We start from the raw sequence: 57,671 nt of genomic DNA, 5'->3' as shown, positions 1-57,671 counted from the left end.
GTCGGCCGAGCCGGTGGCCCTGCTGTTCACGGCGCGTACGGGCGTGCCCGACGGCATCCCGGCGCGGGAGCTGGGCGGGCTGGACGCGGCGGCCGTACGCGAGCTGGCCGGTGACCTGGCGCCGGGGAAGGTGGCCGAGGACCTGCTGGCGGCGCTCGACCAGATCGCCTGCGGCAACCCCCTCGCCCTGGCCGAGCTGATCGGCTCGCTCACCCCCGACCAGCTCGCCGGCCTGGCCGCCCCGCCCGCGGCGCTGCCCAGGGACGGGCGGCTGTGGCGGGCGCACGCCGCCCGCCTGGCCGAGCTGCCGGAGGAGGCGCGGCGGCTGCTCCTGCTGATCGCCGCCGACCCCGGCCTCGACGTGCCGACGCTGATCCGGGCGGCCCGGCCGGCGTGCCCGCTGACGGCGCTGGAACCGGCCGAGCGCGCGGGCATCCTGCACTCAGCGGGCGACCGCTACGACTTCCGCGACCCGGCGGTGCGCGGGGTGGCGTACTACGGGGCCTCCCTGCTGCGGCGGCGCAGCGCCCACCGCCTGCTGTCCGCCCTGCTGAAGGACCCCGGGGACGGCGGGGCGCAGCGGCTGCGGCGCGCCTGGCACCGCGCCTGGGCCCTGGACGGCCCGGCCGAGCGGCTGGCCGACGAGCTGGCCGCGGCGGCGCTCGACGCCTGCCCGCCCCGTGGCCACCCCGAGCCGTACCTGGCCCTCGAACGCGCCGCCGAGCTCACCGAGCACGACCACCCCGCCAAGGCCGAGCGCCTGGCCGCCGCCGCCCGGCACGCGTGGGTGGCCGGCCGCCCCCAGGCGGCCCGCTCGCTCCTGGCCAGGCTGCGCAGCCTGGCCGCCCCCGACGAGCTGCGCGCCCACGTCCAGCTCCTGCACGGCAGCCTCGAACTGCTCGGCGGCGAGACCGGCAGCGCCCGCGAGGAGCTGCTCTCGGCCGCCGCCTGGCTACTGGAGAGCCACCGCATGCTCGGCGTGCGGGCGCTCGTCCGGGCCGCCGACGCCAGTTACCGCGCGGGCGACAACCGGGCGTTCATCGCGATCGCCCGGCAGGCCGCCGCGCTGCGCCGCCCCGACGAGACGGTGCCGACGCAGCTCATGTTCGAGTATCTGGCCGGGATGGCCTCCACCTTCAGCGGCTCGCACCAGGAGGCGGCCGCCCCGCTGCGCCGGGTCGTCGAGCTGGCCGGGTCGGTACGCGACCCCGCCGTGCTCGTCTGGGCCTGCGTGGCCAGCATGCTCCTCGGCGAGGACGCCACCGCCCACCGGCTGTCCGCTCGCGCCGTCGAGGCGGCCCGCGTGCGCGGCGCGGCCTCGGCCATGCCGCAGCTCCTGGAGTACATGATCTACCCGCAGATCTGGATGGGCCGCTACGCCTCCGTCGCCGCGACCGCCGCCCAGGGCCTGCGCCTGTCCCAGGAGACCGGCCAGCTCAACACCGCGGCCCAGCACCTGGCCTGGCTGGCGATCACGGCGGCCGTCGAGGGCGACCAGGAGACCTGCCGGGTGCGCGCGGACGCCGCCATCGGCCTGGCCGACGCGCACGACCTGGGCATCGCGGGCGCCATCGGCAACTGGGCGCTGGCCTACCTCGACCTGGCCGCGGGCCGCCCGGCCGACGCCGCCAACCGGCTGCGCGCCGAGCGGCGCAACCACAACCACGTCGTCATCCGCGTCATGGCCACGCCGCATCTCATCGAGGCGTGCGCGCGCACCGGCGACCAGGAGCGGGCCCGCTCGGCGCTGCGGGTGCTCGAACGCTGGGTGGGCAGCACGCGCAGCCCCGACCTGCGCGCGCTGGTGTCCCGCTGCCGCGCACTGCTGGCCGGGCCCGGGGAGGCCGAGGAGCTGTTCCGGGAGGCGATGGAGCTGCACGGGCAGGGCGCGTACGAGTTCGAGGCGGCGCGTACGCAGCTCCTGTACGGCAGCGCCCTGCGCCGCGACCGCCGCCCCGGCGCGGCCAGGACCCACCTGCACTCGGCGCTGGAGACCTTCGAGCGGTACGGCGCCCGCCTGTGGACCGAGCAGGCCAGGACGGAGCTGCGCGCCTCCGGCGACCCCGTCCGCCCCGCCATGGACGCGACCACGGGGCAGCTCACGGCCCAGCAACTGCAGATCGCCCGCATGGTGGCCGAGGGCGCGACCAACAAGGAGGTGGCCGAGCAGCTCTTCCTCAGCCGCCGTACCGTCGAGCACCACCTCAGGAACATCTTCAGCCGCCTCGGCATCCGCTCCCGCGTCGAACTGGTACGCCTCATGTCCTGATCGAAGGACCGGTGATTTCACCGATGCACGGCTGACTGCGCATCCGAACAATGGCGACAGACAGCAGTCACCCCCCGGTGAGCTCCCCAGTGAGCCCCCGATGAGCAGGGAGTATGACGACGTGCAGCTCTCCACCCCCCGATCCGGCGCGCGAACGTTGACCAAGCTCGCCCTCACCGTCTCACTGATCGGCGGCGCCCTGGCGGCCGCCACCCCCGCCCAGGCGGCGGCCGGCCCGTACGACCGCGGCCCCGACCCCACCGACGCCATCCTGGAGGCCGGCCGCGGCCCGTTCGCGACCGCGCAGACCAGCGTCTCCTCGCTCAGCGTGAGCGGCTTCGGCGGCGGCACGATCTACTACCCGACCGACACCAGCCAGGGAACGTTCGGCGCGATCGCCATCTCTCCCGGGTACACCGCCAGGTGGTCCAGCCTGTCCTGGCTCGGCCCGAGGATCGCCTCGCACGGATTCGTGGTGATCGGCATCGAGACCAACTCGGTCTACGACCAGCCCGCCAGCCGGGGCCGCCAGCTCCTGGCGGCGCTCGACTACCTGGTCGAGGACAGTTCGACCACGGTACGCAGCCGCATCGACGGCTCCAGGCTCGCGGTGGCCGGCCACTCGATGGGCGGCGGCGGCTCGCTGGAGGCCGCCGACGACCGGCCGTCGCTGCAGGCGGCGGTGCCGCTCGCCCCCTGGAACCTGACCAAGAACTGGTCGGGCATCCAGGTCCCGACCATGATCATCGGCGGTGAGAGCGACAGCGTCGCCTCGGTGACCACCCATTCGGAGCCGTTCTACAACAGCATCCCGTCCTCGTCGGAGAAGGCGTACCTGGAGCTGAACAACGCCAGCCACTTCTTCCCGCAGACCACCAACACCACGATGGCCAAGTCGATGGTGGCCTGGCTGAAGCGGTTCGTCGACGACGACACCCGCTACGAGCGCTTCCTCTGCCCGCCGCCCAGCGGCCTGTCGATCGAGGAGTACCGCCACACCTGCCCCAGCTCCTGACCTCTACCATCCGATGGCGGCCGCAGGCGGGCGGCCGCCATCGGCCTGTCCTCTCCCGGGGAGCGCCGGGTCAGGCGGCGCCGTTCCAGGCCTTGCCCGCCAGTGCCGCGTCGAGCGGCGTGCCGGTCACGTTGGCGACCCAGTTGGCCATGATCGTGTACGCCGCCTGCGTGATGACCTCCAGGACCTGGGCCCGGGTGCAACCGGCGCCGAGCAGCGCGTCGATCACGTCCTGGCCCACGTGCCCGCCGGTCCGCAGCAGGGCCCTGGTGAACGTGGCCAGCGCAGCCGCCCGCTCCTCCGGCAGGTCGTCCTTGCCGGCCCGCAGGGCCTCGATCACCTCCGGCGCGGCGCCCTCCCGCCCGGCGAAGGCGGAGTGCGCCGCCACTGAGTACGGGCACCGGTTGGCGACGCTGACCGCGAGGCCCACCACCTCCCGCTCGGCCCCGGTGAGCGTGGTCTGCCGCAGCGCGCGCTGCAACTGGTTGAACCCGTCGATGGCGACCGGGGCCACGGCCATCGCCCCGGCCAGGTTGGGCACGAACCCCACCCGCTGCCGCAGCTCGTCCAGCGGCTGCCGGGACGGCTGCGGCGCCGAGTCGACGGAGTGAACGGTGAAGACGGTCATGTCAGACCTCCGGTGTCTCCGGCCGCGGGTCGGTCCCCGGCCGGTAGCCACCACTGTCGGGTCGCCGGCGCCCCGTTCCAATTCCCTCGGAGGGAAGTGCGCGCGGACGCCGCAGGCCGTTGACTGTCGAGGGTGAGGACATCAGCGCTCCGGCCGACGGAGCACCCGCTGGGTTACCTGCTGCGCTACTGGCGGCAGGCCCGGCGGATGAGCCAGCTCGCCCTGGCCCACCACGCGCAGGTCTCGCCACGACACCTCAGCTTCATCGAGAGCGGCCGGTCGGCGCCGAGCCGCGAGATGGTGATCACGCTGGCGGGCGCGCTGCAGGTGCCGCTGCGGGAGCGCAACGACCTGCTGCTCGCCGCCGGGTACGCCCCCGCCTACCGCGAGAGCGACCTCGCCGGGCCCGCCATGGCCCGGGTCCGGGCGGCCCTGGAGCGGGTGCTGGCGCACCACGAGCCGTACCCGGCCGTGGTGATGGACCGCCACTGGAACATCACCCAGGCCAACCGCTCCGCGGAGGTCATGTTCGCCCACCTGCGCGGCGACCCGCCGGCGAACGCCACCGCCAACGTCGTCCGGCTCATGTTCGACCCGCTCGAGCTGCGTCCCCACGTCGTCAACTGGGAGCAGGTCGCCCCCGCCCTCATCCAGCGGGTGCACCGGGAGGCCGTGGGCGGCGTGCCGGACCCGGCCACCCGGGCGCTGCTGGCGGAGGTGCTCTCCCGCCCCGACCTGCCGGCCGCCTGGCGCGAGCCCGACCTGGCGGCCACGGTCCTGCCGATCGTCCCGGTCACCTTCGCGAAGGGCGGGGTGACCGTGAGCTACTTCTCGATGATCACCACGGTGGGCACGCCCCAGGACATCACGGCGCAGGAGTTACGGGTGGAGAGCTTCTACCCGGCCGACCTCGAGACCGAGGAGCACCGCTGGACGTGACCGCCCGGGTAAAGAGTCGGTCATGGGAGTGCCTGGTTGCGGTCTGATCGCCACCGCGGTCCCGCCGGGCGGTAGGAGGATCACCCCCGGGTCGAGCAGGCACGACGGCACTTTCAGGCGGGGGTACGACATGGGCAGGCCCGGGATCGCGACGATCCTCGCGTTCGCCACGCTGGGCGGGGGCTGGGCCGCTTCGGTCCCGGCCGTCGACGCGGCCGCCGGCGCGGCCGACCCCGCACCGGCCTCCGCCGGCGGCGCCCCGAGACCCGCACCCGCCTCGGCCGGCGACGCGCCCCGTCCCCGCGCCGTGACCGGCCCCGGCGACCCGTCCGGTCCGGCCGCCCATCCCCGACCGGACCCCCGACCGGACCCCCGCCTGGACCCCCGCCCCGGCGCCGGTCCGGGCCCCGATGCGGGCCCGCGCGCCGGGGACCCGGCCATACCCCCGTCCCCCGGGGGCGCCGACCTGCGCATCGTCCAGTCCGTCACCCCTGACCCGGTGGTCATCGGCGCCGAGGCCGTCCACACGCTGACCGTCACGAACACCGGCGGCCAGGACGCCGGCGACGTCACCGTCACCGACCTGCTCGACCGGAACCTCACCCCCGGTCATCTCCCCGCCGGCTGCTTCCGCACCGACCGCACCGTCACCTGCGGCGGGCCCGGCCTGACGGTCCCGGCCGGGCAGAGCGTCACCTACGAGGTCCCGGTCACCACCGACCCCGCGCTGCCGGAGGGCACGCCCCTCATCAGCCGCGTCCAGGTCACGGGCGGCGACGAGACCCGGTTCGTCACGCAGACCCGGGCCATGGCCGACGTCGAGATCCTCAAGAGCGGCCCGTCCGCCGCGATGGCCGGCGACACCATCGCCTACACCGTGACGGTGACCAACCACGGCCCCTCGCAGGCGAGGGACGTCCTCGTGCGCGACCACACCGCGAGCGGCATCGCCGACCGGCCGGCCGGATGCACCGGGGACGGGCCGGCTCTGATCTGCCCCATCGGCGTGCTGGCCCCGGACGAGAGCCGGACGTTCACGTTCACCGTCACCCCGGACGCCGCGGGCACGTTCGAGAGCTGCGCCACCGTCCACACCGGCAGCCAGGAGCAGGACACCGCCGGCAACCGCTCCTGCGCCGGCACGGAGGTCGAGCCCGCCCCCGCTCCCACCCCCGCCGCGCTGGCGACCCCCAGGGCGGAGGAGCGGAAGGACGGGCACGTCAGGCGCGAGGGCCCGGCGGAGAAGCCGGCGAGGGACGAGCCCCGGGCCGCCCCCGCCTCGGCCGTGGACCAGGACGTGCCGCCCCCGGCGCACCACACCGGCCAGTCCCTGCCCCTGACCGGCGTGTCGGTCTGGATGCTCGGTCTCGGCGTGGCCGTCCTGCTCGCGATCGGCCTGCTCGTACGCTACTTCTCCCGCCGCGACGACACCGGCCGCACCCCCTGAGCTCACCCCGGCAGGTCCCGGGTCCACGACCCGAGCACCAGCAGCGTCTTCGTGCCCGTGACGTCCCCTGCCCGGCGCAGCCGGTCGATGACCTGCTGGAGGTGCCCCAGGTCGCGCACGCGTACCTGGATCAGCGCGTCCGGATCGCCGGCGATCGTGAACACCGCCTGCACCTCGGGCACGTCCGTGGCGGTGCGGATGATCTCGCTGACCGGCGTCGTGCCCGGATAGCGCAGCTCGGTGAACGCCTCGATGCCCCACCCCAGCTTGGCGTAGTCGATCTGCACCGAGAAGCCGGTGATCACGCCGATCTCCTTGAGCCGGTCGACCCGCCGCTTGACCGCCGCCACCGACAGCCCGACGAGCTCGGCCATCTCCGAGAACGTCCTGCGCCCGTCCTCGCGCAGCAGCCGCAGCACATGGTGATCGATCTCGTCCACGTCAGGCACCGGGAACGCCTCCTTCAGGCGCAAATAACCTCAGCCACGAAGCCCATGAACTCATATTGTTTGCGTCTTAGGCCCGCTTTCTCATCTAATACTTGCGCACATCATGCCCTCGTTGCTGTGCTGGGAACCACCGGACACATCAAGCGGGCACGTACCACAAGCCAGGAGGTTCGAGCGTGAGCGAGACTCCCGCCCCCGTGTCACTCGACGACAAGTACACGGCGCTCGACGGCAGGGTGCTCATCTCGGGCATCCAGGCCCTGGTCCGCCTGACGCTGGAACAGCGCCGGCTGGACGAGGAGCGCGATCTGGACACCCGGGCGTTCGTCACCGGCTATCAGGGCTCGCCGCTGGGCGGCGTGGACCTGGAGATGGGGCGCGCGGCGCGGTTCCTGGAGCCGGCGGGCGTGGTGTTCAAGCCCGGGCTCAACGAGGAGCTGGCGGCCACGGCGGTGGCCGGGACGCAGCTGCTGGAGCAGGTGCCGGGCCGGCGCCACGACGGCGTGACGGGCTTCTGGTACGGCAAGAACCCCGGCCTCGACCGGGCCGCCGACGCCATCCGGCACGCGAACGTGGCGGGCACGGCCCCGCTCGGCGGCGCGGTGGCCTGGATCGGCGACGACCCCGGCTGCAAGTCCTCCACCCTGCCCAGCTCGTGCGAGCCGATGTGCCAGAGCCTGTCCATGCCGCTGCTCGCGCCCGGCTCGGTCGCGGAGATCGTCGAGTTCGGGCTGCACGCGGTGGCCATGTCGCGCGCCACCGGCCTCTGGGTGGGCCTGAAGATCGTCGCGGACATCGCCGACGCGTCCGCCACGGTGGACCTCGCCCCGCTGCGCGAGCACATCCCCGCGCCCGCGACGGCCTCCAGGGGCCCGGCCCCCATCCTGCTCGGCCCCGCCGCCCTCGACGCCGAGCACGACATGCTCACCCGCCGCCTCGACCTGGCCCGCGCGTACGCCCGGGCCCACGGCCTGAACCGGGTCATGTCCGGAGCCGGCAACACCACCCTGGGCGTCATCGCCTCCGGCGCCACCTACGCGATCGTCGAGCGGGCCCTGGCGGACCTCGGGCTGGACGAGGCGGCCATGGACGAGCACGGGCTGCGGCTGATCAGGCTCGCGATGCCGTTCCCGCTCGCGTACGACGAGCTGGCCGCCATGACGTCCGACCTCGACCGGGTGCTGGTGGTCGAGGACAAGGTGCCGTTCCTGGAGGGGCATCTCAAGCAGGCGCTGTACGGAGGCGAGCGGGCCCCGGCCGTCGTGGGCAGGGAGCTGCTGACCGCCCGGGGCACGCTGGGCGCCGAGGACGTGGCCGGGGCGATCGCGAAGTGCCTGGGCATCGCCCCGCCCCGCCGGGAGCGCGGGCGCGGCCTGCTGCCGGTGGTGGCGGCGCGCACCCCCTACTTCTGCTCCGGCTGCCCGCACAACACCTCCACCCGGACGTCGGACGACACGCTGGTCGGCGTGGGCATCGGCTGCCACGCGATGATCGCGCTGGACGGGCACGGGCGCGGCACCCAGGTCGGCATCACGCAGATGGGCGGCGAGGGGGCCCAGTGGATCGGGCTGTCGCCGTTCACCGAGGACCGGCACTTCGTGCAGAACCTCGGGGACGGCACCTTCCACCACTCCGGCTCCCTGGCGATCAGGGCCGCCGTGGCGGCCGGGGTGTCGATGACGTACAAGCTGCTCTACAACGACGCCGTCGCCATGACCGGCGGCCAGCGCGCGGAGGGGCGGCTCGACGTGCCGGCGCTCACGCACGAGCTGGCCGTCGAGGGCGTGCGCGGGATCGTGGTGACGACGCCGGAGCCGGAGACGTACCGGGGGGTCGGGCTGGCGCCGATCGCGTCCGTACGGCACCGCGACGACCTGCCCGAGGTCGAGAAGGAGCTGGCCGCGCTGGGCGGCGTGACCGTGCTGATCCACGACGACCGGTGCGCGGCCGAGGAGCGGCGGCTGCGCAAGCGCGGCAAGCTGCCCACGCCCACCCAGAAGGTCGTGATCAACGAGCGCGTCTGCGAGGGCTGCGGCGACTGCGGCGACGTCTCCACGTGCCTGTCCGTGCAGCCGGTCGAGACCGAGTACGGCCGCAAGACCCGCATCCACCAGGCCTCCTGCAACACCGACCTGAGCTGCCTCAAGGGCGACTGCCCCTCGTTCCTGCTGGTCGAGCCGGGCACCACCAGGAAGCCCCGGAAGGCGCCCGACCTGCCCGTGCGCTCGCCGGAGCCGATCCCGGAGGCCAGGGACGAGGTGCTGATCAGGATGCCCGGCATCGGCGGCACCGGCGTGGTCACCGTCTCGCAGATCCTGCAGATGGCCGCCCACCTCGACGGGCTGCACGCGGCCGGGCTGGAGCAGACCGGGCTGGCGCAGAAGGGCGGCCCCGTGGTCAGCGACGTGCGGATCTCGAAGCGGCCGCCGGCCGGGTCCGTACGCGCCTCGCGGGGCGGGGCCGACGTGCTCATCGGGTTCGACGTGCTGGGCGCGGCGGCCGACGCCACCCTGGCCGTGGCCGCGCCCGAGCGCACCGTCGCCGTGCTGAACACCTCCGTGGTGCCCACCGCCGCCATGGTGACCGGCCGCGTGCCGGTGCCGGGGCACGCCGCCGCGGTGGCCCGGGTGGAGTCGGCCACCAGGGAGCAGGTCTGCGTGGACGCCCACGCGCTGTCGGAGGCGCTGTTCGGCGACCACATGCCGGCCAACCTGCTGCTGCTCGGGGCCGCGTACCAGCAGGGCTGCCTGCCCGTCAGCGCCGCCTCGATCGAGCGGGCCATCGAGCTCAACCGGGCCTCCGTCGAGCAGAACCTGGCCGCCTTCCGCTGGGGCCGCGCCGTCGTGTCCCACCCCGAGGCGGTGCGCGCGGCCGTCCTGCCCGGCGCCGAGCCGGAGCCCGAGGGCCTGGACGACGTGGTGGCCACGCGGGTGGCCGACCTGACCGGCTACCAGAACGCCGCCTACGCCCGTACGTACGCCGAGGACGTGCGCCAGGTGACGGCCCTGGCCGTGGACCGGGCGGGCGAGGAGGCGGGCGCCGCGATCGCCCTCGCCTACGCCCGCGGCCTGCACAAGCTGATGGCCTACAAGGACGAGTACGAGGTCGCCCGCCTCCACCTCGACCCCGCCGAGCGGGAGCGGCGCGAGCGCGAGTTCGGCGCGGACGCGGTCGTGTCGGTGCTGCTGCACCCGCCGGTGCTGCGCGCGATGGGCATGAAGCGCAAGATCAAGGTACGCCGCTCGGCCGGCGTGCTCTTCCGCGGGCTGCGCGCGGCGCGGGTGCTGCGCGGGACGGCGTTCGACGTGTTCGGCCGCGCCGAGGTGCGCCGGGTCGAGCGCGAGCTGGTCACCGAGTACCGCGAGCTGGTGCGCACCGCCCTGACCCGCCTCACCCCCGCCACCGCGGCGGCCGTGACGGAGATCGCGGGCCTGCCGGACCTGATCCGGGGGTACGAGGACATCAAGCTCGCCCGCGTCGCCGAGTTCCGGGCCCGCGCGAGCGAGGCCCTGGAAACCCTTGCCCCGTGACCCACTACCAGGAGTGATTGTGACCGTCGACCGCCTGCTCCCCGACCAGGACGCCAGGGACCTCATCGAGCTCACCCGGGAGATCGCCGACAAGGAGCTGGCGCGCCGGGTGGACGAGCATGAGCGCGCCGAGACGTACCCGGAGGGGTTGTTCGCCACGCTGGGCGCGGCGGGGCTGCTCGGGCTGCCGTACCCGGAGGAACTCGGGGGCGGCGGGCAGCCGTACGAGGTGTACCTTCAGGTGATCGAGGAGCTGGCGATGCGCTGGGCGGCCGTCGCGGTGGCGACCAGCGTGCACACGCTCGCCTGTTACCCGGTGGCCGCCTTCGGCACCCGGGAGCAGCGGGACCGGTGGCTGCCCGACATGCTGGCCGGCCACCTGATCGGCGGCTACAGCCTGTCGGAGCCGCAGGCCGGGTCCGACGCGGGCGCGCTGACGTGCCGGGCCGAGCGGGTCGAGACCGGCTACCGGATCACCGGCAACAAGGCGTGGATCACCCACGGCGGCATCGCCGACTTCTACGCCCTGTTCGCGCGCACGGGCGAGGGCTCGCGCGGCATCTCCTGCTTCCTCGCGCCGGGCTCGGCCGACGGGCTCACGTTCGGCCGGCCGGAGGAGAAGATGGGCCTGCACGCGGTGCCGACGACCAGCGCGCACTGGGACGGTGCGGTCCTGGAGGCCGACCGGCTCATCGGCGAGGAGGGTCAGGGCCTGCAGATCGCCTTCAGCGCCCTCGACTCGGGCCGCCTCGGCATCGCCGCCTGCGCCACCGGCCTGGCCCAGGCCGCCCTGGACGAGGCCGTGGCCTACGCCAAGGAGCGGCGGACGTTCGGCAAGAAGATCATCGACCACCAGGGCCTCGGCTTCCTGCTGGCGGACATGGCGGCGGCGGTGGACAGCGCCCGGGCGACGTACCTGGACGCGGCCCGGCGCCGGGACGCGGGGCTGCCGTACAGCCGGCAGGCGAGCGTGGCCAAGCTGGTGGCCACGGACGCGGCGATGAAGGTGACCACGGACGCGGTGCAGGTGCTGGGCGGGTACGGGTACACGCGGGAGTTCCGGGTGGAGCGGTACATGCGCGAGGCCAAGATCATGCAGATCTTCGAGGGCACCAACCAGATCCAGCGGCTGGTGATCAGCCGCCATCTGGCCAAGTAACCTCTGACCTGCGAAAACCCCGCCTGCCGGTGCTCGGCGGCGGGGTTCGCCGTCTTGTGCCCGGGGCTCGTCCGCGGCACGGTGACCGCCCGAGAGGTCGAACGCCGCGGGAATCTCCACGGTCCGCACGCGGCCACTCGCGCGCCCGCCGGCAAGATCGCGACGTGGGCATTGAGGAGAACACCCGCATGTCAAGATCATGATCTGCCGAAGGTGCCCCCCGATGTCGGCCAATCTCTCCGTTAACTAGGTGCTGTTGCTGAGTGACTGTGGGCGCGTAAAGATCCCCCCGCAAGGAGGTCGCCATGATCCGCGCACTCAACAAGCTGGGAGACCGCTTCCTCGACAAGCTCCTGCCCTCGGCCGACGCCTCGGCCGCGTGCTGGACCGAATGGTGCTGCCAGGGCAAGTTCTGCCGAACCTGCTGCTACCACGACCACAACGGCACGGTCAGCTGCGGCAGCTTCGACTACTGCTGACGCGTCCTTCCGATCCCCAGTGACAGCCATGCAGTACGTCGTGCCGGCCTGCCGGGTGGCGATAGGAGTCGTCTTCCTGGTGGCGGTGCTCGGAAAGGTGCGCGGCAAGTCCGCGTTCGCGAGCTTCCGCGTGTCCGTGCGCGGCCTGGTCCCTCTGGGGCCGCGGGCCTCCACGGCGTTGAGCGGCGCAGTCGTCCTCGCGGAAGGATGCGTCGTCGTACTGCTGGCGATCCCCGGGACAGTGCGGGTCGGCCTGGTGCTGGCCGGCACCGTCCTGGCGGGTTTCTGCGCCGGCATCGTCAGGGCGATGCGCTCGGGCTCCACGACGCCGTGCAGGTGCTTCGGCGTCACCGGAACGCCGCTCGGCCGGCGCCACCTCGTCCGCAACGCCGGGCTGCTCGCGCTCGTCGCGGCCGGGCTGCTCGCGCTCGTCGCCGCCGGGCTCGTGCCGGGCAGCACCTCTCCGCATCCCGCGGGCGTCTCCCTGAGCGTGCTGGTCGGGGCCGTGCTCGCCGTCATCGTGATCTTCTTCGACGACCTCGCCGACCTGTTCGCCGCCCAGCCGCGCCGCCCCTGAGGAGCTCGTATGCCATATCTCGTCGCCGCCGTCATCGTCGTCGGACTGCTGTGCCTGGTGGATCTGGTGCTGACCCTGGCGGTGATCCGCCGCCTGCGCGAGCACACACTGCGGCTGGCGGAGCTGGGGCCGACGCGTGCCCCGCTGGTGCAGCCGGGAACGGCACTCGGCGATTTCAGCGCGACCGCTGTCGGCGGCGAGACCGTGTCGCGCGCGTTCTTCTCGGGGCCCTCCGTGGTGGCGGTGTTCTCCACCGAGTGCGCGTCCTGCCACGAGCGGCTGCCGGAGTTCACGTCCTACCTGGCCGACACCCGTCCCGAACGCGTGCTGGCCGTGGTCACCGGCGACCCCGACGAGGCCCGGCGGTTCACCCGCGAGCTGACCTCGGCCACCGTTGTGCTCGAGCCGATGGGCGGCCCGGTGAGCCGGGCGTTGCAGGTCTCCCAGTTCCCCAGCTTCTACCTGGTGGACGGTGACGCGGTGGTCGTGGCCGCCGACACCGCTCCGGGCCGGCTGCCGGCGGCCACGCGCCGATGACCTCTCCTGCCGGGCCCGGCGGCACCGCCCGGCGGCGGCGGTTTCGCGCGGCCGCGGCGCTGGCCTGGCGGGCGCACCCGGCCGCCGTACTGGCATCCGGGACCACGGTGCTGCTCATGGGCCTGGTCCCGGTGGTCACCGCGTGGCTGATCAAGCTCGTTCTCGACGGCCTGGCGGCCGGGGCGGGCCCCGCCGAGCTGCTCCCGCAGGGCGTGGCTCTCGCCGTGACCGGCCTGGCGGGCGCGGCCCTGCCCCCGGTCGCGGAGTACGCCCAGGAGCAGTTGCGCCGCGCGCTCCAGGTGCTGATCCAGGATCGCCTCTTCCAGGCCGTCAACGCCCACCCGGGGCTGAGCCGATTCGAGAACCCGGTCTTCCACGACCAGGTACGGCTGGCACAGGAGGCCGGCCAGAACGCGCCGCAGCGGATCGTCCGCTCCTGCCTGGGGATCGCCCAGGGAGCCGTGACCCTCGCCGGATTCACCGCGGCGCTGGCCGCCCTGGCTCCGGGGATGATCCTCGTCGTGGCGCTCTCCGCCATCCCCTCGGTCCGCGCCCAGCTCGACCTGTCCCGGCGGCGCGCCGGGATGATGTGGGGCGTCAGTGCGGGGACCCGGCGGCAGATCTTCTTCGCCAACCTGCTCACCAGCCCCGACGCGGCCAAGGAGATCCGGCTGTTCGGCCTCGGCGACTTCCTGCGCGCCAGGATGCTGGGCGAGCTGCGCGCGGTCAACGCGGCCGAGCAGGGGCTCGCTCGCAGGACGCTGCGTACCCAGGGGTCGCTGTCGCTGATCGGGGCGGCCGTCGCCGCGCTCGGCCTGCTCTGGGCGATCACCGGCGCCGCGTCGGGCGCGCTGAGCGTCGGCGACGTCGCCGTGTTCGTCGCGGCCGTCGCCGGGGTGCAGTCCGCGCTGACGTCGGTCGTCGCGCAGTCGGCCGATGCGCACAACGCGTTGCTGATGTTCGGGCACTACCTCGACGTCGTGGCCGACGCGCCCGACCTGCCCGTCCCACGGCATCCGCGCCCCGTCCCCTCGCTGCGCGAGGGCATCGAGGTGCGCGACGTGTGGTTCCGGTACGACGACGCGCACCCGTGGGTGCTGCGCGGGGTCGACCTGTTCATCCCCCGCGGCGGCTCCCTAGCCCTGGTCGGGCTGAACGGTGTGGGCAAGAGCACCCTGGTCAAGCTCATCTGCCGGCTGTACGACCCGGTACGCGGGTCCATCCACTGGGACGGCGTCGACCTGCGGGAGATGGATCCCGCCGAGTTGCGCGGCCGCATCGGCGCGGTGTTCCAGGACTACATGTCCTACGACCTGAGCGCGGCCGAGAACATCGGGCTCGGCGACGTCGCGGCGGTCGACGACCGGGACCGGGTCGAGGCCGCCGCGAGGCTGGCCGGTGTCCACGAGACGATCGACGGGCTGCCGCGGGGCTACGACACGCTGCTGAGCCGGATCTTCTTCGGCGACCGGGACGACCCCCAGGCCGGAGTGGTGCTGTCCGGCGGGCAGTGGCAGCGCCTCGCGCTGGCCCGCGCCCTGATGCGGGAGGGCCGGGACCTGCTCGTGCTCGACGAGCCGAGCTCCGGCCTGGACGCGCAGGCCGAGCACGCCATCCATCAGAGCCTGCGCCGCCACCGGGCGGGGCGGACCAGCCTGCTGATCTCGCACCGGCTGGGCGCGGTGCGAGAAGCGGACGTGATCGTCGTCCTCGCCGAGGGGCGGATCGCCGAGCGTGGCTCCCACACGGAGCTGATGGCGCTGGGAGAGCAGTACGCGAAGCTGTTCACCCTGCAGGCTCAGGGCTACGAGCCGACGGGCTCCCGGAGCTCGCCGGGCGTCCCGGACTTTCAGGATTCGCCAGAAGGGGCGAGCCCGCGGACGACGACGCCGAGCACGCGGTCGACGGGCACGTAACCCCACGCCCTCGAGTCCTCGCTGACCGGCCCGTCACCGAGGACGACCAGCCGGCCCGCCGGCACCGTGTCACCCGGCGACGCCCCTACACGAGCCATGACCTGGGCAGGAACCGGGTCACCCGGCACGGCCACCGCGCGCTTGATGAACCACCTGGCCGCCCCCGGCTGCGGCAGCGGCCCGGTACGCCACCGCCCCCCGGGCAGCACCGTCTGCAGCACCACGACCTGGCCGCGCCTGACACCCGCCCCCGCGGTCCTGCGGACGAGCACCCGGTCGCCCGTGCGGTAGGTCGGCAGCATGCTCGCCCCGCTGATCCGGACGATGACGAAACGACGCCGGGCGACGACCAGACCGGCGGTCAAGGCCACGATCGGGGCCAGCAGGATCATGACGCGCCGCACAGGGACCCTCCCAAGTCGATCATCACCAGTGGACTGCCGACACTAGCGCCCACCATGCCTACGGTGTACATCCGCGGCACACGGCGTACGGCAACGCGGTCCCCCACGAGCACACGCTGTCAGTCGTGGCCTTCGGCACGTGAGCCCGCGCCCGGTGATCAGCCGCCGCCTGGCTGCTCGCTGAGCGCGACGGTCTCCTCCTGGGCGGGAAGGTACGGCGGGAGGTTGAAGCGGGTGCGGATGGTGCGCTGGACGGTGGCCTTGTCGGCGCGGGCGTCGATGGTCATGACGTACTCCTTGCGCCTGAACAGCTCCAGCACCGGGTCGATCTTGCTGTGGTAGTCGGTCAGCCGCCGGGCCAGCGCGTCCGGGGTGTCGTCCGCGCGGCTCACCAGCTCCCCGCCGCACACGTCGCACCGGCCCTCCTGCTCCGGCCGGTGGGCGATGAGGTTGTAGTCCATGCCGCAGCGCGAGCAGAGCCGCCGGGCCAGGACGCGCCGGCGTACCTCCGCGTCGGGCAGGTCCAGGTGGATCACCCCGTCGATGTCGTAACTCTCCAGGAAGAACTCCGCCTGGCGGCGGTTGCGCGGGAAGCCGTCGATGACGAAACCGTAGTTCCAGTCGTGCAGTTGCAGGCGGTCCCTGACCACGTCCTCCACCAGGTCGTCGCCCACCAGCTCCCCCGCGGCCACCAGGCGGCGGACCTGGGCGCCGAGCTTGGTGTGGTTCTTGACGTGCCAGCGGAAGATGTCGCCGACGCTGATGTGCACCAGGTCGAGGTCGGCGGCGAGCAGGGCGCTCTGCGTGCCCTTGCCGCTCCCCTGCACGCCCATGATCACGTATTTCCGCATGTCCCACTTCCCGGGGGCTGTTTCATGTCCTGAGAATCGTCACCCTCCCATCTGGTGTTCATGCCTGGGAAGACGTGTGTGGTGTGGCAGCACGGAGCCGAGGAAACCGGTCGGCAGGCATGCCAAGATCCTTCGGCATGAGATACCCCGCTCCCCTTCGCCCCGGTGACCGGATCGGCGTCACCGCCCCCTCCGCCGGCGTGGACGACGGCCTGCGAGCCCGCCTCGACGTGGCGATCCGTACGGTCGAAGCCCGCGGGTACGAGGTGGTCGTCGGCTCGTGCATGGACGGGGCGGGGCACGTCAGCGCCCCGGCGGCCGAACGCGCGCGCGAGCTGATGGACCTGCTCACCGACCCCACCGTCAAGGCCGTCGTGCCCCCGTGGGGCGGGCAGACCGCGATCGACCTGCTGCCCCTGCTCGACTGGGACGCCCTGCGCGCGGCCGAGCCGACCTGGGTCGTGGGCTTCTCGGACATGTCGACGATCATCACGCCCCTGACCCTGCTCACCGGTGTCGCCACCGTGCACGGCAACAACCTGATGGACACCCCCTACCGCGCCCCGGAAGGGCTGCTCACCTGGCTCGACATCGTGACGATGGCCCCGGGCACGACGTTCACCCAGGTCCCGCCGAACCGGCACCGCGCGCAAGGCTGGGACGACTACCGGACGGCCCCGGAGGTGAACGAGTTCACGCTCGACGCCCCCGGCACGGCGGGGCTCACCCAGCACGAGGCCGTCCTCGACGCGCTGGGCGGACTCGGCGTGCCGATCGTCGCCGACGTCGAGTGCGGGCACGTGCCGCCGTACCTGCCGATCGTGAACGGCGCCCGCGGCCGGCTCGTGTGCACCGCGGACCGGAACGAGCTCACCCAGACCCTCGGCTGAGGCGCTGATACGTAGATTTCCCGATGCTTTGCCTGCCCGCTGCGCCTAATGTCGGCCGCACCGAGCGCCTTCCGAGAAGGTGGGTCCATGCGCGCGCTGATCGTGTTCCTGTCCGCTCTCGCCCTGGTCACGACCGTTTCCTCCCCTGCCGGCGCCAAACCGGCCGCGGCCACCCCCGACGTGGTCTTCCAGCGGGCCGACTTCTCCTCCGGCACCCCGGAGGGCACGACGTCCGGCAGCGGGCTGTCGTTCGGCTCCGCCGCCGGGACGATCTCCCACACCGACGCCCTGGGCACCAAGACCTGGGAGTACGCCCGCTGGACCGGGCCTGAGCGGGACATCGGCTTCCCGGCCACCGAGCTGATCGCCTCCTGGACCGCGGACGTGCCGCCGGGGAGCTGGCTGCAGGTCGAGGCCCGCGGCCGGAACGCGGAAGGCCTGACCAAGTGGTACTCCCTGGGCCGCTGGTCCTACGCCGAAGGCGACATCCTGCGCACCTCGGTGCCGAACCAGGGTGACGCGGACGCCTCGGTGGCCGTGGACACGCTGGTCGCCGCGGCGGGCAAGCCCATGAGCGGCTACCAGCTCCGCCTGACCCTCTACCGGACGCCGGGCTCGTCGGTGACGCCCCGCGTGCGTACGTCCGGCGTGATGAGCTCCAACGTGCCCGAGCGCAAGACCGTGCCGGTCAGCCCCGGCGGCGGCGCGTGGGGGACGGAGCTGGCCGTACCGCGCCGCTCCCAGAACGTCCACCAGGGCCACTACCCCGAATGGGACGGCGGCGGCGAGGCGTGGTGCAGCCCCACCTCGACGACCATGGTGCTGGGCTACTGGGACAAGTGGCCGAGCGCGCAGGACACCTCCTGGGTCGATCCCTCCGACCCGAACCCCGAGGTCGACTACGCCGCCCGCTACACCTACGACCACGCCTACCAGGGCGCGGGCAACTGGCCGTTCAACACCGCCTACGCCGGACGGTACGGCCTGGACGGGTTCGTCACGCGGCTGCGGTCGCTGACCGAGCTGGAGCTGCTCGTCAAGGCGGGCGTCCCGGTCATCACCTCGCAGTCGTTCAAGAAGGGCGAGCTGCCCGGCGCCGGGTACGGCACCAACGGTCACCTCATGGCGATCGTCGGCTTCACCTCGACCGGCGACGTGATCGCCAACGACCCGGCCTCTCCCAGCAACTCGGCCGTACGGCACGTCTATCCGCGCGCCGACTTCGAGAACGTGTGGCTGCGCAGCTCCAGCAGCGGCGGCGTGGCGTACGTCATCCACCCGCCGGACCACCCCCTCCCGGCCACGACGCCGGGCCTGCCCGCCAACTGGTGACCTTTCGGGCCGTCGCGCGGAGCTCGGCCATCTGCCATCTTCTGCCCCTCGGTACGGTGATCGGTCATCCGTATTGTGGCGCTCCGAAGTTGACCGAGCACTCGACGCCCGGCCAAGACGTGCGTACCCTAACAACCGGGAAACGGGGGGTATCCCGCGTTCCCGTCGCTGCATGCGCCGGTCGGGGGGTCGCCGTGCACCGCGACCATCCCCCGATCGACTCCCCACTGCCGTGGAGCGCCGTATGACCGAGGACGAATCTACGACGCTCGAGAAGACCCGGCTCGTGCGACCTCTCCGGCGGAACGCTCCTCCCCTGCTCCTCGCGTCCGAGGGTGCCCGGGTGCTGGTCGCGGGCACGGGGACGCACCGTCCCGCCTCGCGCCTGCCCGAGGCGCGCGCCGTCCCGGCGACCGTCACCGACGTCGGCCAGTGCCTGGTCGAGCGGGCGGGCCTGGCCCCGGCGGGCCTGACCACGGTGCTCGACCCGGCCACCCCGGCCAACCTGGGCGAGGCCCTGGACCGGGTGGCGCGCGAGGCGACCAGCGTCCTGATGTTCCACTATGTCGGGCATGGGGTGTTCGGCCCCGACAACGAGCTGCACCTGGCCACGCGGGCCACGGTCGACCTGGGGCAGGGGCCGCCCGGCTACCAGGCGCTGCCGTACTCGGTGGTGCGCCAGATCCTCTCCTCGTCGCGGGCCGACCTCGTCGTCGTGGTCCTGGACTGCTGCTTCACCGGGGGCGCCCGGCCGGTGCCGGCGAAGGCCATGGAGCAGACGCTCGACTGGCCCGGGGCGTACGTGCTGGCGTCGTCGAGCAAGGACGAGAACTCCTGGGCGCTGCCCGGGGTCCGGCACACGGCGCTCAGCGGGGGGCTGCTCCGGCTGCTGAACGAGGGCGACCCGGCAGGACCGGCGACGTTCACCCTCGACCACGTCCACCACCACCTGGCCCGCGCCCTGCCCGTCGCCGGCTTCCCGCGCCCGCGGCGGCAGGCCGGCGAGCTCAAGGAGTTGCCGCCGCTCGCGGTCAACCCCGCGCACGACGCGCCCACCACCAGGTCGGGGCCGCCGATGACCTCGCCCGGCGACCTGAACAGCCCCTACCGTGGGCTGGCCGCCTACGGGACCGAGCACGCCGACCTGTTCTTCGGCCGCGAGGAGCCGACCCGGTCGCTGCTGACGCGCGTCCGCCAGGCGTTCCGGTCCGCCGGACCGCCGGTGGTCATCGGGAAGCAGGCGTTCGAGGCCGGCGGCCCGCTCATCGTCACCGGCCCGTCGGGCTGCGGGAAGACCTCGCTGCTGCGTGCCGGCCTGATCCCCGCGCTGGGGGACGAGCCCGGCCGGTGCCTCGTGCTGACGCCGGGCGCGCAGCCGACGGCCAGGCTGGCGCACGAGCTGGCCGCGCTGGGCGGGGGCGACCCCGAGCGGCTGCGCGCGGTCATCGAGTCGGACCCGAGCGCGGCCCGGCGCGGGCTGCCGGCGCGGACGTTGCTGGTGGTGGACCAGTTCGAGGAGCTGTTCACCCACTGCACCGAGGAGGCGGTCCGGCGGCGCTTCGTCGAGGCGCTCACCGAGCTGTCCCGTTCGGCGGCGGTGGTGGTCGCCGTCCGGGGCGACTTCTTCGGCCGCTGCGCGGCCTACCCCGGGCTGCTGGAGACGATGCGGCGGCCCGAGATCGTCGCTCCCATGTCCGGGGCCGAGCTGCTCCGGGTGATCGACGAGCCCGCGATCCGTTCCGGGCTGTCCCTCGAACCCGGGCTGGCCGAGCTCATCCTGGAGGACCTCCAGGCGCTGGACGACGACCTGCTCCCGAAGCTCTCGCACGCGCTGCTGGCGACCTGGCAGAAGCGTTCCGGCGGGGTGCTCACCATGGCCGGCTACCGCGCGGCCGGCGGCGTCGTGCGGGCGGTGGCGATGAGCGGGGAGGAGACGTTGCGGCGGCTGGGCGCGGAGTTCGAGCCGGTCGCGCGCGGCCTGCTGGTCCGGCTGGTCCACGTGGACGAGCAGGGCGGCGGCATGCGCGGACGGGTTCCGGTCGCCGAGCTGAGCTCCGGTACGGCATCCGTCGAGGGGCAGGTGCTGGCGGAGTTCGTCCGCGCGCGGCTGGTCACGGTGGACGGGGACGCGGCGGAGATCGCCCACGAAGCGCTCATCCGCGCCTGGCCCCGGCTCGCGAGCTGGGCCGAGACGAACCGGGCCGGGCTGCTCGTGCGGCGGCGGCTGGCCGAGGACGCGGAGATGTGGCACCGGGACGGGCAGGGCTCCGCGTACCTGTACGCCGACGACCGCCTCGCGACCGCCGAGGCGGCCGTGACCGGCGATCCACCCGCATCCGGGGTGGGAGTCCAGTCCGCGGGCGGGATCGGGCCAGTCGAGCAGGAGTTCCTCGCCGCGTCCCGCCGGCGGCAGCAGCGCCGCTCCCTGATCGCCCGCGGCGCCATCGCCACCCTCACCCTGCTCCTCCTCGTGGCGGCGGCGGGCGGGGTGGTGGCCCTCCTCCAGAGCAGGCAGGCGAGCACCCTGGCCGGCAACGCGACCACGCTGCGCGACCAGGCGCTCTCCCGCCAGGTGGCGGCGGCCGCCAACGCCGCCCAGGACACCTCGCTCGGATCCCAGCTCGCCCTGGCCGCCTACCGCGTCTCGGCCACCCCGGAGGCCCGCGGCGCGCTCCTCGGCTCGCTCTCCCGCCCGGTCGGTGCCCGGATGATCGGCCACACCGCGCCGGTCGAGCGGGTGGCCTACCGCCCCGACGGCCGCGTGGCCGTCACCGCGTCGGGCGACTCCACCGCCAGGCTCTGGAACGTCGCCGACCCCCTCCGCCCCACGAGCCTGGGCGTCGTGAAGGGGCACACGGGCGGCGTGGTCGCGGTGGCGTTCAGCCAGGACGGCAAGATCCTGGCGACCGGGTCCGCCGACGGCACGGCCCGGCTGTGGGACGTCTCCAACACCGCCGCCCCGCGCGCCCTGTCGACGATCAAGGGCCACAAGGAGCAGGTCGGCTCGGTGTCGTTCAGTCCCAAGGGCGGCATCCTGGCCACCTCGTCCAACGACGGCACGGCGCGCCTGTGGGACATCAAGGACACGGCCAAGCCGAGCGCGCTCTCCATCCTGCGCCAGGAGACCGACCTGACCAGGGCTGTCTTCAGCCCGGACGGCCGCCTGCTCGCGGTCACCGCCACCGGCGGCACGATCACGCTCCTCGACGTGCTCACCCCCGCGAAGCCGACGAGCCTGGCGACGCTGACCTCGTCGGAGGGCGCTGTCCGGAGCGTCGCGTTCGCCCCCGACGGCCGCCACCTCGCCACGTCCTCCGGCACCGGGAAGGTCGAGGTGTGGAACATCACCGCGGCCAAGCTCGTCGGCACCGCGAGCGGGCACTCCGCCGCCGTGGACGACGTCGCGTTCAGCGCCGACGGCAACGTCCTGGCCAGCGCCTCCGCCGATGCCACCGTCGGTCTGTGGAGCGTGGAGGACCCGGCGCAGCCCGAGCTCACCGCCACGCTGGCCGGGTTCCCCGACGCGGTGACGGGGGTGGCGTTCAGCCCGAACAGCCAGAACCTGGCCACCTCCGCGACCGACGGCGTCGCCCGCCTGTGGAACGTCTCCAACGCCGCCCGCGTCGCCCCCCGCGCCCGCCTCGCCCGGCACACCGGCCAGGTCAACGGGCTGGCGATCGCCAAGAGCGGCCGCGTGCTCGCCACCGCCTCCGACGACAGGACCGTCCGGCTCTGGGACATCGCCGACCCGGCGGTGTCCACCCCGCAGTCCACCCTGACGGGACACACCGGCCAGGTCATGGGGGCCGCGTTCAGCCCCGACGGCACCCGCCTGGTCACGGCCTCCCTGGACAAGACGGCCAGGATCTGGGACGTCTCCGCGCCCGAGAGCCCGAAGCTCCTGGGCACGCTGACGGGTCACACCGACGGGGTGCGCGCGGCCGCGTACAGCGGGGACGGCAAGATGGTCGCGACGACCGGACTCGACGGCAGGACGCTGCTGTGGAACGTGGCCACACCCGCCAGCCCCAAGCAGCTCACGGCGCTCGGGGTCGCCGACCGGCGGATGAACGTGGCCGCGTTCCGGCCGGACGGCAAGGTCCTGGCCACCGGTTCCGGCACCTCCTCCGTACGGCTCTGGGACATCTCGAAGCCCGCCGACCCGCAGTCGCTGGAGACCTTCTCCGCCCACTCCGGCGGCGTGCTCGACCTGCGGTTCAGCAAGGACGGCAAGACGCTGGCCACGGCGTCGTCGGACGGCACGGCCCGCCTGTGGGACGTCACCACCCCCGCGAAGCCCAGGCGCCTGTCGGACCTGCCGGCGCAATCCGGCGACGTGACCGGGGTCGCCTTCAGCGCCGACGACCGCACGCTCGCCACGGCCGCCCAGGACGGGACCGTCCGGGTCTGGAACGTGGTCAACCTCGCCGCCCCCACGCTCTGGGCCGTGTTCGCCGACCGGACCGCGGGGGCCGGCGACGTGGAGCTCGGCCCGGACGGCACCGTGCTGGCCGGCACGTCCGGCAGCGCCGTCCAGCTGTGGGCGCTGAACGTGGAACAGGCGAGCGCGAACGTCTGCGAGGCCGCCGGCACCTCGATCACCCGGGGCGAGTGGGCCCGATACCTCCCCGGCCGCCCGTACGCCCCGCCCTGCACCGCCTCGACCTCGTCCCCGACCCCGGGCGGCTAGCGGTAGGTCGTGTCCCGGAAGGTGGCCCGGCACCCCTCGCCGGCCAGGTCCTGCACCCACAGGCCGGCGAAGGCGCCGGTGAAGCCGAAGGAGCGGATCTGACCGTCGATGATCTCGTCGGCGTACTCGTCGGACAGGATGGTGGCGTCCAGCTCCACCGGCAGGGTCTCGCCGTCGTACGAGAAGCGCAGCACGGGGCCGTCGAACGCGAGCCCGAGCCGGGCCGGGGACCCGGCGGCGAGGTGCGCGGTGAGGTGCACGGTGTGGTGCACGGTGCGCGCTCCCCGGTCGCTGCCGGTCAGGACCAGGCCGTCGGTGGTGAGCGCGAGGTGGTACCAGTTGCGGGAGTTGTAGTAGGCGGTGATCCCGGCTGACTGGTGCACGGTGCCCGGCTCGAACGTCACGCTCGTCTCCAGGGTGAACCTCGTGCTGGTGACGCGGCGGGCGACCAGGCTGGGGGCGCGCCGCCCGTACGGGGACTGCCCGCCCGTGATCGTCACCCCGCGGTCGTCGTCGAAGGTCACCCAGTCGGGCGAGGCCGGCCGGCGCAGGGTGCTCCAGTCGTCGCCGGGCGCCGGCCACGGGTGCGGTGGCAGGGCGGGCGCGGGGACCTCGACGGCGGGCACTCCCCCGGCCACCCGGGGCCACCCGTCCACCCACTCGACCCGCTGGATGGCACTCTCCCGCCCCAGCACGCACCGGCCGCGCGGCGTGTACGGGCGGGCGGCCAGGTGGGCGAGGTACCACTCGCCGTCCTGGGTCCGCACGAGGCAGCCGTGCCCGGCCTTTTGCAGCTCCAGGCCGGGATCGTGGGCGGCGGTGAGCATCGGCCCGGCCGGGTCGTCCTCGTACGGGCCCTCCAGCGAGCGGGACCTGAGCACGCTCACGCGGTGCTCGTAGCCGGTGCCGCCCTCGGCCACCATCAGGTAGTACCAGCCGCCGACCCGGTAGACGTGCGGCCCCTCCGTGATGCTCCGGTTCTCCAGAATCAGCCGCGGCTTGCCGCCCCCGGCCAGCGGCTGCAGCTCGATCCCGGCGAACCCGCGCCCCGGACGGGAGTCGAAGACCATGTACAGCAGGTACGTGGTGCCGTCCTCGTCATGGAACAACGCGGCGTCGAACCCGGGCCCCGGCAGCCTGACCGGATCCGACCAGGGCCCTTCGATCGCGGGCGCGGTGGTCAGGTAGTTGGCGACGTCCTTGTACCCGTGCGCGTAGGTGTCCATCACGCTGTAGACCAGGTGGAACAGCCCGTTCGCGTACGTGAGGTCGGGCGCCCAGACACCCCCCGAGTCGGGCACCCCGGACAGGTCCAGCAGCCTCCGCTCGCCCAGAATGCCGCCCAGCGGGCGCCAGTTGACCAGGTCACGCGAGTGGTGGACGCGGACGCCCGGGTACCACTCGAAGGTCGAGGTGGCCAGATAGTAGTCGTCACCGACCCGCAGGATGGACGGGTCGGGGTGGAAACCGGGCAGCACGGGGTTACGGATCATTCAACTCTCCACATGGACGGGCTTCGGCCTAACAGCGTAGGTGGGCACGCGCTGGTCCGAAGGCGCCGGTCCGATGAGTCGCTGCCTCCACTCGCGGGTTCGCTTCAGGCCGCGGCGAGGCGTCGCTGGGCTGATCGGAGCATCGCGTGGACGACGATCGGATGCGCCAGACGTACCGGCCAGAAGTACACCCGGCCGCGCCACCCCTTCAGCCGCACAGTCGTCGTGACCCGCACCAGCCGGGCCGCCGCGTCCACCGCCACCCCGCAGCGGAAGTCGAGATGCCGGTCATCCGCGACGATGAGCGCCTCCTCCCCCTCGACCCGCTCCACCCGGAACGTGTCCCGAGGCGCCCGCCGGATGCCGAGCAGCGGCACGACGGCCTGGCGTACCGCCAAGGCGGCGATGACCCAGCGAGGCATGACGGCCGGCGAGAAGATGCCCTCCGCCCAGGCGCGCGGGTCCTCGGGCGCGCCGGCCGGGAGCACGCCGATCGTCATGTCGGCGTAGTCGGGCGCCGGAATGTCCTCGAGGGCTGACGACCAGTACACGGGGGTTCTCATGACGCCTCCATACGGTGCCGTATGGAACGCACTGTACGGCAGCGTCCGGAATCCTCCGCAGACGGGGTCGGAGCCCTCGACCCCTCACTCCGCGATGAGCTTGGAAGCGACACGGAGGTCGTGGGCATTTTCCATGTCCGCCGCAGCCGGCAACGGCATCGGCAGGATTTCACGGTCCCCGCTGGACTCCGGCGTCCAGTCATAGAATTCGTGGTAAGCCGTGTCGACCTGAAAGACCTCGTTCGGGTCGAGCGGTGCGTGGCGCACCGGCTGAAGGTCCAGAACGTCGGCGGGCACCACATGCCGTCCCGGGGGCGACAGAATGCCGATCATCGGGATACCGTTGAGCGATCTCGCATAACTGTGCCATTGCTGCGCCACGCCCGACCGCCCTTCATAGGCATAGCCGATGCCCACCCGGCGACAGATATCCGAAGGAATGCGCCCGTACAGTTTGCCCACCGGGCCCAATCTAAGGTTCAGGGTGAACCGAGGGTCCAATGAAGCGGCCCTTTCCAGGAAAAGGGAACCCTCGGCCGGCAGGCCCCGGAGGGTAAGCAGAATTCCGAGCTCGAAGGCGGCAAGCGGTTGCCCCCTCTCCGCCCAATCGAGCAATTCCGTCCCCCGATATCCGAACCACCGCCTGAACAGGATCTCGTCGAGCGTGGACCACAACCTCCCGTCGGACGCATGCCTCGGCACGTGCCCTACGGGTTGGCCATGAACGTCCGGCCCGGCGGAGCCGTGACCCGCGCGCGAGTCCTCATCGCCGAGGACGGTGGCCGGCCCCTCGTCGGCGTTGCCCAGGTGAAGATCGTTCAGATGCTTCCAGGAGGCGTGCCACGACTCAAGCGTGCCGATCTCGGCGTCAGGGCTCACCCCCGTCTTCTCAAGGGCCTTCCGGCACACCTGGATGAAGCCCGCAACCGTCTTCCAACGAGGGAACCTGACACCTTGACCGTTCAACAGTCGAGTGAGTGATGCGACGCTCATTTCCCCAGGTATCGGCCAGTTCTGCACCATGTCCCTATATGACGGCTTGCCTGCCTTCTGATGAAGTTTGCGAAGTTCCGCGCTCAGTTGACCGAGGGCAGCGCTGGGAGGAGGAGCGTCCACCGGGTGTATCACCACCTGTAGTCGTCGCCGTTGACGAGGCACCAATTGTCTCGTACATCACGAGTGTTCTGGCCACATTCATGCCCAAGCGCATCAGGAGCTCTCATGAGCCTTGCTCATATCACTCAGCATTGTTCCGAGTTGTTTCAAGTCGATCCGTCAAGGTCCACCTTGCGCCGAAAAGATGATCTATCAGTCTCCTGCCCCGCAGCGCTGATAGATACAACCGCAGGAAGTGCACCTATGGGTCATTTCGATGGCCGTGGACCTTGGAGGTTTGATGGATATGTCCGCCCTGGTGATCAAAACGATCATCGCGCTTGCCGTCGCGGCGCTGACTGGGGGTGCCGCGGTCGTCATCGCGCGGCGTTCGGGCAAGAACCCGTCGGCGGCTCTGCTCGTGGGACTGACCGTCGGAACCGCCGCGCTGGGCGGGGTGACCCCGATCCTCTTCGGCTAGCGCTCCCGCCCGGACCGCTCACGTGGCGCGCGGAACGGACGGACGGGCCCGAGATCGAAGCAGGCGCATGGCTCAGTAGCCTGTCGGCGTGGATGCTCTGGAGCGTGCCGCGGGTGCGGTCGTCGGCTCGGCCGTGGGGGACGCGCTGGGTGCGCCCTTCGAGTTCGGCCCGGCGGGCGCCTTCTCCGCCCGGTTTCCGGGGCCGGGTGCCGGTGGTGAGATGTGCGGGGGAGGCGGCTGGACGCGGCCCGGCGCATCGCCGCCCTCACCCACGGCGACCCGGGCGGCCTGGGAGGGCACGGCGATCTTCCACGACCTCGTACGCGTGGCCCTGGACGGTGGGGACTCGCTCGAAGCCATCCCGCAGAGCCTCGCCGCCGTGCCGGCGGACCAGCGTGCGCGGTATGCCACGGTGCTGGATCCGCGCTGGCACCCCGACCGGGCCACGGAGTTCAACGGCGCCGTCTGGCCATGCCTGGGCTCGGCCGTATGGGCGCTGCGTACGACGTACGGCTACGAGGACGCGGTCCGGGCGGCGATCGACCTGGGCGGCGACACGGACACCGTCGCCGCCGTCACCGGTGGACTGGCCGGGGCGGTCCACGGCCTGGCCGCGATCCCGGCCCGCTGGACCGAGCCGCTGCACGTTCCGCTGCCAGGAGGTGGCGGGCGGACCCTGCGCCTGAGAGATCTGATCGACCTGGCTCGAAGGGCCCGGTGGGCACCGACCGGGCCGGGGCGGGCCGACCAGCACGCCGCCTTCCCGAACCGGCAGGAGCACGCACCATGAACAACCCCATCGACAAGGTCGCCTGGATCCATCTGGACGACGGCAAGATCCTGAGCACCCGATCACGGGGCAAGGACACGTACTACATCCCCGGCGGCAAACGCGAACCCGGCGAATCAGACCTCGACACGCTCGTCCGCGAGATCGGCGAGGAGCTCTCCGTCACGATCCTCCCCGCTACCGCCACCCACATCGGCACCTACCACGCCCAGGCGCACGGCCACGCCGACGGCGTCGTCGTCCAGATGACCTGCTACACCGCCGACCACCACGGAACCCCGACACCCAGCAGCGAGATCGAGGAGGTCGTCTGGCTCACGTACGCCGACCGCGACCGGGTGGCCCCCGTCGACCAGATCATCTTCGACGACCTCCACCGGAACGGACAGCTCGCCTGATCCCCTCACCCCGGGGCGGGGCCCGATGGATCGGCTCGGGGCGGGTGTCGGGCGGCCCGCCACGTGACAGGGTGACGGGCGGGCCGCCAGGAGCGGCCTACCCGGCGAGTCGCAGGACGCCCCAGTGGCTGGTGTCCAGGTAGCTGCGGCCCGTCGAGTCGTTCCAGGTCACCGCACCCGTACGAGCCGCGCCCGTGGCGTCGTTCACCTGGACGTCGAAGCCCAGCAGGGCGCCCTCCGCCACCTCGATGGTGGGCAGCTTGACGGCCGCCTCCACCACGTACCCGCCGGGCACCGCCTGCGCCACGGCCTGCACGTTGTCCCGGACGCCCGCGGCGTCGAACGTCCCGCCCACCGTGACCTTGCCGGAGAAGCTCACCCGGTACTGCCCGTCGTCGTCCGAGTACCCCTTGGTCTTGTCGTTCCCTGGGTCCACGAAGAGCTCGACCGAGTCCTGGTCCCAGGGGTTCGCCGACTCCTCGCTCAGCACCGGGTCACTGACCTGGGCCAGGACGTACAGGGTGGAGCCGCTCCACAGCGAGCGCACGCGCGCGGTGGCGCCCGAGGTGCCCTGGATCCAGGTCCCCGTGCGGATCTCCGGGGCGGCGGACCAGGCCCGATCCACGGTGCCGTCGAGTACGGGCGCGGCGCGGTGGGCGGCCCAGGTGCGCTTGACGGCGGGTACGGCGCTCACCTCACCCTTCCAGGCGATCTCCGTGCCCCGGTCGCGTACGGTCACCTCCACGTCCGTGCCGCCGCCGACCAGCGCCTCCACCCGGTACCCGGTGGCGGTGGGCCGGACGCCCGGCCCCGCCCGCCCGACGGAGCGGGTCCGCCCGTCGACCGTGAACGTGACCCGGTCGTCCCGGTTCACCGTGGGATCGACGACCTCGGCGAGCACGTACAGCCCGGCACCGGCCGAGCGGGCCTGGAAGCCGGCCGACACGTCCCCGACCCGCGCGATCGGCGAGTCCGGCAGCAGGTCCCATTCGAGGTCCCGCCTGCCGTCCACCTTGACGGCCCCGGCCGGCGCCTCCAGCTTCCGCACGAGCGGGGCGAGCCTGGTCGGGTCCACGACCCCCCAGTAGGCGGGCTTGGCCTGGAGGTCGTCGTCGAAGAGCAGCGGCGCGTTCAGCCGGGGGATCGGCCAGGAGCGCAGCCAGCTCACGTCGTCCGACTCCCCCCACACCGTGACCGAGCTCAGGTGCGCGGCCTGCCGCCGGAAGACGTCGAACAGCTCCTTGTACCGGTGGCCCTGCTGGACGAGCAGCTCGGGCGGGATCGTGTCGTAGGTGGAGACGAAGTCGGTGTAGACGCTCACGTCCAGCTCGGTGACCTGCTGGTCCACGCCGAGCGAGGCGAAGCGCTCGATGGTGGCCTCGACGGAGGAGGCGGGCGGCTGCTCGATGTTGAGGTGGAGCTGGTGGCCGACGCCGTCGATCGGGACGCCCTCGGCCTTGAGCCGCTTGACCAGGTTGTACAGGGCCTCGCGCTTGCGCGGGAACTCGGTGTTGTAGTCGTTGATGAACAGCTTCGCGTCCGGGTCGGCCTCGCGGGCGACGCGGAAGGCGGTGCGGATGAAGTCGAGGCCGGCGATCTCGTACCACTGGGAGCGGCGCAGCCCGTCCGGCTGGTTCTCGTCCACCACCTCGTTGACCACGTCCCAGGCCGCGATCCTGCCCTTGTACCTGGTCACGAGCGTGCGCACGTGCCGCTCCAGGCGTTCGAGCAGCACCTCCTTCGTGGCGTTCGCGAACACCCAGTCGGGGGTCTGGCTGTGCCAGGCGAGCGTGTGGCCGCGGATCGTCATGCCGTGCTCGGTGGCAAAGTCCACCAGGTAGTCGCCGTCGGTGAAGGTGAACTCGCCGTCCCTGGGCTCGGTGGCGTCCCACTTCAGCTCGTTGCCGGGGGTGACGCCGTCGAAGTGCTTGGCGAGCAGCTCGCCATGCGTGCCGAGCGTCTCGGGCCTGGTGAAGGCCGAGCCCATGGTGAAGGGCAGCTCGTCCTTGAGCGAGGGCAGGTCGGTCTGGATCGGCTTGGGCTCGACGTACTTCATGGTGAAGTCGTCCAGGTAGAAGGGGAAGGTGCCACTCTCGGACTCGATGTACAGGCTGAGGAACTCGACGTCGTACGCCGGCGTGTACGTCCCCGAGAGCTGCACCCACTCCCCCGCCGGCACGTCCTTCGGCGCCACGATGCGCTCGTAGCTCGGGGTGCCGCCGGTCCTGCGCTCGATCGACAGGCCCAGCCGGCCCGACGCGGTGTCCGGGCCGAGCCGCACCCAGGCCGACAGGGCGTACTTGTCGCCCTTGCCCATCCGGCCCAGCACGTTCAGGGTGGGGCCGTCCCAGGAGGCCGACCGGCCGGTCACCGCGAGGCTCCGCGTGCCCGTGTGGGCGGCGGCCGTCCCCGGCTCCAGGACGGCGGAGGCGCGCGGCGCCCAGTCCTGCGCGGTGCCGTCCTCGAAGTCGCTGGTGATCGGCTCGCGGGTGGGGTCGCCGAGCGGGGTGATGACGATGTCGTCCAGGTGGTACTGGGCGGTGGCGTCGGAGCTCTCCACGTAGAGCTGCAGGTCGGTGGACTCGGCGGTGAACAGGTAGCTGCCCGACAGCCGCACCCAGCCGGCGTCGGTGACGGTGGCCGCGGCGACCTGCTCGTACGTGGTGGCGCCGCCGGTCGGGGTGCGCTGCACGGTCATCGCGATCGTGCTCGCGGGCTGCCCCGCGGCCAGCCGGGCGTGCGCGGTCACCTCGTAGCCGATGCCCCGGGTGAACGGCGCGGGGATGGAGGCGCCGTGCCAGGTGGCGGTGCGCCCGCTCACGGCGAGGCCGCCCGCGCCCGTGCGGGCCGCGTCCGCCGTCGCGGTGACGGAGACGCCGTCCCCGCGCGGCCCCCACCCCTGGGCGGTGCCGTCCTCGAAGTCGTACGTGAGGTCGGCCGCGTGTGCCGGGAGCACCGGCAGCAGGCATAACAGGGCGGCGACCACCAGGGCTCTCAGGGTGCGCACGGGGCTCCTAGGGCATCCGGTCTGAAACTTTCAAGGAAGTGCCGATAAATATCAGGCGGACTGTAGAGCCGGGGCGGTCGCCGGTCAATAGACTCCCACTCGTCCCGCCAGGCCCTGCAACCGCTTGTTGCAGCAAAGGTGCAGTTTCACTGCATGCCATTGACGGAGTGAGCGGTATTGGGCGAACGTTTCATGCAACCGATTGCCGCGCTCTGCGAGGTTACGCATGCGACGTCTGTTACTCCCCCCATTGATGGCCCTGACAGTGATCGCGACCGTGACCCCGGCGGCGACCCCGGCGGCGACCCCGGCGGCGGCTGCGACCCGCACCACGATCGTGGTCGCGGCGGACGGCTCCGGCGACCACGCGACCGTGCAGGACGCGGTGAACGCCGTGCCCCCAGGCAACACCCGGCCGGTCACCATCCTGGTCCGCAAGGGCACCTACCGGCAGCAGGTGGTCATCCCCGCCGACAAACCGCACATCACGCTGGCCGGCGACACCCGCGACCCGCGCGAGGTGGTGCTCACGTACGACGTCTCCGCGTCCACCCCCAAGCCCGAGGGCTCGGGGACCTACGGCACCTCCGGCAGCGCCTCGTACGTGATCAGCGCTCCCGACTTCACCGCCCGCAACCTCACCTTCGAGAACGCCTACGACGAGGCCGCGAACGGCGACAGCCAGGCCGTCGCGGTCAGGACGACGGGCGACCGGCAGGTGTACGACAACGTCAGGTTCCTCGGCAACCAGGACACCCTGTACGCCAACACCGCCTCGGCCACCACCACGGCCCGGCAGTACTTCCACAACTGCTACGTCGAGGGCGACGTCGACTTCATCTTCGGCCGCGCCACCGCCGTGTTCGACCGCTGCGTGATCAAGGCCCTGAACCGGGGCAGCACGGACGACAACGGCTACGTCACCGCCGCCAGCACAGAGCTGAGCAACCCGTACGGCTTCCTGATCCACCGCAGCCACCTGACCAGCGACGCGCCCGCCCGCACCTACCACCTGGGCCGCCCCTGGCCGGCCGGCGGGTCCGCCACGGCGCGCGGCCAGGTGCTGGTCCGCGAGTCCTGGCTGGGCCAGCAGTTCAAGGACGCCCCCTGGACGGACATGTCCGGCCTGAGCTGGCGCGACGCCCGCCTGTCCGAATACCGCAACCACGGCCCGGGCGCCACCGTCGGCGACGACCGCCCGCAGCTCACCACGGAGCAGGCCAGGGCGTTCACGCCGGAGAGGTATCTTGCGGGCACGGACGGCTGGAACCCGGTACGCCGCCCCACCCCCGCCCCCAGGAACGAGCCGGGCCGCGAGGTGCTGCCGCGCGACGACGGCTGGGCGGCGGCCACGACGGGCACCACGGGCGGCTCGGCCGCCCGCCCCGAGGACGTCCACGTCGTGCGAACCCGGGCGGAGCTGCTGGCCGCGCTCGGCGACCCCGCCGACAACACCCCGAGGATCGTCTACGTCAAGGGCGCCGTCGACGCCGACACCGACGCCTCGGGCGCCCCGCTGACCTGCGACGACTACGCCGTGAACGGCTACAGCCTGCCCGCCTACCTGGCGGCGTACGACCCGGCCGTCTGGGGCCGCGACACCGTCCCGTCAGGCCCGCTGGAGGAGGCCCGCAAGGCGTCGTACGCCAGGATGGCCGAGCACGTCACGATCACCGTCGGCTCCAACGTCACGCTGATCGGCGCGGGCCGGGACGCCGCGCTGAAGAGCTTCGGCGTGCGCGTCAGCAACGCCGACAACGTCATCGTGCGCAACCTCACCATCACCGACACCTCCGACTGCTTCCCCCAGTGGGACCCGACCGACGGCGCCGAGGGCAACTGGAACGCCTCCTTCGACAACGTCGAGGTCTCCGGCTCCACCCACGTCTGGCTGGACCACAACACGCTCAACGACGGCGACAACCCGGACTCCGGCCAGCCGCTCCACTTCGGCCGCCCCTTCCAGGTGCACGACGGCCTGCTCGACGTCGTACGCGGCTCGAACTACGTCACCCTCTCCTGGAACCACCTCAGCGGCCACGACAAGGTGACCCTGATCGGCAACACGGACAACCCGGCCAGGTACGGCGAGGAGGACAAGCTCAAGGTCACGCTGCACCACAACCACTTCGAGTCGCTCGGCCAGCGCACGCCCCGGGTGCGCTTCGGCCAGGTGCACGTCTACAACAACTACTACAAGGGCGGCCCCGGGCACGGCTACAGCATCGGCGTGGGCTTCGGCTCCAAGGTCTACGCCGAGGCCAACGCGTTCGACGGCATCGCGGCGGAGAAGGTGCTGACGGTGTTCAACGGCACGGCGATCACCGCGAAGGACAACCTGGTGGACGGCGCGCCGGCCGACGTGGTGGCCGCGTACAACGCCGCCAACGGCACCTTGCTCGGCACCGACGCCGGCTGGACGCCGGCGCTGGTCGGCCGGAGACACCCGGCCCAGGCCCTGCGGTACGTGGTCCCGGCCGGCGCCGGCGCCGGCCGGCTGCGCTGACAGCCCAGGTGCCGGCCGCCTGCGCCGGGCCGAGGGCGGCCCTCTCCCTCCGGGGCCGCCCTCACCCTGGGAGTAGCGCGACCACCCTCAGCCCTCCTACCAGCCCACATCCTGGCCTAGCCTCGAAGGCATGGAGACGGACAACCTGCTCGGGCAGTTCCTGCGAGCCCGCCGCGAGCTGCTCCAGCCGGAGGACGTCGGCCTGCCGGCCGGCGCCCGCCGCCGCGTGGCGGGCCTGCGCCGCGAGGAGGTCGCCCAGCTCGCCGGCGTGAGCACCGACTACTACGTACGGCTGGAGCAGGGCCGCGAGCGCCACCCGTCGGCCCAGGTGGTCGACGCGCTGGCCCGCGTGCTGGAGCTGGAGGAGGACGCGGTCGCCTACCTGCACCGGCTGGCCCGCCCGGCCACCGGCAGGCGGCGCCCGGCCGCCCGCCGCGAGCAGGTCAGCCCGAACCTGCTGCGCATGATGGCGTCCTGGCCGCACACCCCGGCCGTGGTGCTGGGCCGCCGCCTGACCGTGCTGGCGGCCAACACGCTCGGCGAGGCGCTGTTCGCCGGGCACACCCACAGCGGGGACCTGGTGCGGCTGGTGTTCCTCGACCCGGACGCCCGCGAGTTCTATCCCGACTGGGACCGGGTGGCGGTCAACACCGTCGCCGGGCTGCGCGCGGCGGCCGGCGTCGACCACGACGACCCGCAGCTCGTCGAGGTGGTCGGGGAGCTGTCGATCAAGAGCAGGGCCTTCCGCGAGCTGTGGGCGCGGCACGACATCCGCCAGAAGACCCACGAGTCCAAGCGGTTCCGCCACCCGCTGGTGGGCGAGCTGACGCTGCACTACGAGTCACTGACCGTGAACAGCGCGCCGGGCCAGCAGCTCGTCGTCTACCAGGCCGACCCGGGCAGCCCGTCGGAGGAGGCGCTGTCCCTGCTGGGCAGCCTCGTCACCGAGCCCGGCCCGCGCCGCCCGCCGAGCCCCGCCGCACCCGGCCCGCACCGCCCGTCGGGGCCCGCCGCGACCCGGCGGCCACCGCAGGAGTCCTGACCCCCGCGTTCCCGCGGGCCGGCGACCCCGCCGGCGCGCCGTCCCGCCGTGCCCTGGAACCGCAGGGTAGTGACATGACCGTCTGGCTGCCCGACCGGCTGGGCACGCGCGAGACCACGTCCGAAACCTGGCGCGAGCCCACGCTCGGCGCCGACCATCCCGTAACTGAGGAGACAGCATGAGCAAGGTCGTATTGATCACGGGTGCGAGCAGCGGCATCGGCGAGGCCACCGCGCTGCGGCTGGCCGCGGAGGGGCACCGGGTCGTGCTCGGCGCGCGCCGGGAGGACCGGCTCGCGGCCACCGCGAAGGCGATCGAGGCCGCCGGCGGCCAGGCCGACGTGCGCCGCCTCGACGTGACCGACCGCGCGGACGTCGTCGCCTTCGCCGACGCCGCGGCCGAGCGGCACGGCCGGATCGACGTGATCGTGAACAACGCCGGGGTGATGCCGCTGTCCCGGCTGGACGCGCTGCTCGTCGAGGAGTGGGACCGGATGATCGACGTTAACGTGCGCGGCCTGCTGTACGGGATCGCCGCCGCGCTGCCGCACTTCCAGCGGCAGGGCGAGGGCCACTTCGTGACCGTCGCCTCGATCGGGGCCCACCAGGTGGTGCCGACGGGGGCCGTCTACTGCGCCACGAAGTACGCCGCCTGGGCGATCACCGAGGGGCTGCGCCAGGAGCTCGACCCGAGCATCCGCGTCACCACCGTCTCCCCCGGCGTCGTGGAGTCCGAGCTGGCCGAGTCGATCAGCGACGCGGGAGCGCGCGCGGCGATGCGGACGTACCGGGCGGAATCCATCCCGGCCGACACCATCGCCGGCGCCATCTCGTACGCGATCGGGCAGCCGGCCGGCGTGGACGTCAACGAGCTCGTCATCCGCCCGGCCCGGCAGCGCTGAGCCGCCTCAGCTGTGCGGGCCGCCGTTGTGCAGGCCCTCGCCCTCGGGTTCGAGCGCGTACGCGATGCCCGCGTCGATGTCGCTGTCGAACCCCGTCCGGTACGCCACCTGGTAGGCGTTGTCGCCGAGCACGTCGCGGGCCTGCGCCTCGCACGCCTGCCTGGCGGCCACCCACGCGGGGACGCTGGCCTGTGCCTGGCCGTGGGTGCTCCAGATCCGCTGCGCCAGCCCGAGCAGCCGGGCCGCGCGCCGGGCCTGCCCGGCCGCGCCGGCCGCCAGGGCCAGCAGGTCCACGGTCAGGCCGATGCCGAAGCTGTCGTGCAGCCGCCGCTTGGTGCGCAGGGCCGCCTGCCCGTAGGCGACGGCCGCGTCCAGCCGGCCGCCGGCCAGCTCGGCCTGGCCGCGCAGGAGGTCGCCGTGGGAGCGCATCGACTGCTCGCCGCGCTGGTCGCACAGCGAGCGCAGGTCCTCCAGCACGGCGACGGCGTCGTCGATCCGGTCGCTCACGGTGAGGGCGTGCGCGCGGCACAGCAGCGCCAGCAGGTTGGCGATGGTGAGCGGCTCGTCGCTCCACCGGGTGCGGTAGGCGGTCTCCGACTGGTCCATCGCCTGGAGCAGGTCGCCGCGGATGACCCCGGCCGACGACCTGAGCGCCCGGACGCACATGGCCGCGTAGGCGTCGTCCTCCTCGGCGGCGAGCTCGCACTGCGCGGCCCTGATCTCGGCGCCGTCCGCGTCGCCCTGGGTGGCCGCCAGCAGGCCGTCGGCCCACAGGGCCTGCACGAGCGCCGGACTGGGCCGGGTGTCCAGGTCGAGGGCCTGCTGCAGGTAGTGGCGGCCCTCCTTGGCGTAGCCGCAGCCGTACCAGAAGAAGGCCAGCGTCCCGGCCAGCTCCAGGGCCGGGATGCCGTCCTTGGCGGCGAGCGCGACGTCGAGGGCGGCACGCAGGTTGTCGTGCTCGCCGATCATACGGTCGTACCAGGGGATCTGGCCGGGGCCGAGCCAGCCGGTGGCGCCGCGGGTGGCCAGCGACAGGTAGTGCTCGCGGTGGCGCTGCTTGAACCGCTCCTCCTCGCCGAGGGTGCGCAGCCAGCCGGCGCCGTATTCGCGCAGCGTGTCCAGCATCCGGTAGCGCTCTCCCGCGCCGGTCGGCAGCCAGGTCAGGATCGACTCGTCGGCCAGCGCGTCGAGCAGCAGCCCGATGTCGGCCTCCGGCAGCCGCTCGTCGGCGCACACCCGGCGCACGGCCTCGGCGTCGAAGTCGCCCGCGAACACCGACAGGCGCGCCCAGAGCAGCCGCTCGGCGGGCTCGCACAGCTCGTGGCTCCATCCGATGGCGGTGCGCAGGGCCTGGTGCCACGGCGGGCCGGCCTCGTGCGCCGCGGCGGGGTCGTCGCCGAGCGCGGCGAACCGGTCGTCGAGCCGGTCGGCCAGGTGCCCGACGGGCAGCTCGCGCAGGCGGGCCGCGGCCAGCTCGATGGCCAGCGGGATGCCCTCCAGCCGCCGGCACAGGCGTACGACGGCCTCCTGGTCCTCGTCGGCGAGGTCGAAGCCGGGCACGGTCTCGGCGGCGCGCACGGCCAGCAGCTCCACCGCGTCGCCACCGGCCAGGGCCGCCGCGCCGCCCAGGGGCGGGACCGGCAGCGGCTCGACGACGAGCACCTGCTCCCCGGGCACTTCCAGGGGGCGCCGGCTGGTGGCCAGCACGCGCAGGCCGGGCACGGCTTCCAGCAGCGTCCCCACCGTCCTGGCGCAGGAGCCGACCAGGTGCTCGCAGGTGTCGAGGACGAGCAGGACCTCGCGGCCGAACAGGTGCTCGGCCAGCACCTCGACCATGGGACGGGTGGTCTGGTCGGTGAGCCGGAGCGACTCGGCGATCGCGTGCGGCAGCAGGGTGCCGTCGTCCAGCGGGGACAATTCCACCAGCCAGGCCCCGCCGCCGAACTCGGCCCGCAGGTCGGCGGCGGCACGCAACGCGAGGCGGGACTTGCCGACGCCGCCCACGCCGGTGAGGGTCACCAGGCGCGAGCGCCGGCAGGCCCGGCGGACCTGGTCCAGCTCCGTTCGGCGCCCGATCAGGCTCGTCAGTTCAGCGGGGAGGTTACCCGCCTGCCACTTTCCTGCCATCGTGATCGCCACCCATCGGATGAAGTTGTGACTGAAGCTTGCCTGATTTTCCGGCACTCCGTCACTACAAGTGAGAAACTGGCTACTCCTTCGCAAGGAGCCAGGCACTCGTGAGGGGGCGCACCCGTTGACCCGGGCACGCCCCCTCACAGTGATGTCAGGGCCCGTAGGCCTTGACCTCCAGCAGCCCGACGGAGCTGGTGCCGTTCCCAGTGAGCAGCACGCGCAGGCGGGTGGTGGCGGTGGCGGTGAAGGTGACGGTGTTGTAGGCGTTCTTGGTCAGCGTGTACGCCGAGGCGCCGGGCACGTCCACGTACGCGCTGCCGTTCCAGTACTGCAACTTCCACGACGCCGGCATGTCGATGCCCTGCTCGTCGTCGAAGAAGTACACCTCGGCCCGGTTCAGGTTGCGCGCGGAGGACCACGTCAGGTCCACCCACTGCTGCCCGGTCTCGGGCCAGCAGCCCCAGCGCGGGTTGACCGTGTCGTTGGAGGAGGGCGGGTCGATGCCGTCGTTGACCGCGCCGACGCTCTCCCAGGAGGAGGTGTACGACGCCGACGCCGTGGCCGACGTGGCCAGGTTGGACGGCGGCTGCACGCCGCCCCGGTTGTGGACCTTGATCTCGGTGAGCCCGGTCCTGGCCCCGGAGGCGGCCGTGGCCAGCACCCGCACGCGCTGGGCGGTGACGGCGGGGAACTGCACCACGTTGTAGTTGCCCCGCGGCGCGGCCGGGGACTTGGCCTGGGAGGGCACGCTGACCCAGGCGCTGCCGTTGTGGTACTGGACGTCGTAGGACGCCGGCGCCCGGTAGGTCGTGCTGGCCGGGCGGCTGTCCTTGAAGTGCAGCCGCACCTCGTTGAACGTGCGGGCGGCGCCGAAGTTGAGCTCGTACCAGTCCTGCCCGGCGGTGGTGCCGCCCCAGAACGGCTCGTTGATCGGGTAGCCGTCCACAGCGCCCGCGGTGGAACTGCCGGAGGCGGTGGTGGAGGCCGTGGCGGTGGCGCCGGCGGCCAGGTTGGTGAGGTTGGCGGTCAGGTCCACGCCGGCCTTGGCCAGCAGGTCGACCATGCGGGCGCTGGTGTGGCTCACCTGCGCGGGCGACTGGAGGCCGGGGACGGCGGCGTTGTGTGTGACGGTGCCGCCGGTGGTCACCGCGCCGGTGGCCGGGTCCCAGGTGAACGGCACCAGCGTCGACACCGTGGCGGCGCGGCTGCCGTTGACGTAGATCGAGTAGCCCTCGGGCACGCCGGGATAGCGGACGACGCCGTCGGCCGGGTCGTCCCAGACGATGGTCAGGTCGGCGTTGCGGTAGCGCAGGTTGTTGACGGTGAAGTGGGTCCAGCCGATGTTGATCGGCGAGAGCTCCACCTTGGCGTCGTTGCGCGGCCGCAGCCCGGCGACGTCCTCGATGACGGTCCAGTTGCCGCTGCCCAGGATGTTGTGGTGGATCCAGGAGCGGTAGGCGATCGAGGAGCCGTTCCAGTCGGCCCAGAACTCGTTGGCGTCCGGCCACTGGGTGTTGCCGTTGACGTACTGGGCCCAGGCGTTCCAGTAGAGCAGCTTCTTGTACCAGGTGGCGTCGATCCACTCGTTGGGGTAGTTCCGCAGCACCGAGGACAGCAGGCGGAACTGCACGGTGGAGTTGATCGTGGAGAAGTTGTTGCTGCCGGTGCCGGAGGCCGCCTTGTCGGCCTGGTTGGCGGTATAGAAGGGGAAGATCGGATACTGCGCCGGGTCGTCGAAGAGGCGCAGGGCCTGCTTGTAGGTGGCGGTGTTGGGGATGGCGCCGACGGCGAACGGGTAATAGTTGTTGATCTCCTTCCACGGCACCCATTCGTTGGTGGACTTCAGCCGGTGCTCGAAGAGCTGCCTGCCCGGGTTCCACAGCACGCTGACGATGGCGTTCTGGATCTGGGTGGCGAGCGTGCGCATTTCGGTGGCCTTGGCGGTGTTGCCGATGGCCTCGTACGCCTGGGCGGCGGCCAGCGCGCCGCTGTACTGGTAGGCGGCCTCGGCGCGGTCCATCCGGCCGGGCTTCCAGTGGAAGGAGACGGCGTCGGCGTCGTTGCCGGTCAGGGCGCCCCAGTCGTACTCGATGAGCTTGTTGTTGTCGGTGTCGTAGAAGGCGAGCTGCCCCTTGACGTCCTGCTCGGCGTAGCGGGCCAGGTTGGCGGCGATGCCGGGCTGGCCGCCGTGGATCTGGTAGCTCTTCCAGGCCGCCTCGCCGATGTACTGGGTGTAGCTGTTCGACCAGTTCTCCGGGTCGCCGGGGTTGTCGACGAAGCGCCCGTTCTTGGAGGTCTGGCCGACGCTGAGCCAGTCGCCGTAGGAGTAGATCGGGTTGCGCAGGTACTTGAGGTCGTCGATGTGCATGGGCTGGGTCAGCGCGATCGCGTTGTTGTAGCCCAGCACGCCCTCGATCGAGGTGGGGAACTGGAAGGTCTGCCCGGGGATGTCGGCGTCGAGGTGGTTGAAGCGCATCAGCCACCAGCGGTAGTAGATGTTCTTCTTGATGCCGGGCTCGGGCACGTCGATGTAGGGCACGTTCTCCGCCCACCAGCGGTTGTACGCGCGGACGTGGGTGGCGAACGCGGTGGCGGCCGAGTAGCCGGCGTAGGCGTCGTACTCGGTGCGGGAGGCCGCGATCTCGTTGGTGACGAAGCCCATGACGACCTTGACCGTCACCGTGGCCCCGGCGGCGATCGTGACCGAGCGGTTGAGGCCGCCGCTGGAGACCGTGAAGCCGTCGCCGGTGAGCCTGGGGTAGATCGTGGTCAGGTTGTTGTAGGCGTTGACCTGGCCGGTCAGCTCGCTGCCGCTGCCGCTGGTGGCGTACGGGGAGGTGGCCCTGAGCTGCAGCGTCGTCGAGGCGGAGCCGCCGTTGGTGATGGCCAGGTTGGCCACGGCGACGTTGTTCTCGGTGATGAACTTCGTCTGGTTGACCGTGATCGAGCCGCTGGTGTGCCGGCTCTTCCAGTGACTGGGCGCCTGCCAGCGGGAGCTCACCTGCTCGGTGAACGTGCCGGGCGTGACCGCGACGGTGAAGGCGTTGTTGTTGCTGATGCTCTCCCAGTACGCCGCCTGCCCGGCGAACCCGAGCGTCCCCGGCGTGTGGGTCTTCATGAACAGCGCCCGGCCGCGCGACATGAGCCACGTGCCCGCCGGGTCGTTGCCCGGCCGGGCCAGCAGCCGGTCCATCCAGAAGTCGGTGCCCGAGCTCTCCGCGTCGTAGATGGCCTGCATCGTGTTGCCGGTCGTGTACGACCCCGGCGGCGCGGGCACGGCCGGGCCGCCGAACGACGGGTAGCCGATCGTCTGGTCGGCGTGGGCCGGGGCGCCGGCCACGACCAGGCTCGCGATCAGCAGCAGGAAGGTCAGAACGCGCCTCATGAGAAGGCCCTCCATTCGAGCACGCCGGTCGAGTAGCCGGATCGGGAGGTGATGTTCAGCCGCAGCCGGGTCGTGCTGACGGGGCTGAACGTCGTGGTGTTGAAGGTGCCGGCCGCCACGCCGCAGCCCGACGCGCCGGGCACGTTGACGTAGGCGCTGCCGTTCCAGTACTGGACCTGGCACGAGGCGGGCAGGTCGATGCCCAGGTCGTCGTCGAACCAGTAGACCTCTGACCTGGAGACGGTCTGGGCCGTGGGCCAGCGGTACTCGAGCCACTCGGTGCCCTGGTGGTTCCAGTTGCCGTAGGCGCCGTGGCTGTGGTCGGCCGAGTTCGCCGGCGTGTGGCCGTCGTTGATCGCGCCGAGGGTCTCCCAGGGCGAGACGTAGGAGGTGGAGGGGGTGGCCGTGGCCGCCAGGTTGCCGGGAGTGGTGGGGCCGCCGGTCTGCACGACCTTCTGCATGGTCCCGTCGGCGTTGAAGAAGAGCTTGTCGATGGTCACCGAGCGGCGGAAGTTGCCCCCGCCCGGGCTGGAGGCGTTGTGGTAGACCATGTACCACTGGCCCTTGAACTCGATGATCGCCGGGTGGTTCGTGGTCGAGGTCACCTGGTCGAGCACGACCCCGCGGTGCGTCCACGGGCCCAGCGGGTTGCTCGCGGTGGCGTAGCGGACACACGCGTAGCCCGGCGCCGAGCAGGCCGAGTCGTTGGCCGCGTACGCGAGGTAGTAGACGCCGTTGCGCTTGAACATCCAGGGGGCCTCCCAGAAGTTCGAGACGCCGCTCGGGGTGATCACCGAGCCGTTGATCGAGGTCATGTTGGCGTTCAGGCGGGCCGCGCGCAGACCGTAGTAGGAGCCCCAGTACATGTAGACCTGGCCGTCGTCGTCGGTGAAGACGGTCGGGTCGATGTTCAGCGGGGCGGAGTTGGGCGTGCTGTCGCTGATCAGCGGGCCGCCGATGGCGTCGGTGAACGGACCTGTGGGGCTGTTGCCGACGGCCACGCCGATGTTCATCCAGCCGGGGCCGTTGCCGTTGACGGAGGTGTACCAGTAGTAGCGGCCGTCGGCTCCGCGCTCGACCTCGCTGGCCCAGGCGTCGGCGCCGGCCCACGAGAAGTTAGAGATCGCGAGCTTGGCGCCCTGGTCGGTGAACGTGGTGGCGTCGGTGGAGGAGTAGACGTGCCAGTCCCGCATGACGAAGTTGGTGCCGCCCGTGGGGGCCTCGTCGTGGCCGGTGTAGAGGTACAGGGTGTCTCCCACGACCAGCGCGGCCGGGTCGGCCGTGTAGATCGCGGTGGTGATCGGCGCGCCCGCGAGCGCGGGCCGCACGTCACCGAGGAGGAGCAGGAGTGCCGCGGCGAGGGCCGCCGCCCATCGTCGTCTCATGAGTGTGCCCCTTGGGAATGTGAGCGCTAACAACGTGGACTCGGGCTTACCTAAAAGGTTTTCGGGAAAGTAGAACGCCAGCCAGGGCCTGTCAATCGGCCGCTGCAACCAGCTGCATAGCTGTTGACCTGGATCGATCACCTCGCATGGCCGCTGATCAGCTAGCGAGCGCTTGGTTACATTTTCATATCGACCGAAAAGGCTTTCGGCGCTGGCCGACTAGCGGCTTTAGCCGCACATGGCGCCAGTTGGCGGGATTCCGACCAACCGGTGCAGATAATCGCCTTCTGGAACCGGCGAAACGGGCGATGGACACCGATGAACGGCTCTCACGAACTCGAACACCTGATGTCCGGCCTGCTGGAGGCCAGCCACCAGGTCACCCTCGAACAGCTGCCCGCCGTGGTGGCCAGGTTCGCCCCCGGGGCGGGGATGGAGGAGGTGGTCATCTACCTCACCGATCTGCAGCAGAACACGCTGCGGCGGCTGGTGGCGCCGGGCACGCCGCCCCGGCCCGGCGACCCGCCGGACGACGCGACCGTGCTGCTCTTCGAGTGGGACGGGCCGCGCCTCCGTGGAAAGTGCCCCGGCTCGTGAGAGGTTCGGGAGGAGCATCCTGACCTCGAAGGAAACTCCAGTGGGACACGATCACGAAGGCCAGCGGGTCAGCCGGCGGCGGCTGATCGCCGGCATCAGCTCGCTCGGGCTCGGCAGCCTCATCGCCTCCTCAGGACCGGGGGTCAGGGCCACCGCCCTGGCGGACTCCCGCTTCGCCGGGGCCCGCACGTGCGCGCTGACGCCGACCGCGACGCAGGGCCCCTTCTACTTCGACGCCGACAAGATCCGCAGCGACATCCGCGAGGACCGGCCGGGCACCCGGCTGCGCCTGGCCATCAAGGTCCAGGACACCGAGTCGTGCGAGCCGGTGAACGACGCGGTGGTGGAGATCTGGCACTGCGACGCGGCCGGGCTCTACTCGGGCGCGGAGAAGGAGTCGAAGAACGACGTCGGCGCTCCGCCGAGCCTCGATGACATCGCCTCGGACGGCAAGTCCGACATGGCCGACATGAAGCCCACCGACGGCAAGCGGTACCTGCGCGGCGCGCAGGTCACCAACGCCGAGGGCATCGTCGAGTTCACCACGATCTGGCCGGGCTGGTACCCGGGCCGGACGGTCCACATCCACGTCATGGTGCACGTGAGCGAGCGGCGGGTGCTGAGCACGCAGCTCATGTTCGACGAGCGGCTCAACGCCGAGGTCCTGTCGAAGCCGCCGTACACGCGGCGGGAGGGCAAGCGCGAGACGTTCAACTCCGGTGACGTCCTCTTCCAGGACGGCATGCTGCTGAAGGTCACCGAGGAGGACGACGGCTATCTCGGCACCATCGTCCTGGCCACCGACTCCGACAAGGACGGCGGCTAGACCCTGCGCACGACGTGCAGCAGATACTCCTTCCGGTTGAGCGGGTTGTGGTCGGTACGCGGGCGCTGCGGGACCGGGCCGCGCACGGGCCGGTAGCGGTCGAAGTCGCACTCCAGCACGCCCTCGCCGCGGGTCAGCGAGGGGAGCTGCTGCTCCAGCTCGTGCACCCGGGCCGCCGGGATCTCCCCCTCCACCAGCGACGAGAGCTGCGTGCGCGGGATCGCGCCGAGCCGGGCCAGCACGGGCAGCACCGGGCCCAGCGTGTCGGGCGGCAGCTCCAGCCGGAAGCGGTGCATCGGCTCGTACACCGTGGTCCCGGCCCGTTTCAGCGCGCTCATCAGCACCAGCGGGACCAGGTTGCGGAAGTCGCCCGCGGTGCTCGACATGCTCTTGTCGAAGACGCCGCCGGAGTGGCTCTGCCGGGCCCAGTATCCGGAGTGCGTCAGCGTGACCACGCAGTCCACCACCTCCCAGCCGTGCAGGCCCTGCCGCAGCGTCTCGCGTACCGTCTCCTCGATCGTCTTCATGAACGAGTACGGCAGCGACCCCAGCTCCACCTCCAGCCCGAACGCGACCCCGCTGCCGATCGCGCCCGGCTCGACGCGCAGGCCCACGGTGGCGAGGAACGGGTTCGGGTCCTTGGCGATCAGCTCGAACGCGGCGCCGGTGCCGGCGGGCCGCTCGACGCAGATCGTGGTGGTCTCGCGGAAGGTGACGTCGAGGCCGAAGTCGTTCATGAGCGTGGCCTGGATGACCTCCTTCTGCACCTCGCCGTAGAGCGAGACGGACACCTCCTGCCGCAGGTCGTCCTGGCGCAGGCCGATCAGCGGGTCCTGCTCGGCGAGCTGGGCCAGCGCGAGGTGCAGCGCGCCCTTGTCGGCGGGGCGGCCGGGGACGACGACCGTCTCCAGGGTCGGCGGCGCGAAGTGGCCCCGCCCGCCGTCCTTGCCCGGCCGGCCGATGGCGTCGCCGATCCGGACGTCGGCCAGCCCCCAGAGGCGGGCGATCCGGCCCGCGGCCACCTCCGGCCGGCGCACCGCCGTGCCGCCGTCGAACACGCTGATCGCGGTCACCTTCCCCGCGCGCCCCTCGCCGAAGCTCAGCCGGTCGCGGGTGCGCAGCGTGCCGCCGAACATCCGCGCGTACGCCACCTTCTCCCCCGCCGGGCCGCGCTCGACCTTGAAGACGGTGCCCGACACCGGCCCCGCGGGGTCGCCCTGGGCGGCGGGCAGCAGCTCCCGGATGCCGGCCATCAGCGCGTCCACCCCGGCGCCGGTGATGGCCGATCCGAAGAACACCGGGTGCGCCAGCCCCTGCCCGGTCTGGGTCACGAGCTCGGCCCGCAGCCGGGCGTAGGAGAGCGACCCCTCGTCCGCCACGTACGCGGCCAGCAGCGCGTCGGCCTGCTCGGTGAGCACGTCGGCCAGGCTCGCGGCGAAGGCGGGCCGGTCGTCGAAGGGCGCGAAGGCGGCATCGCCGGTGCCCAGGCCGGTGGCGGCTCCCATGGCGACGACGGCCGGGGAGAGCTTGGCGGCGAGCTCGCGCAGCACGCCGTCGTACCGGGCGCCGCGGCGGTCGATCTTGTTGACGAAGACGAGCGTGGGGATGCCGAGGCGGCGCAGCGTACGCATGAGCACGCGGGTCTGCGCCTGCACGCCCTCCACGGCGGAGACGACCAGAACGGCGCCGTCGAGCACGTTCAGGACCCGCTCCACCTCCGCGATGAAGTCGGGGTGGCCCGGCGTGTCGATCAGATTGACCGTGGTGTCGCCGATGGCGAAGGAGACGACCGCGGACTTGATCGTGATGCCGCGCTGGCGCTCCAGGGCCAGGGAGTCGGTCTGGGTGTTTCCGTCATCGACGCTGCCGACCTCGTCGATGGCACCGGCGGCGTAGAGCAGCCGCTCGGTCAGGCTGGTCTTACCGGCGTCTACATGGGCCAGGATTCCCAAGTTGAGCATTCGCACCGAACGTCATGTCCTCTGGGTCGACGACTCCTTCTGTCTCGTGGGACATGAACGTTGCTCGCATTGCCTGCTCCTCGCGATCGACCGGCCGGGGTCCAGCACACCAGAGCGAGTCTGCCTGGGGCAACGGATTTACGCCTGGCTAATGTGGGCACGGTTCACGATGAGAGGAAGATCAGGTGGACGGTAGAGGTGGGCTCGTCATCCCCGAAGTGGTCGAGAGCCCGACCCGTAAGGCGGCCCCGTCCGGCGGCCTGACGCGGTGGCTGCTGCGGCACCAGGTGCAGCCGGTCGGCCCCGAGACGGCCGAGGGGCACGCCAAGCCGCAGGCCTGGTGGAAGGTCATGTGCCTGACCGGCGTCGACTACTTCTCCACCCTGGCCTACCTGCCCGCCATCGCCGCGCTGGCCGCCGGGGCGCTGTCGCCGCTGGCCACGCTGCTCATCGTGGCGCTGACGCTGCTGGGCATGCTGCCGATGTACCGGCGGGTGGCCAAGGAGAGCCCACACGGGCAGGGGTCGGTCGCGATGCTGGAGCGGCTGCTGCCGTTCTGGCAGGGCAAGCTCTTCGTGCTGGTGCTGCTGGGGTTCGTGGCCACGTCGTGGATCATCACGATCACGCTGTCGGCGGCCGACGCGTCGGTGCACGTCGTGGAGAACCCGTTCTTCCCGAGCTTCCTGCACGGCCACGAGGTCGCGCTGACCGTGGCCCTGCTGCTCGTGCTCGGCGGGGTGTTCCTGCTCGGTTTCACCGAGGCGGTCGGGGTCGCCATCCCGCTGGTGGCGCTCTTCCTCGGGCTGAACGCCGTGGTCGTCGCCGTGGGGCTCACCGAGGTGCTGGCCTCCCCCGACGCGCTCTCGCGCTGGACGGACGCGCTGACCAGCGGGGGCGGCGGCCTGGGCGGGGTCATCGGGCCTGCCGTGCTGGCCTTCCCGCTGCTCGTGCTGGGCCTGTCGGGGTTCGAGACGGGCGTCAGCATGATGCCGCTGGTCGAGGCCAGGGGTGACACCACCGAGGCGCGGCTGGGCTCGCGCATCGGCAACACACGCAAGCTGCTGACCGTCGCCGCGCTCATCATGAGCGTCTATCTCCTCGCCACCAGCTTCGTGACGACCGTGCTCATCCCGGCCGAGGAGTTCCGGCCGGGCGGGGCGGCCAACGGCAGGGCGCTGGCGTACCTGGCCCACGAGCGGATGGGGGAGATGTTCGGCACGGTGTACGACATCAGCACCATCCTCATCCTGTGGTTCGCCGGCGCCTCCGCGATGGCCGGGCTGATCAACATCGTGCCGCGCTACCTGCCCTCCTACGGCATGGCACCCGAGTGGGGCCGGGCCGTGCGGCCCGTGGTGCTGGTCTACACGGGCATATGCGTGGTGCTCACGATCGCGTTCGACGCCGACGTGGACGCCCAGGCGGGCGCGTACGCCACCGGCATCCTGGCCATGATGGTCTCCGGCGCGGTCGCGGTGACGATCTCCGCCGTCCGCCGCCGGCAGCGGAGGGCCGTCGCCGGGTTCGCCGTGCTGACCCTCGTCCTGCTGTACGCGCTGGTGGAGAACATCCGGGAGAAGCCCGACGGCATCGCCATCTCCGCGCTGTTCATCCTCGGCATCATCGTCATCTCGCTGGTCTCGCGCGTCTCCCGGACGACCGAGCTGCGGGCCGACCGGATCGAGTTCGACGAGGCGGCCCGGCGGTTCGTGACCGAGTCGCTCGCCTTCGACGGGCAGCTCAACATCATCGCCAACCGGCGCGGCTCCGGCGACAAGGCCGAGTACGACGCCAAGGAGGCCGAGCAGCGCGGCATGAACCCGGTCCCGGGCCGGGCGGACGTGCTGTTCCTGGAGATCGACGTCATCGACCCGTCCACCTTCAGCGACGTGCTGCGGGTGCACGGGGTGGAGGTGGCGGGACACCGCGTGCTGCGGGCGGAGAGCCCGGCCGCGCCGAACGCCATCGCCGCCCTCCTGCTCGCCCTGCGCGACGCCACCGGCGTGCGGCCCCACTGCTACTTCGAGTGGGCGGAGGGGGCGCCGCTGATGCACCTGCTGCGCTATCTCATCCTGGGGCGCGGCGACACGGCTCCGGTCGTACGGGAGATCATCCGGGCCGGCGAGCCCGATCCGGCGCGGCGGCCGGGCATCCACGTCGGCGGTTAGAGCGCGTCCAGTCCGGCCCGGTCCTCGTCCGTCAGGACGAGGTCGGCGGCGGCGACGTTCTCCTCCAGGTGGGCGAGCGAGGTGGTGCCGGGGATGGCGAGCACGGCCGGGGAGCGGCCCAGCAACCAGGCCAGCGCCACCTGCGCGCGCGTGGCGCCGTGCCGGGCGCTCACCTCGTCGAGCGTGCGCTCCTGCGCGGCCGACGGCGCCATGCCGGGCGGCAGCTGCGAGGTGTCCAGGCCCGGCTTGAGCAGCCCGGCGGCCAGCGGGAAGTAGGGCACGAACGCCACGCCCTGCTCCTCGCAGGCCCGCAGCACGTCTTCGGCGCCCCGGTCGAGCAGGTGGTAGCGGTTCTGCACGGCGACCACGGGCGCGATCTCGCGGGCCTCCTTGAGCTGCTCGACGGTGACCCCGCTGAGCCCCAGGTGCCGGATCAGCCCGCGCTCGCGCAGCTCGGCCAGCGTGGCGAACGACTCCGCGAGCGGCGTCCCGTCCGGGTGGAGCAGGCCGTCGCCGCCCACCCGCAGGTAGACCAGGTCGAGCCGGGCCCGGCCGAGGCGGGCGAGGTTCTCCTCCACCTGCTCGCGCAGCTCGGCGGGCTTGGCGGCGGCGTTGAAGGAGCGCCACTCGTCCCTGGCGACGCCGACCTTGGTGGCGATGACGAGGTCGTCGGGGTAGGGGTGCAGGGCCTGCCTGATCAGGTCGTTCGCCACGTGGGGGCCGTAGGCGTCGCTGGTGTCGATGTGGGTGACGCCCAGCTCGATGGCCCGGCGGAGCACCGCCAGCGCGTGGTCCGGGTCGGCCGGCGGGCCCCACACCTGGGGGCCCGGCAGCTGCATCGCGCCGTAACCGAGCCTGCCGACGGCAAGGTCGTCGGCGAGTCTGAGCATGGTCATGTGAATCCCCTTCGTCAGGCGCGGGTGGCGAGGCGGGCACGTACGGAGTCGACGGTGACGCCGCCACCGGGATCGCGCTGGAGCTTGCCGCGTACGGTCAGGTCGTGGACGCCCTGGCGGGTGATGCCGAGCACGGCCGCCGCCACCGAGAACGGCACCGCCGACGCGGCGGGATGGCCGGCCCGGCGGAAGACGGCCCGCCCGAACGGGGTGCCCCACCAGGCGACCGGCGGATCGAACGCCGCGTCGCCCGGGTAGAGCGCGCTCACCAGGCGGATCGCGGTGTACGCGGCCGCCCCGTCGTCCTCGCCGAGCAACGTCCGCGCCCACTCCTCCGCCTGCTGCCCCAGCCGCTCGCGCAGCTCCTCGCCCGCTCCGAACAGGATGTCGAGCGGGTCGAGCAGCCGGGCGGCGACGATGCGCGTCAGGTCCTCGACAAGATCCGTGTGCGTCTGCGTCCTGGTCTCCACGACATCCCTCCAGGTCACTGCTGCTTGACGTCAATCATCAAGTACTTGCCTCCCAACGTCAAGTAGCTGTCTGCTGACGTCCAGGTGTACTGTTTGGACAGTTGCCCAAGTCATCTGTCCAAGAGGTATCCATGGCACCGAAGTCCGCGGAACGCGGCAAGGCCACCCGCCGGCAGCTGCTCGACGCGGCCGTCGCCCTCGTGCCCGAGGTCGGCTGGGGTGGCGTCACGACCAGGCTCGTCGCCGAGCGGGCCGGGGTGGCGCCCGGCGTCGTGCACTACCACTTCGCCTCGGTCACGGACCTGCTGGTGGCGGCCGGGCTCGGCTTCACCGGGAGCCTGCTCGACCAGATGGCCGCGGAGCTGTCCGGGCAGCCGGGCATCGGCGAGGGGGTGGACTGGCTGCTGGGCGAGCTGTCGCGCTACAGCGGCACGGACCCGGCCTCGCTGGTGGTGGTGGAGATGTTCCTGGCCGCGACCCGGCTGCCGGACCTGCGCGAGCGGCTCGGCGACCAGATCGGCCGGTTCCGCTCCACCGTGGCGTCCTGGCTGGCCGAGCGCGGCTACCACGGCGACGCGGTCGCGGCGGCCGCGATGCTGGCGGCCTCGATCGACGGGATCATGATGCACCGCGCCCTCGACCCCGGCCTCGACCCCGCCTCCCTGGCCGCCCCCCTGCGCGCCATGTTCGGTCTGGGCCCGGCCGAGCCCGCGCCGCCCGCGGTGCCACCGGCGGAGGACATCAGGAGGAGGAGAGATTCATGAAGGCTCTGATCTGCGGCGCCGGCATCGCCGGGCTGACGCTGGCCTGGCATCTCGAGCGGGCCGGCTGGGAGGTGGAGCTGGTGGAGCGGGCGCCGGCGTTCCGCGACGGCGGCTACATGATCGACTTCTACGGCCCCGGCCACGAGGTGGCCGAGCGGATGGGGCTGCGGCCGCGGCTGCTGCGGGCCCGCTACCCGGTCGACGAGCTCAGTTACGTCGACCGCGACGGAAGGCAGACCAGCCGCCTGTCCCTGACCACCGGCCTGGAAGGGGTGATCAGCCTGCTCCGCGCCGACCTGGCGCGGGCCGTCGCCGAAGACGTACGCGCCCCGATCGCGTACGGCACCACCGTCGAGGCCGCCGAACAGGACACCGCCGGGGTGTCGGTCCGGCTCACCGACGGCACCACCCGCCGGGCCGACCTGCTCGTGGGCGCGGACGGCGCCCGCTCCCGGGTGCGCGAGCTGGCGTTCGGCGACGTGACGCCGCGCTACCTCGGTCACCAGGTGGCGGCGTACATCCTGGCGGACGCGGAGCTGAGCCGCCGCGTCGGCACCCGCTACCAGATGCTCACCGAGCCCGGCCTGATGGCCGGCGCGTACGCCCTGCGCGACGACCGCCTCGCCCTGCTGTTCCTGCGCCGCGAGCCCGACCCGGCCCTGCCCGCCGACCCCGCGGCCGACCTGCGCCGCCACTTCGGCGGGCGCGGCTGGATCCTGCCCGAGGTGCTGGCGCGCTGCCCCGGCCCGGCCGAGCTCTACCACGACCTGGTGACGCAGGTGGAGATGGAGCGCTGGCACCGGGGCCGGATCGTCCTGGTGGGCGACGCGTGCCAGGCGGTGTCGCTGTTCGCCGGCCACGGGGCGTCCATGGCCATGGCGGGGGCGTGGGTGCTGGCCGACGAGCTCTCCGAGGGCGGCGACCTGCCCGGCGCCCTGGCCCGCTACCAGGGGCGGATGGCGCCGGCGATCGCCGAGGTGCAGCAGTTCGGGCGGCGCTTCGTACGGTGGATGGCCCCCTCCAACCGCTGGCGCATCGTCGCCCGCGACCTCATCTTCCGGCTGGCCGCCCTGCCCGGTGGTGGCCGCCTGTTCGTCAACTCGCTCAGCCCGGGCGGCCACCACCTCATCAGCCCTCGACGCGCTTCCCCAACGCCTCGTTGAGGCGGTTACGCCGCAGGCTCCTGGTCATCGGGTCGCCGGGCGTCCGGGTCCTGCCCGCCGTCCCTGCGGTCCAGTGCCGCGACGGCGTTCCTGAACCGGGCGCAGCGTGCCTCCAGCTCGCGTTCGTCTTCGAGAATCCACTGTTCGATCATGGTCATCAGAGTGATCACACACCGGGCGGCGGGAGGGCCGACTTGGCGCAGACTTTTCACGCCAGCAACTCGACCGTGCCCCGCTCGCCGTCCACCCTGATCCGGTCGCCGTCACGCAGCCGCATGGTGGCGTTGCCGGTGCCGACCACGGCGGGGATGCCCAGCTCGCGGGCCACGATCGAGGCGTGCGACAGGGGCGCGCCCATGTCGGTCACCACGGCGGCCGCACGCGGGAACATCGGTGTCCAGCCCACGTTCGTCAGCGTCGTCACGAGGATCTCGCCGGGCTTGAGCCGATCGCCGTCCTCGGGCCCCGAGATGACCCGGGCGATGCCCTCCACCACGCCGGGCGCGCCGGGGAAGCCGGTCACGGTCTCGCTCACCGGCACGGAGACGCCGCGCGCGTCATAGACGTCGGCCCGCCGCGCGGGGTCGGCCGCCCAGCGCACGGGGTCGAAGTGGCCCACGATCAGCACCGGGTAGGGCGGCAGGGCGGCGTACCGCTCGTAGGTGGCGCGCCGGGCCGGCACCCGCTCCAGCGCCGACCGGTCGCCGCGCAGCAGCGCGAGCAGCTCGTCCAGGTAGAGGGAGAACACGTCGTCGCCGATCCCGGTCAGCTCCCCCGCGCGTACGGTGAAGGCCCGCAGCACCCAGAACGCCCGCATGTTCTCCGACCGCGCGGACTCCCGGTCGCGCACGACCGCGTTCCAGCGCTGGACCCGGGCCCGCATCTTGGCCTCCTTGCCCGGGTAACGCTGCGCGAAGCGGGCCCAGGCCCGCTCCCTGGCCGCGCGCTGCCGCTCCAGCAGCGCCTCGGTGTCGTCCTTCATGCCGCGCAGGCCCTCGATCAGGGCGTCGATCCGCGCGGGGTCCTCGCCGGGCCGGGGGATCGACACCTCGAACTCGTGGGGGCCGCGATGCCCGTACGTGCGGGCGAACTCGTCCCTGGTGATCTCCCCGCGCACCAGCCTGGACAGGCCCATCACCGGCCCCATGCTGGCCAGCTCGCCGTCGATGTTGACGCCGGTGAGCATGGCCTCGGCGTCCACCTCGCCCATCATCCTGCGCAGCCGGTCACGCGTGTAGACCAACGTGGAGCCGCCCTGGCGACCGGCGGCCTCCAGCATGCGGCAGGAGGTGACCATGTGCGGGCGGATCTCCCGCTCCCAGAGGCCGGCCAGCTCGGGGCCCGATCCGGTGGCGGCCACGCGCTCGCGCAGTTCCTCGCACCGCTGCTGGGAGGTGGCCAGGAAGGCGGGCATGGCCTTGAGGTTCTCCCGCACGCGGCGCTGGAGGCGCACGGCCATGGGCAGCACGCGCTTGATGATGCCCCAGCGCGACACCCGTACCATCGGCACCTCCAGGCCGGCCGGCACCTTGCCGAAGACCTGCTCGACCGCGCCGAGCCGGCCGCTCATGCCCAGGGCGCGGGCGACGGAGTGGACGACGCTCAGGTTCATGTAGAAGCGGCCGCCGATGTTGCCCACCAGGTCGAAGCCCGGCAGCGCCGAGGAGGACATGGCCTCGTTGATGAACAGGCGCACGAACGACCACGTGATCGGCGTCATCACGTCGGGGATGGCCTCGCCCAGGTTGCCGGCGGTCCACAGGTAGTCGCCCTTGAGGCTGTCGTTCCACTCTTCCAGCGGCGCCTTGAGCCCGGTGATCGGGCGGGCCTGCACGATGGCGAACGTGCCGCCGCGCCGGGTCCACTCCACGTCCATCGGGGTGCCGTACAGGTCCTGGATGCGCGCGCCGAGCCCGGCCAGCTCCAGCGCCTGGGCGTCGTCGAGCACGGGCGCGCCGCGCAGCTCCTCGGGGACCGGGCGCTCCTCGGTGCCGGCGGCGGTGCGCACGGTCATGACCTTCTTGTCGCCGGTGCGCGACTCGGTGACCGCGCCACCGGTCACGACGATCGCGTCCGGGGTGACCTGCCCGCCGACGACCGCCTCGCCGAGCCCCCACGAGGCGTTGATGACGGTCGTGTCGCGGGCGCCGGTGACCGGGTCTGCGGTGAACATGACGCCGGCCGCGTCGGCGTCCACCAGCTCCTGGACCACCACGGCCAGCGCCACGTCCTCGTGCGGCACGCCGTTCTGGTCGCGGTAGGCGATAGCGCGCGCGTTCCACAACGAGGCCCAGCAGCGCTTCACCGCGTCGAGCAGGGCGTCGCCGCGGATGTTGAGGTAGGTGTCCTGCTGCCCGGCGAACGACATGCCGGGCAGGTCCTCGGCGGTGGCGGAGGAGCGTACGGCCACGGGCACGTCGTCGCCGAGCCCCTCGTACGCCCGCAGGATCTCCGCGGCGATCTCGCCCGGCATGTCATGGGCGGCGAACAGCGCCGGGATCGCCCCGGGATCGGCGGCGGCCGCCCGCAGGATCTCCTCCCGGAACCCGGCCACGAACGCCCGGTACGCCTCCGTCGTGACGTGGAAGCCGCCGGGAACGGGCAGCCCGGCCCTGGTCAGCCGGGCCAGGGACGCGCCCTTGCCACCGGCGGTGGCGAGGTCGGCCGCGGCGTCGTCGAGAGGAAGAACGGCCCTCATTTGCCCTCCAACGAGAGCGCCAGCTTCCGCTGGGCGATCTCCACTGTGGTGTCGAGAAAGTCGAGAGTGGCCCGCGCGACGGCCTCCGCGTCGGCGGCGGGCAGCGGGCGGCCGGTGCTCAGGGTCCGCTCGACGGTGACGGCTACCAGGTCCGCGATCCGGTCGTCGGACGGCTTGGCTCCTGGGGGCAGGCCGTCCGGCAGGAACAGGTAGCCGTAGACGATCGAGCTGACCACCATCAGGTAGTCGTCCGGATCGTCCCGCACCGCGCCGTGCTTGACCAGCTCGGCCACGTACGTGTCGAAGGACTCGCCGAGCTGGAACTGGCTCGTGCTCTCCTTCTTGCGGCGGCTGAGCTTGCCGAGGATCTCGGAGTCGGCGGACAGCACGGCCCGGAGCAGGGGCCGCCCCAGCAGCGCCCGGGCGTATTCCCCGAACAGCTCGCTCAGCGTGGCGGGCTCGCGCTCGCGCACGGCGGCCATCATGAGCACCCGCTCGCGGCGCAGCAGCGCGGCGAACATCTCGTCGCGCGTCTTCCAGTGCAGGTAGATGGTGCCCTTGGCGACGCCGGCCCGTCTGGCCACGTCGTCGATCGTGGTCTTGTCGTAGCCCCAGCGCAGCACCAGCTCCGCGACGGCGTCGAGGATCCGGTGCGCCCGCTCGAGCTGGCGCGCCGGATCCTGCGGTGGGCGTCCTGCCCTGGCCATAGGTCCCACCCCATTTGTTTGACTGGATGAGACTATTTGGTCATTTAATTCATGGCAAGTTCACCTGAGTTTGCCCAGCAACGCCTCCGCCTCGGGGGCGAACGAGGGATCCGCGGTCTCGACGGCCGTGGCCAGCAGGCGGCGGGCCAGCTCCAGGTCGCCGCGCTCGTACCGGATCTCGCCGAGCCGGCAGGCGGCCTCGGCGACCAGCTCGGGCTGCTCGCTCAGCCCCAGCGTCAGCTCGTAGTAGCGCAGCGCCCCGTCGCGGTCCCCCAGCCAGTAGCAGAGCTCGCCGAGGTGCGCCGCCGCCATCCCCGACTCGGGGTCGCCCGCGTCGATGACCCGCTGGTACCAGGTGAGCGCCTCCGGGTAGTCCCGCCGCCGCTTGGCCAGCGCGCCCAGGTACATCGCGGCCAGCGCGCCGGCGTGTCCCGCACCGTCCTCGACGGCCCGGCGGTACCACCCGCTCGCCAGCTCCTCGTCCTCGTCGTGGTACGTCTGCCCGATCGCGATCATGGCCCGTACCGCGAGGTCGCCGTCACCCGCGTCCAGCACCCGCAGATAGACCTGCCGCCCTTCCTCCACCTCGCCCGCGCCCACCAGCGCCTGCGCGAACACGCTCAGCGCGGTCGGCTCCCCGCTCTCGGCCGCCGCCCGCAGCGTGCGCAGCGACGCCTCCGTGTCGCCCTGGCGTTCCTGCAGCATGCCGAGCAGGCTGCCGAAGACGCCCTGCACGGGGCTGTCGGCGTCCCCGGCCTGCCGCTCCGCCAGGTTGTAGAAGGCCTCGGAGTCGCCCTCGGCGTCGAGCAGCGACAGCAGCCTGCCGCCGGCCACGAACCGTACGTCGGGGTTCTCGTGCTCGTTCAGCCGCTCGTAGATCGCGCGGGCCTGCGCCGTCTCGCCCAGGCTCTCCAGCCGCTCGCCCACCCGCAGGTCGGTGAACGGGCCGGGACCGGCCAGCTCGTGGTAGCGCCGCACGGCCGCCGGGTCCTCGCACAGGTCGCCCAGCTCGCGGGCCTGCTCCGCGGCCCGGGGGCCCATCAGCTCCAGCACCTCGACGGCCACGTCGTGCTCGCCGCGCCGGCACGCCTGGTAGGCGAGGGCTTCGAGGTTGCTCAGAGCGGTTCGCGCGAGGTCGGTGCCGGTGCCGGCCGCCGCGGCGAACGCCCGGGCGGCACCGAGCTGGTCGCCCTCCTCGTGCAACCAGACGCCGAGCTGCACGCCGCCCCTGGCCACGCCGTCGCGGTCGCCGGACTCGACGGCCAGCCGCACCTCCCGACCGGCTTCCTCCGTGTCGCCCCGCTCCCGCAGGGCCCTGGCCAGGTCCACCCGCATGCTGGGGGTGGTGCCGGGGAAGCCGGTGTCGACGCCCTTCGCGTACAGCAGGGCCGCCTGCTCCAGGTCGCCCCTGGCCTTGCAGGCGTCGCCCCACGTCCAGTACGCCATGGCCACGGTCTCGGGGTCGCCGGTCGCCACGGCCCGCTCGGCCTCCGCCGCCACAGCGTCGTGGTCCTCCTCCTGGAGCAGGTGCACCAGCAGGCGGCGGACGCATTCGAGGTCGCCGGCCGCGGCGCCCCCGGCCAGCACTCGCCGCACCTCGGCGGTGTCGCCGCGCTCCGCCAGCAGCTCGGCGGCGAGGGCGGCGGTGGCGGGCAGGGCGGTGATGGCCGCCTCGATCGCGCCGTCGAGGTCGCCGCGGCGGTGGCGTACGACGGCGAGGTAGTGCCAGGCCGTCCCGGCCGTCTCCGGCACCTCGGTGGCTGGGAGGAGGCACAGCTCGGCGCGGGAGTGGTCGCCCTCGTTGGACAGGACCGCGCCCAGCTCGACCCGGGCCTCGGCCGCGATTCCGGGCTCGCCCAGCTCCGCGACGATCCGGAGGAGCGGCTCGGCCGCGTCCCCCTCCAGCTGTCGCGCCCGTGCCAGCACCTCGCGGAACGCCCGTTCCCTGTCCTCGGTGGCGGCACCCGGCAGGCCCTCGGCCGCGAACACGCCCTCCTGACCGGCGGGCGCGGGCGGGTGGTCGGGAGCGGCAGTCGCGGGCACGCGGTCGGCGCGGGCGGTCGCCGACGCGTGCTCGGGAGCGGATTCGGGTTCCGGTGCGGACAGAGCGCGGCGCAGGCCCGGCAGGTCGTCGGCGTCGAGCGCGAGCAGCACGGCGGCCACCAGCGCCGACCCCGTCCGCCCGGTCAGCGCCGCCAGCGCGCCCTCCCGGTCGCCCTCCGCCGCGAGCACCCAGGGCAGCTCCTCCTCGGTGGCCCGGCCGAGCAGGTGGCGGGACACGGCGGAGGAGTGCGCGCCGTCCTCCCGCGCCGCGGCCCGTTCCAGCGCGAAACGGGCGGCCTCGGCGTCACCGGCCACCGTCAGGCACCGTCCCGCGGCCAGCATGGTCTCCGGCTCCGAAGCAGGATCGATGGCCGCCGCCCGCTCGAACGCCGCCTTCGCCGCCTCCAGCTCCCCGGTCCCGGCCAGCAGCGTGCCGAGCAGGCGCTCGGACTCCCCCGTCGCCGCGGGCGGCGCCGCCGTCATGGCCGCGAGCGCGCCTTCGGTGTCACCGTGTTCGTGCAGCCAACCGGCAAGCCGCAACGTCACCTCGTCCGCCCCGAACGTCGCGGAGGCGGCCAGCCACTCCCGCGCCTCCTCGGCCCGCCCGCAGGCGACCAGCGACTCGCCGAGCATCGTCAGCAGCTCGTCATCGGCGTCCGGCACTCGGGAGAGCACCTCGGAGTTCTCCGGGGAGCGCGCCTGAGAGTGCGTCTGGGAGTTCTTCCCCTGAGAGTGCGTCTGGGAGAGCGCCCGGGAGAGCACCTCCACCGCCTCGGCATGTTCCCCGAGCTCGCGCAGGATCTGGCCGGCGGAGCGGAGCGCCACGCCGTTCAGGTGCCCGTCCTCCCCCAGCGCCCCCATGAACACCGCCACGGCCCCGCGCCGGTCGCCCGCGTCACCGCGCAGGGCGCCGAGGAAACAGCCGGCCCGCTGCCGGTCCTCCGGCTGCCCGGCCGCGACGACCAGCGAGAGCGCTGCGTCGGCGGCGGCCGTCTCGCGGGTGCGCTGCCAGGCGTGCGCGCACTCCATGGCCAGCGCCACGGCCTTGCTGTGCGCGTCCCCGTCGGGCATCGCCCGCGCCGCCGCC

At 72.6% G+C, this 57,671-nt stretch carries 42 protein-coding genes (1 of these 42 running past the window's edge); 24 read left to right on the top strand and 18 right to left on the bottom strand.

What is annotated here, in order from left to right:
* Positions 1-2,269: the 3' portion of an AAA family ATPase gene (locus AB0J69_RS44725; protein ID WP_364131329.1), read on the top strand. Its footprint begins 473 nt before the window's first position; the window shows 2,269 of its 2,742 coding nt (coding positions 474-2,742); its start codon lies beyond the left edge, outside the window; it ends in the stop codon at positions 2,267-2,269.
* A 100-nt stretch (positions 2,270-2,369) separates the two neighbouring features.
* Positions 2,370-3,284 (top strand): alpha/beta hydrolase, encoded by a 915-nt coding sequence (locus AB0J69_RS44720; RefSeq protein ID WP_364131326.1) that lies wholly within the window; start codon positions 2,370-2,372, stop codon positions 3,282-3,284.
* Positions 3,285-3,354: 70 nt separating this feature from the next.
* Here the strand turns inward: AB0J69_RS44720 and AB0J69_RS44715 are convergent, their stop codons facing one another.
* A complete protein-coding gene (locus tag AB0J69_RS44715) occupies positions 3,355-3,912 on the bottom strand; it encodes a carboxymuconolactone decarboxylase family protein (protein WP_364131323.1) in 558 nt (185 codons plus the stop codon).
* A 132-nt stretch (positions 3,913-4,044) separates the two neighbouring features.
* Here AB0J69_RS44715 and AB0J69_RS44710 point away from each other — a divergent pair, with 132 nt between their 5' ends.
* Together AB0J69_RS44710 and AB0J69_RS44705 are read left to right on the top strand one after the other, a co-directional pair.
* Positions 4,045-4,851: a helix-turn-helix transcriptional regulator gene (locus AB0J69_RS44710; RefSeq protein WP_364131321.1), complete on the top strand. Its 807-nt coding sequence runs from the start codon at positions 4,045-4,047 to the stop codon at positions 4,849-4,851.
* 22 nt (positions 4,852-4,873) lie between these two features.
* Positions 4,874-6,298, top strand: coding sequence for a DUF11 domain-containing protein (locus AB0J69_RS44705; RefSeq protein ID WP_364131319.1), 1,425 nt, complete (start codon positions 4,874-4,876; stop codon positions 6,296-6,298).
* Between the two features lie 2 nt (positions 6,299-6,300).
* Here AB0J69_RS44705 and AB0J69_RS44700 read toward each other — a convergent pair whose 3' ends face one another.
* Entirely contained in the window at positions 6,301-6,747 is a 447-nt protein-coding gene (locus tag AB0J69_RS44700) for an Lrp/AsnC family transcriptional regulator (protein ID WP_364131317.1), read from the bottom strand.
* A gap of 176 nt (positions 6,748-6,923) precedes the next feature.
* Here AB0J69_RS44700 and AB0J69_RS44695 point away from each other — a divergent pair, with 176 nt between their 5' ends.
* The 6 genes from AB0J69_RS44695 (at position 6,924) to AB0J69_RS44670 (ending at position 14,945) form a co-directional block, all read left to right on the top strand.
* Positions 6,924-10,277: an indolepyruvate ferredoxin oxidoreductase family protein gene (locus AB0J69_RS44695; RefSeq protein ID WP_364131315.1), complete on the top strand. Its 3,354-nt coding sequence runs from the start codon at positions 6,924-6,926 to the stop codon at positions 10,275-10,277.
* Between the two features lie 19 nt (positions 10,278-10,296).
* Positions 10,297-11,436 carry an acyl-CoA dehydrogenase family protein gene (locus AB0J69_RS44690; protein ID WP_364131313.1) on the top strand — a complete coding sequence of 380 codons (1,140 nt, stop codon included), beginning with the start codon at positions 10,297-10,299 and terminating at the stop codon, positions 11,434-11,436.
* A gap of 305 nt (positions 11,437-11,741) precedes the next feature.
* Entirely contained in the window at positions 11,742-11,915 is a 174-nt protein-coding gene (locus tag AB0J69_RS44685; protein WP_364131312.1) for a hypothetical protein, read from the top strand.
* 28 nt (positions 11,916-11,943) lie between these two features.
* Entirely contained in the window at positions 11,944-12,492 is a 549-nt protein-coding gene (locus AB0J69_RS44680) for a MauE/DoxX family redox-associated membrane protein (RefSeq protein WP_364131309.1), read from the top strand.
* A gap of 9 nt (positions 12,493-12,501) precedes the next feature.
* Positions 12,502-13,029: a TlpA disulfide reductase family protein gene (locus AB0J69_RS44675; protein ID WP_364131307.1), complete on the top strand. Its 528-nt coding sequence runs from the start codon at positions 12,502-12,504 to the stop codon at positions 13,027-13,029.
* On the top strand, positions 13,026-14,945 hold the full coding sequence (locus tag AB0J69_RS44670) for an ABC transporter ATP-binding protein (protein ID WP_364131304.1): 1,920 nt from the start codon (positions 13,026-13,028) through the stop codon (positions 14,943-14,945). Before AB0J69_RS44675 ends, AB0J69_RS44670 begins: the two co-directional genes overlap by 4 nt.
* Here AB0J69_RS44670 and AB0J69_RS44665 read toward each other — a convergent pair.
* Together AB0J69_RS44665 and AB0J69_RS44660 are read right to left on the bottom strand one after the other, a co-directional pair.
* Positions 14,879-15,349, bottom strand: coding sequence for a S26 family signal peptidase (locus AB0J69_RS44665; RefSeq protein ID WP_364131301.1), 471 nt, complete (start codon positions 15,347-15,349; stop codon positions 14,879-14,881). The two genes, AB0J69_RS44670 and AB0J69_RS44665, sit on opposite strands and share 67 nt — an antisense overlap.
* Before the next feature lie 158 nt (positions 15,350-15,507).
* Complete coding sequence (locus AB0J69_RS44660; protein ID WP_364131298.1) at positions 15,508-16,200, bottom strand: nucleoside monophosphate kinase; 693 nt, start codon at positions 16,198-16,200, stop codon at positions 15,508-15,510.
* A 137-nt stretch (positions 16,201-16,337) separates the two neighbouring features.
* Here AB0J69_RS44660 and AB0J69_RS44655 point away from each other — a divergent pair, with 137 nt between their 5' ends.
* The 3 genes from AB0J69_RS44655 (at position 16,338) to AB0J69_RS44645 (ending at position 23,112) form a co-directional block, all read left to right on the top strand.
* Positions 16,338-17,090: an LD-carboxypeptidase gene (locus tag AB0J69_RS44655; RefSeq protein WP_364131295.1), complete on the top strand. Its 753-nt coding sequence runs from the start codon at positions 16,338-16,340 to the stop codon at positions 17,088-17,090.
* 87 nt (positions 17,091-17,177) lie between these two features.
* Positions 17,178-18,422, top strand: a complete 1,245-nt coding sequence (locus AB0J69_RS44650) for a C39 family peptidase (protein ID WP_364131293.1) — start codon at positions 17,178-17,180, stop codon at positions 18,420-18,422.
* Positions 18,423-18,666: 244 nt separating this feature from the next.
* Positions 18,667-23,112: a hypothetical protein gene (locus tag AB0J69_RS44645; RefSeq protein WP_364131291.1), complete on the top strand. Its 4,446-nt coding sequence runs from the start codon at positions 18,667-18,669 to the stop codon at positions 23,110-23,112.
* On the opposite strand, the gene AB0J69_RS44640 is transcribed toward AB0J69_RS44645, so the two are convergent.
* The 3 genes from AB0J69_RS44640 to AB0J69_RS44630 form a co-directional block, all read right to left on the bottom strand.
* Complete coding sequence (locus tag AB0J69_RS44640; RefSeq protein WP_364131289.1) at positions 23,109-24,605, bottom strand: glycoside hydrolase family 43 protein; 1,497 nt, start codon at positions 24,603-24,605, stop codon at positions 23,109-23,111. The genes AB0J69_RS44645 and AB0J69_RS44640 overlap by 4 nt on opposite strands.
* A gap of 104 nt (positions 24,606-24,709) precedes the next feature.
* Positions 24,710-25,168: a DUF2867 domain-containing protein gene (locus AB0J69_RS44635; RefSeq protein WP_364131287.1), complete on the bottom strand. Its 459-nt coding sequence runs from the start codon at positions 25,166-25,168 to the stop codon at positions 24,710-24,712.
* A gap of 84 nt (positions 25,169-25,252) precedes the next feature.
* Positions 25,253-26,047: a hypothetical protein gene (locus AB0J69_RS44630; RefSeq protein ID WP_364131285.1), complete on the bottom strand. Its 795-nt coding sequence runs from the start codon at positions 26,045-26,047 to the stop codon at positions 25,253-25,255.
* Positions 26,048-26,570: 523 nt separating this feature from the next.
* On the opposite strand from AB0J69_RS44630, the gene AB0J69_RS44625 reads away from it, so the two are divergent.
* The 3 genes from AB0J69_RS44625 to AB0J69_RS44615 all read left to right on the top strand — a co-directional run bounded on the left by AB0J69_RS44625 (position 26,571) and on the right by AB0J69_RS44615 (position 27,932).
* Positions 26,571-26,744, top strand: coding sequence for a hypothetical protein (locus tag AB0J69_RS44625; protein ID WP_364131282.1), 174 nt, complete (start codon positions 26,571-26,573; stop codon positions 26,742-26,744).
* 88 nt (positions 26,745-26,832) lie between these two features.
* Positions 26,833-27,534, top strand: a complete 702-nt coding sequence (locus tag AB0J69_RS44620; RefSeq protein WP_364131279.1) for an ADP-ribosylglycohydrolase family protein — start codon at positions 26,833-26,835, stop codon at positions 27,532-27,534.
* Complete coding sequence (locus AB0J69_RS44615) at positions 27,531-27,932, top strand: NUDIX domain-containing protein (protein ID WP_364131277.1); 402 nt, start codon at positions 27,531-27,533, stop codon at positions 27,930-27,932. The genes AB0J69_RS44620 and AB0J69_RS44615 overlap by 4 nt, the downstream gene beginning before the upstream one ends.
* A gap of 97 nt (positions 27,933-28,029) precedes the next feature.
* Here AB0J69_RS44615 and AB0J69_RS44610 read toward each other — a convergent pair whose 3' ends face one another.
* A complete protein-coding gene (locus tag AB0J69_RS44610; protein WP_364131274.1) occupies positions 28,030-30,939 on the bottom strand; it encodes an endo-1,4-beta-xylanase in 2,910 nt (969 codons plus the stop codon).
* A gap of 253 nt (positions 30,940-31,192) precedes the next feature.
* On the opposite strand from AB0J69_RS44610, the gene AB0J69_RS44605 reads away from it, so the two are divergent.
* The 3 genes from AB0J69_RS44605 to AB0J69_RS44595 all read left to right on the top strand — a co-directional run bounded on the left by AB0J69_RS44605 (position 31,193) and on the right by AB0J69_RS44595 (position 35,388).
* On the top strand, positions 31,193-33,445 hold the full coding sequence (locus tag AB0J69_RS44605) for a pectinesterase family protein (protein ID WP_364131271.1): 2,253 nt from the start codon (positions 31,193-31,195) through the stop codon (positions 33,443-33,445).
* A gap of 130 nt (positions 33,446-33,575) precedes the next feature.
* Positions 33,576-34,487 (top strand): helix-turn-helix transcriptional regulator, encoded by a 912-nt coding sequence (locus AB0J69_RS44600; RefSeq protein WP_364131269.1) that lies wholly within the window; start codon positions 33,576-33,578, stop codon positions 34,485-34,487.
* Between the two features lie 178 nt (positions 34,488-34,665).
* Positions 34,666-35,388, top strand: a complete 723-nt coding sequence (locus AB0J69_RS44595; protein ID WP_364131267.1) for an SDR family oxidoreductase — start codon at positions 34,666-34,668, stop codon at positions 35,386-35,388.
* Between the two features lie 6 nt (positions 35,389-35,394).
* On the opposite strand, the gene AB0J69_RS44590 is transcribed toward AB0J69_RS44595, so the two are convergent.
* The 3 genes from AB0J69_RS44590 to AB0J69_RS44580 form a co-directional block, all read right to left on the bottom strand.
* On the bottom strand, positions 35,395-37,527 hold the full coding sequence (locus AB0J69_RS44590) for an ATPase (protein WP_364131264.1): 2,133 nt from the start codon (positions 37,525-37,527) through the stop codon (positions 35,395-35,397).
* Between the two features lie 145 nt (positions 37,528-37,672).
* Positions 37,673-40,906 carry a hypothetical protein gene (locus tag AB0J69_RS44585; RefSeq protein ID WP_364131262.1) on the bottom strand — a complete coding sequence of 1,078 codons (3,234 nt, stop codon included), beginning with the start codon at positions 40,904-40,906 and terminating at the stop codon, positions 37,673-37,675.
* On the bottom strand, positions 40,903-42,291 hold the full coding sequence (locus tag AB0J69_RS44580; RefSeq protein WP_364131260.1) for a glycoside hydrolase family 43 protein: 1,389 nt from the start codon (positions 42,289-42,291) through the stop codon (positions 40,903-40,905). The genes AB0J69_RS44585 and AB0J69_RS44580 overlap by 4 nt, the downstream gene beginning before the upstream one ends.
* 318 nt (positions 42,292-42,609) lie before the next feature.
* Between AB0J69_RS44580 and AB0J69_RS44575 the strand changes: the two genes are divergently transcribed.
* Positions 42,610-42,888, top strand: coding sequence for a hypothetical protein (locus AB0J69_RS44575; protein ID WP_364131258.1), 279 nt, complete (start codon positions 42,610-42,612; stop codon positions 42,886-42,888).
* A 40-nt stretch (positions 42,889-42,928) separates the two neighbouring features.
* On the top strand, positions 42,929-43,714 hold the full coding sequence (locus AB0J69_RS44570) for an intradiol ring-cleavage dioxygenase (protein WP_364131256.1): 786 nt from the start codon (positions 42,929-42,931) through the stop codon (positions 43,712-43,714).
* Here the strand turns inward: AB0J69_RS44570 and AB0J69_RS44565 are convergent.
* Entirely contained in the window at positions 43,711-45,675 is a 1,965-nt protein-coding gene (locus AB0J69_RS44565) for a translation factor GTPase family protein (RefSeq protein WP_364131254.1), read from the bottom strand. The genes AB0J69_RS44570 and AB0J69_RS44565 overlap by 4 nt on opposite strands.
* Before the next feature lie 185 nt (positions 45,676-45,860).
* Here AB0J69_RS44565 and AB0J69_RS44560 point away from each other — a divergent pair, with 185 nt between their 5' ends.
* Positions 45,861-47,843 (top strand): amino acid transporter, encoded by a 1,983-nt coding sequence (locus AB0J69_RS44560; RefSeq protein ID WP_364131252.1) that lies wholly within the window; start codon positions 45,861-45,863, stop codon positions 47,841-47,843.
* On the opposite strand, the gene AB0J69_RS44555 is transcribed toward AB0J69_RS44560, so the two are convergent.
* On the bottom strand, positions 47,840-48,739 hold the full coding sequence (locus AB0J69_RS44555) for an oxidoreductase (protein WP_364131249.1): 900 nt from the start codon (positions 48,737-48,739) through the stop codon (positions 47,840-47,842). The genes AB0J69_RS44560 and AB0J69_RS44555 overlap by 4 nt on opposite strands.
* Before the next feature lie 14 nt (positions 48,740-48,753).
* Positions 48,754-49,227 (bottom strand): hypothetical protein, encoded by a 474-nt coding sequence (locus AB0J69_RS44550; protein ID WP_364131246.1) that lies wholly within the window; start codon positions 49,225-49,227, stop codon positions 48,754-48,756.
* Positions 49,228-49,340: 113 nt separating this feature from the next.
* On the opposite strand from AB0J69_RS44550, the gene AB0J69_RS44545 reads away from it, so the two are divergent.
* Both AB0J69_RS44545 and AB0J69_RS44540 read left to right on the top strand, forming a co-directional pair.
* Positions 49,341-49,973 carry a TetR/AcrR family transcriptional regulator gene (locus AB0J69_RS44545; protein WP_364131243.1) on the top strand — a complete coding sequence of 211 codons (633 nt, stop codon included), beginning with the start codon at positions 49,341-49,343 and terminating at the stop codon, positions 49,971-49,973.
* The gene (locus AB0J69_RS44540; RefSeq protein ID WP_364131241.1) at positions 49,970-51,136 is read left to right on the top strand and encodes an FAD-dependent oxidoreductase; all 1,167 of its coding nucleotides are present in this window, start codon (positions 49,970-49,972) and stop codon (positions 51,134-51,136) included. Before AB0J69_RS44545 ends, AB0J69_RS44540 begins: the two co-directional genes overlap by 4 nt.
* Positions 51,137-51,141: 5 nt before the next feature.
* On the opposite strand, the gene AB0J69_RS44535 is transcribed toward AB0J69_RS44540, so the two are convergent.
* The 4 genes from AB0J69_RS44535 to AB0J69_RS44520 form a co-directional block, all read right to left on the bottom strand.
* The gene (locus tag AB0J69_RS44535) at positions 51,142-51,294 is read right to left on the bottom strand and encodes a hypothetical protein (protein ID WP_364131238.1); all 153 of its coding nucleotides are present in this window, start codon (positions 51,292-51,294) and stop codon (positions 51,142-51,144) included.
* A gap of 50 nt (positions 51,295-51,344) precedes the next feature.
* Positions 51,345-53,834, bottom strand: coding sequence for a PEP/pyruvate-binding domain-containing protein (locus tag AB0J69_RS44530; RefSeq protein ID WP_364131235.1), 2,490 nt, complete (start codon positions 53,832-53,834; stop codon positions 51,345-51,347).
* A complete protein-coding gene (locus tag AB0J69_RS44525) occupies positions 53,831-54,541 on the bottom strand; it encodes a TetR/AcrR family transcriptional regulator (protein WP_364131232.1) in 711 nt (236 codons plus the stop codon). The genes AB0J69_RS44530 and AB0J69_RS44525 overlap by 4 nt, the downstream gene beginning before the upstream one ends.
* Positions 54,542-54,601: 60 nt before the next feature.
* Positions 54,602-57,671: tetratricopeptide repeat protein (locus AB0J69_RS44520; protein WP_364131229.1), on the bottom strand; the 3,070-nt coding region annotated here is incomplete at its 5' end.

It is taken from the genome of Nonomuraea sp. NPDC049709 (assembly GCF_040674815.1).
In the GTDB taxonomy this organism is placed as follows: domain Bacteria; phylum Actinomycetota; class Actinomycetes; order Streptosporangiales; family Streptosporangiaceae; genus Nonomuraea.
This window is presented reverse-complemented; position numbering and strand designations above follow the sequence as displayed.

Excerpts from the sequence above, each read along its gene's own strand:
- AB0J69_RS44530 (WP_364131235.1), bottom strand. The coding sequence starts at position 53,834 with ATGAGGGCCGTTCTTCCTCTCGACGACGCCGCGGCCGACCTCGCCACC.
- AB0J69_RS44600 (WP_364131269.1), top strand. The coding sequence starts at position 33,576 with ATGGAGACGGACAACCTGCTCGGGCAGTTCCTGCGAGCCCGCCGCGAG.
- AB0J69_RS44675 (WP_364131307.1), top strand. The coding sequence starts at position 12,502 with ATGCCATATCTCGTCGCCGCCGTCATCGTCGTCGGACTGCTGTGCCTG.
- AB0J69_RS44525 (WP_364131232.1), bottom strand. The coding sequence starts at position 54,541 with ATGGCCAGGGCAGGACGCCCACCGCAGGATCCGGCGCGCCAGCTCGAG.
- AB0J69_RS44650 (WP_364131293.1), top strand. The coding sequence starts at position 17,178 with ATGCGCGCGCTGATCGTGTTCCTGTCCGCTCTCGCCCTGGTCACGACC.
- AB0J69_RS44640 (WP_364131289.1), bottom strand. The coding sequence starts at position 24,605 with ATGATCCGTAACCCCGTGCTGCCCGGTTTCCACCCCGACCCGTCCATC.
- AB0J69_RS44535 (WP_364131238.1), bottom strand. The coding sequence starts at position 51,294 with ATGACCATGATCGAACAGTGGATTCTCGAAGACGAACGCGAGCTGGAG.
- AB0J69_RS44645 (WP_364131291.1), top strand. The coding sequence starts at position 18,667 with ATGACCGAGGACGAATCTACGACGCTCGAGAAGACCCGGCTCGTGCGA.
- AB0J69_RS44580 (WP_364131260.1), bottom strand. The coding sequence starts at position 42,291 with ATGAGACGACGATGGGCGGCGGCCCTCGCCGCGGCACTCCTGCTCCTC.
- AB0J69_RS44545 (WP_364131243.1), top strand. The coding sequence starts at position 49,341 with ATGGCACCGAAGTCCGCGGAACGCGGCAAGGCCACCCGCCGGCAGCTG.
- AB0J69_RS44680 (WP_364131309.1), top strand. The coding sequence starts at position 11,944 with ATGCAGTACGTCGTGCCGGCCTGCCGGGTGGCGATAGGAGTCGTCTTC.
- AB0J69_RS44615 (WP_364131277.1), top strand. The coding sequence starts at position 27,531 with ATGAACAACCCCATCGACAAGGTCGCCTGGATCCATCTGGACGACGGC.
- AB0J69_RS44670 (WP_364131304.1), top strand. The coding sequence starts at position 13,026 with ATGACCTCTCCTGCCGGGCCCGGCGGCACCGCCCGGCGGCGGCGGTTT.
- AB0J69_RS44625 (WP_364131282.1), top strand. The coding sequence starts at position 26,571 with ATGTCCGCCCTGGTGATCAAAACGATCATCGCGCTTGCCGTCGCGGCG.
- AB0J69_RS44705 (WP_364131319.1), top strand. The coding sequence starts at position 4,874 with ATGGGAGTGCCTGGTTGCGGTCTGATCGCCACCGCGGTCCCGCCGGGC.
- AB0J69_RS44605 (WP_364131271.1), top strand. The coding sequence starts at position 31,193 with ATGGCCCTGACAGTGATCGCGACCGTGACCCCGGCGGCGACCCCGGCG.
- AB0J69_RS44585 (WP_364131262.1), bottom strand. The coding sequence starts at position 40,906 with ATGAGGCGCGTTCTGACCTTCCTGCTGCTGATCGCGAGCCTGGTCGTG.
- AB0J69_RS44635 (WP_364131287.1), bottom strand. The coding sequence starts at position 25,168 with ATGAGAACCCCCGTGTACTGGTCGTCAGCCCTCGAGGACATTCCGGCG.
- AB0J69_RS44575 (WP_364131258.1), top strand. The coding sequence starts at position 42,610 with ATGAACGGCTCTCACGAACTCGAACACCTGATGTCCGGCCTGCTGGAG.
- AB0J69_RS44540 (WP_364131241.1), top strand. The coding sequence starts at position 49,970 with ATGAAGGCTCTGATCTGCGGCGCCGGCATCGCCGGGCTGACGCTGGCC.
- AB0J69_RS44555 (WP_364131249.1), bottom strand. The coding sequence starts at position 48,739 with ATGACCATGCTCAGACTCGCCGACGACCTTGCCGTCGGCAGGCTCGGT.
- AB0J69_RS44720 (WP_364131326.1), top strand. The coding sequence starts at position 2,370 with ATGAGCAGGGAGTATGACGACGTGCAGCTCTCCACCCCCCGATCCGGC.
- AB0J69_RS44565 (WP_364131254.1), bottom strand. The coding sequence starts at position 45,675 with ATGCTCAACTTGGGAATCCTGGCCCATGTAGACGCCGGTAAGACCAGC.
- AB0J69_RS44595 (WP_364131267.1), top strand. The coding sequence starts at position 34,666 with ATGAGCAAGGTCGTATTGATCACGGGTGCGAGCAGCGGCATCGGCGAG.
- AB0J69_RS44685 (WP_364131312.1), top strand. The coding sequence starts at position 11,742 with ATGATCCGCGCACTCAACAAGCTGGGAGACCGCTTCCTCGACAAGCTC.
- AB0J69_RS44715 (WP_364131323.1), bottom strand. The coding sequence starts at position 3,912 with ATGACCGTCTTCACCGTTCACTCCGTCGACTCGGCGCCGCAGCCGTCC.
- AB0J69_RS44655 (WP_364131295.1), top strand. The coding sequence starts at position 16,338 with ATGAGATACCCCGCTCCCCTTCGCCCCGGTGACCGGATCGGCGTCACC.
- AB0J69_RS44660 (WP_364131298.1), bottom strand. The coding sequence starts at position 16,200 with ATGCGGAAATACGTGATCATGGGCGTGCAGGGGAGCGGCAAGGGCACG.